The following is a 56,482-nucleotide window of genomic DNA, read 5'->3' on the forward strand; positions in this document are numbered from 1 at the left end:
GGCATCATTGACAGGTCGACTTTCCAGAGAGCTAACATGTTGGTAAGCCGAATTGCCCAGTACCAAAGCAAACCGTTTAGTAGGCATCGAAGCAAGTTCATTGATGAACTGCGGCTCTTGTTCCGTTACGGCTTCACGTGCTGATTCCTTGGTTTCATTTACTACCTGATTGATCAGCGTCGTCCAGCTAGCTGGTTCACCATCCTTTTTTTTATCATCATTAATTACTTTTTGAAAGGCATTTCGCCAGGCCAGATTCATCCATCCGCCTGTTGCATTGGAATAACTAAATTGACCTCGTTTGCAACTAGAAACCAATAATCCTCCTTGAGTAGCCCTGAATAATTTCTGTATTCGTTGTGTATCATAGAGAATAGAGGTCTTCTTATCCAACGGGTTCGCTAAACCAGTCGGACTGAACATATCAGATTGGCTGCCAGACTTGGTTCTGGCAATATGATCCTTGTTGCTGGCTTCTCCAATTACAATAGTCATGCGGGCATTCAGCCCCTGTAGCTTTCTGTACACATTCAGCAGGCTCATCGCATTGGTTTCAATGTCTAAACCAGTATTGAAAACCAGGGAAGGGTATTCATTGAGTTGATTATTAAAGCCGTGTCCAGCAAAATAGAAGAATATGACATCATCGGCTTCGGGTTTGAGAGCGGTAAGGATTTTATTGAGATTCGCCAGCCGAAAATTTGCCCCAATGTGCCCCGATACTGACAAGGCAAGTCCAGCCTGTTTGGCAATAACGGGAGCCAGATCCTGGGTTAAATAGTTATATGTTTTGCGATTGGGTGAGCCAATATTGGGATCGTCGGTATCAGCAAAGACGATGAAGTGCAATGTTTGAGCCCGCAAAGGGTAGGAAAGCATCCCAATCAAACTATAAATAAGTAGACAAACAAGGGGCTTAATTTTCATTTTTTTTGACTAGTTTGGAATACAAAGAATTATCTAATCGCTCAGCAGTAAAATTATAAAGTTTGTCCCTCTGTTCAGTAACGGTTGTGTTCTGGAACGCCAGCCCAGCTTCCAACCTTGCCAGGGGTTACGGAACAAACTCACCAACGGCTTAGCTCACCAATCTGGAGGAAAAGTCCAATTTCCTGAACTGAGAGACGATACGAACGCCGAAGTTGGCCACCATTGTTTTCTGCTACCCAACCAACCGCATCGGCCGTCTTTACGCCCGAATACAAATACCCCTGGCTTTGAAGACCTTCCCCAGCCGCGTACTTCCATTCCGCTTCCGTGGGCAACTTTATTTAAATTCTAATTTGAATCACCAAAATGAGACTATTTTTATGGTAGTAAACTAAATTTTATAGCCATTTTTCTCAAATCTAACATCTATGGAATGGTTTCCCAAAAGGTTATCAAAGCAAAAAAAAGATTTTTGTAATCCATATTTAATTAGGGTGAGTTGACAATTAGGTAAATATGGGGCCGGTTTGCAACTTTGTTTATGAACGTTATGAAATTACGGATGGAGTATGTTTTTAGGGCTGCCGAATACGATTCATTAAAAACCGATGAAGTAATTAAACTAAAAAGCCTTTTGGAAGCCGGGGCTATCACTCAAGCGGAATTCAATCATTTCTGTTGAATGTTTTCACTGCCAATGAACCGCATTTCACTCTTTCTATTCATAATCCTTCTCCCAATTGCCTGTCATAAAGCAGACCAACCGGTTCCGGATTCAAGCCTGCCCACCCGCGACGCCAACCTGGCGCTCGGTAACCCCAGCAACGCCAACGCATCACAGGAAAACAACTACCTCATCGACCGGCCAGCGTACACGCTGAGCTACAACCGCAGCACCGGTATTGCTAACTGGTGTTCATGGCATTTGTCGAAAGCCTGGAAAGGATCGGCAAAGCGGTACGCGGGCATCTTCATTCCGGATCAGACGTTGCCCACCGGCTGGTACCAGGTTAGACACGACGATTATACCCTGAGCGGTTTTGACCGCGGCCACTTGTGTCCATCGGATGATCGGGATTCCACCGCCGAGGAAAACCGGACCACCTTCTTTATGACCAACATCGTGCCCCAGGCTCCCAGACTTAACCGGGAGAGCTGGAACCAGTTGGAAAGCTACACCCGGAAGCTGATTGATGGTGGTAACGAAGCGTATATTATTGCCGGTACTTTTGGCAAAGGCGGAACTGGTGACAACGAAACTACCAGCACTATAGCTGCCGGCAAAGTAACTGTTCCGGCAGCTATGTGGAAAGTGATCGTCGTGTTACCGGTAGGAAGTGACGACCTCGCCAGAATCACCGCTCAGACGCGGGTTATTGCGGTCTGGATTCCCAACTCCAACACGGCCGGTGAGCAGCCATGGATTAATTACCGGGTCAGTGTTGATGAGATCGAAAGCCGGACCGGTTACGACCTGCTGGCCAATGTGGTGGATGCAATTGAGTCAGTGATTGAGAAGCAGGCAGACAAGGTTACGGTGCAGGAAGTGGAGATGTATCCGGTTTGGTGACGGATTATCTATAAACTCCCGGTTCAATAACCCGTTAACAGAGCCAGTTTCCGTACCTTGATTGTTAGAATGAGTTTCCTTGCTTATCTGAACAACATTATGATAATCAGTGGGATAATAAAGGGGGCCTTTTGCGGAAATTCAACCTCTCGTTTTATGGACTCATGTGAATACCAATAACTTTTTTGGTAATTTGGGCAACATAAGATTTGATTATACAACAGAAAACCCTTATGGGATGATGCAGAAAGGGTTAAAAACAGAAGTTAGCGAAGAGTTGAAGCGAATGATTCTTAAAGAATGGGCATGGCTAATTGGAACAGATAAAGTAGTCGTAGCCATCACTAATTTGGGGGATGCCTTCTTCAGCGATAAGAGTGGTTGGATCTATTGGTTGGATACGGGAAGTGGCGAACTGGAAAAAGTTGCGGATAGCTTAGGCGATTTTGACGAATATTTGGCTGATCCGGAAACAAGTGATGTCTGGCTTTTAAGCAATCTGCTGAACGATCTCGAAGCCGCCGGTATACACTGCCAAGAACATGAAGTTTACAGCCCTAAACACCATCCCCTCATTTGCGGTGAGTACAAAGCCGATAACTTTTATTGTATTGATGCACTGGAGCATTTTTCCTTGTCCAGCAGCATTCATTTCCAAATTAAGGATCTACCAGATGGGACACCTATTCAGTTTACTATTAACAGGTAAAATTGGACGAAAGTATGCTATGCCTAGTTGGTCGGACATAGTTGAATAGTGGTTAATTTAAATAACATAAGTTTAGTTACAGAACTACAACAATAGAAATGCAATTTCTTCAACAACCCCTCATTGGTATATAGTAAAAAAATGTCCGAATGAAAAGCAGATACATTACTCGATTTGACCGGTTCTCAGTGATGAATCATTGGCGGCACTGGCGTTACTATAGGCCCAGCCAGTGGGTGATTATCGGTATCCAACAATGGTGGAGCGGCCCGGAATCATACTGCTACAAACTTTGCTTTTTCGGCATCGACCTCCACTTCTGGTTTAAACGCACTTTTATTCAATCCAGTAAATAAACCGTCCCAATCACAAACCACTCTTTTATTTGACTCACTTGCTTAGAATTGGTATTTAGTTAACTTGGGCAATGTAATTCGCACTGCTACAACAAAAATGAACCGGCGATCACTACTTATCATTTGGCTTCTTTGCGAAGTTTATATCTGTTTTGGTCAGGCTACACCAAGCGATCTGTACCTGATTAAAAACATACATTCAGTAAATAATTGGAATATTATATATGCTTCAAAACAAGATAGTCTATATAAAATAATTGTACGAAAGGAAAGCATAGCAGCACCCAATTGTCGTGAACTAGTTAAAGGGCATTACTACAATTTGGTCTTACATTCGAGAAGAGCTAACCCCCCAATTATAAACGGTACTAAAGTAGCGCCAGTAAATTACTTAGACGTTCACTGTTATAGTTATGATCAGCAAACAACTATATGCATTGAGCCGAAAAAGGGAATTTATGATTTATATATGGCGGAGAATATTCATGGATTATGTGTCATGCAGTAAAACTTTTCAAAGATGATGAATAGAAGAAAATCTAATCCACTCTTCGAATAGTTAATTACCATAAGTTTAGGTGTGAGCACAATTTTTGGTTGTTCATTATGTAAAAGCGTTAAATCCAAATCACCATATGCGGGTGAAAATGAACAATAAAGGGTTTCATTTTCAATTATCTTTTTGAAGGTTATAGTATTGTAGAACCAAGGAAGATCGGGATCTAAAACTTCAGGTTCTATTTCAAAAAAGCTTATCAATTCAAAATCCTCAGGAAATTCTTGCATTGCGATTTACAATAAATAGCCCATTCTAAGGCTATGTCATTACAAGTTCAATATGCTAATCATCTACTGAGTCAAGAAACCTCCGATTCACAAACCACTCGTTTGATGAACACGATTTTGGACTTAGTTAAGCTTCATTGTCCATTTGCCTTCCATAATCATGCAATACAGTCCATTTTTGTAAAAATCTAACTTATTATTCTCCCGTTCAATGACATTAAAAAGGCCTTTCAAATATTCAGATTCAATAAAATCTATATTGCTAATAAGTTCTTCTTCTGATTTGAAATCCTTGTAATATTTTCCGTTAAATGACACCAATTCGATGTCACCGTTAGCAAGAGCTTTTTGAAAAAGTATTTCAAATTTAGTAGTTCTGACAATGAGTGGATTTCCATCCAAATCCAATTCTATATTAACTACCCGACTTAAAGAAGAACCAAAAAATGTTTTGGCCATGTCACCAGCTTGATTCAACGTGGGAAGGTACAAGCAGACAGAATCAATCAGGTCTTCATATAGGTATTTATCTGCCCAAACTAAACCTCGCTGCATACATTCAAATTCGTCTTGAAAAATGGATGGTCTTATTTTGATAACATCTCCTACATGTACAGTCATTTGTAAGCGAAGCTTGGTCTTGTGGAAAGCTGAATTGTAGTTTACACGAAAGTAACTCTTTCTAAGTTGGACAACTGCCATTATCCATTTGCCAGTCAAAATAACCTCCGATTCTCAGTCACATTACCGTCCCAATAAAACAGAGCCCCGCTAATCAGCAAGGCTCTGTTTACCTACCATCTCTATTTCGAGGATGAAAGCACCTCCTTGGACTAGACAAGTTTTCTGGCAGGTACCTCAACTATAATTTCATTTATTTATTAACAAATAGTCCGACTAATAACATCACGACAAATTGCAGGCAAGGAGGAAAACTGTTTTTCGGAGGATCCTGACTGGTCGTACTTAAATTAGGTAATCACTGCTAGTTTCAATACAACCAGGCAGCCTGTAAAAGGAATAGTTACTATCATTAAATACCGCACCGGTATTCAATTTGAAATCCGGGTTTGGTAACCAGCAAACTCCGGTTATTTACATCCCCAAATCCTTGTATACTATTTCCTTTATAAAGACAGCCTGTTTGCCCCTGCGTGATGTCACCCGGCATCACTACCAATTTTTCACCACTCCCTCCAATTGGGTCATTCGTGCTTGTGTTAATGGTCACGAAAACCGCATAACCAGCGGTACAACTTGCTAACAAGGCTTCTACTTCAGAGCAGGTGTTTGGATCGTGGTCCTGAATACTGCAACTCCCAAATAACCCAATGAGAATGGCAAAGCATAAAAAAGAATATGCGGCCCGTGTTAATTTTGTTTTCATACCGGTCAGTAATTGAGGTTTAGTAAGATGAGAGATAATTAGCGGTTCGCACTTATTAGGCACCAATGCATCCTTGATGTGAGTCGTCCCATGCAAAAGGGTGTGGGTGCATGGGTGACGCGGTTAAGAACGAAGGTCAAAGATGCCTTTTTGCATGCTGATAGACTGTCAGATTCGGGACATAATTCGTCGAATTGGGGACATTTAAAACACCGTCGATTGACAAACTTTGGCAGCAAAAACAGAAAGGCGCAGATCACCGACCTGCGCCTTTCTAATTAACTTGGTGTATTCTAATGCTTCAACACCTTTACCGTGACGCTTTTCTGGCCACTGCTGACCCGCAGCAAAAGCAATCCTGCCGGTTGCTGGCCAACCATTTAAATTTTGGACACCCAAAGCCAAACCCCAAACGAAACGACTGATGTTATCATCCCGAATAAGAACGCATTGTATGATAGATGAAGCAACCTGTACTTCCGGTTTAAGATGACGCCTTGTGCGTAAAAATCCCGTAAAACGCTGCGATACAGGTAATCGTCGTCTTTAAGAACGGTCATCATCGTCTCCTCGTATTCTTCAAGCGAAAGCGTAGTGAAATTACCAAAAAAAAGGAGCTGAGCCGTCCGGTTTTGGATAGTTTCCTTCGATACGTGCCCCCGAATGAGTCGGGGCCGGGTGGCTAGGACGGCAAAAACCGTAGTTGTCAAAGACGTTGACACTAAGAAGGTAATGGGTAACAGCAGATTTTGCCAGTATTCGATATTACGGGCCATCGAGCCAATCAACAGGGAGAGAACAACCGTATTTATTGAAATCATAATGTTGGCTTTTCGATCAGCTAAACCGTTCTGCTGATGCAGATTAGCCGACATAATCCTGAAAAAACCATTAATGCCACTTTCGTGAAATTTCTCAGCCAGTAGGCCAGACTCAGCCGATGAAGAAGATAAAGACTGCATGGTGTGCTGTTTATATGCATAAAAGGATGACCAGCCAGAATAAACCCACCCTTCAACCGCTTATTGCGAACACTTTTATCAAGCTTAATTAGGTAATGATGTGTCGGACCAAAGACAGACACATACATGACTGAGCAAATACCTGATTCGCAATCCCGGGAAGAAGGGCAGACAGAAACCCAAATAAGTCCGACATCGCCTAAAGGGGCCGACCAACTGTGCCAGTTACCCCAGGTTAGAAATAGCGGCCCTGCCTCTTTCCATATCACCGACCACAAGAGGGGTCTGAATCAGATTAAGGTCTTACGGGCCATACAAAGCTAAGGATTGATACTTAAGTCGAATATTAACTTTTAGCCAGCAGTATTTATTTAAATTTAACATCCAAATAACAAAACCCGACACAGCTCATGTCGGGTTTTGTTACTGCCATTCGGATAAACTCGCTAGAGTCTCAGGGTTTAAGCACCTTCATTGTGATGAATCGTCAGGCGTTAGCGATGTCCGTAAAACAGCCAGGGCGGGAAGTGGATACAACCGAATGGATCACGATTGCGGAATACACCCGGCGGCACAACCTGAAGCGCACCAACGTTGTAACTAACTGGATCGACCGGGGCCGCATTCCAGCCGAAGATGTGCGGACGTACTCCGAATTTAACAGCCTCCGCATGATCAAGCCCGTTCTTATGCAGTGATTCAGAACGTCGATGGTCATTTCAAAGCTTTTTGAATAAAAAATCAGGGACTGAATATCATTCTGGTTGGGGCTCGCAACTGTAAAACTTAGAATCCTAATTTCAGGAATAACTGGCTACTTGCACTAGACTCAAAGGATACCATAAAAAAGGATTACGGAACGGTTCAATACCACCTCGACGCTTCCAATCAATATTTAGTTACTTTCGGCCCGAAAATAGCCCTGTAGATTTTTGCTTTTGCCATGTCTACCCAATACTCACTTTTTGAACGTGTCAGCGAAGGCGTGTTTATACTGAATCCCAATGGTTACATCAGCTACGCCAATTCAGTGGCCACAGCCCTTACTGGTTACCAGGTCCATGAATTGCTAAATCAACCGATTTCGTTGATTTACCCGAATGAAAAGGATCTGATTAAAGCCCAGTATGAGCTAAGCCAGGCTGGCAGAAATGGAAAATTGATTACCCGGGGATGGAAAGTAAAAAAGGATCAGAGCGCATTCTGGGCCGAAATGACCTTGACTCCCTTTTACGATGATGAACAGCAGGTCCTGATGGGCTATAGCTGTCTGCTTCGGGATGATTCAGACCGAAAGAATCAACTGCTTGAGTTACGGGCAAGAGAAGAACAGTTTCGGCTAATGGTTGAAGGGGTCAGGGACTATGCTATTTTTATGCTGAATACCGAGGGCCATATTCAAACTTGGAACGAGGGAGCCAAACGTATTAAGGGTTACGTTACCAGTGAGATCATTGGCCAGCACTTTTCTATTTTCTATACCCGGGAAGATCTGGAAGACGGAAAGCCCGAGCGGGAACTGAAGATTGCCATTCAAACCGGCAAGTACGAAGAAGAAGGCTGGCGCGTGCGAAAGAATGGAACGGTTTTCTGGGCCAACGTGGTCATAACAGCACTCTTTAATGAATATAATCGACATATCGGTTTCTCCAAAGTCACCCGCGACCTAACCGAACGAAAACAAATTGAGGAGACCTTGCGCCAAAGCGAGGAGCGGTATCGTTCTCTGGTGGAGCAGGTGATCGACTATGGAATCTTCATGCTCGATGAGAAAGGTCGCATAGTGAGTTGGAACGGAGGTGCCCGACGAATCAACGGATACAGCGAAGAGGAGATTCTTGGTAAATACTTTACCATCTTTTATCCCGAAGAAGACCTGCTCAATGGCAAGCCTGCCATGGAATTAAAAATGGCCCGGGAAGTGGGCAAATATGAGGAAGAAGGCTGGCGGCTGCGGAAAGATGGCAGTCTGTTTTGGGCCAATATCCTGATTACGGCGGTTTATAATACCGCCGGGGTGCTCGTTGGGTTTTCCAAGGTAACGCGTGACCTGACCGAGCGAAAAGAGGCTGAAAGAGCATTACAGGAAAGCAACGACCGCTATCGTATGCTTGCGGAACAATTAAAACTTAGCAATAGTGACCTGGCAAACAGTAATGAAGAATTGGCGGCTAGTAACGAAGAATATGTGGCCCTTAACGAGGAACTGGAAGAAGCAAACCGGCTATTAATTCGCTCGAATGAAAACCTCCAGACATTCGCGTATGTGGCTTCCCACGATTTACAGGAACCGCTGCGGAAGATTCAGCAGTTCGGTGATTTGCTCAAAGGCAATTACCGGGAAGGACTGGGGGATGGGATTAATTACCTGGAGCGTATGCAATCGGCTGCCAGTCGGATGTCGCAGCTAATTAGGGACTTATTAAACTTTTCACGCATATCAACGCAGCTGCACATGAGTACGGCGGTTTCCCTTGCCGATATTGTTGATCAGGTTCTAACAACCCTGGACATCGCAATTCAGGAAGCCCAGGCGCAGGTGACCGTCGAGCCATTGCCCACAGTGGGTGGGGATGCGACCCAACTGGGGCAATTGTTTCAGAACCTGATTGGCAATGCGCTTAAATTTCGCCGGACTGAGCTTGTTCCTCAAATTACAATCCGCTCCGCTAAGGTTCGGTATTTGGACTTACCGCCATCGGTGAAGCCCGTCCGGCCGGCGAATGAGTACTACCAAATAGATGTAATTGATAATGGGATTGGTTTTGATGAAAAATATGTAGATCGCATTTTTCAGGTATTTCAGCGATTGCATGGTAAAGGTGAATTTGCTGGGACCGGAATCGGGTTGGCTATTTGTGAGCGGGTTGTTAACAACCACGGTGGAGTCATTAAAGCCAAAAGCCAGCTTGGGCAGGGATCCACTTTCTCGGTTTATTTGCCCAAATAATACTTAATGGAACAATGATATACTGCGTCTTAACTTATTAACCAAACCGGCTTATTAAGCGCATGGAATGGTTTCTATTAAATTGGCGGCAAGATTAATCAAATAGAGCCCATAGCAGGAGCCAGCCATCTTTCCAGTGCGATAGGCATAAATCCAACTGCATAAGCTGCGGTAATCGATGACCATGGGTGGTGCAGAGCATTGATGTAGATAATCCAATGATTCCAGTACACTATGAGTTACGATTAGTTCAGCCTGGCTAATTGTCTTATCAATAGCCAATTGAATAATTTGCTGTTCATCGACATCATCTTCAACCACCGGGATTGTGAATTTTTTGGGTTGTGAGCGGAAAGGGAAGTAGCAGTGGCCATCAGTAATGAGGATTGGAAGCGAAACCGCCGATGCCAGCTGATGATTGGCAATTTGTATTCGATTAGGCAATGAGAGCGGTAAGCTAAATGAGTACCAACTTCAAGCTTCCCTGATGAAAATTAGAGCATTTTGGCAATATGACAAAACATTTGACATTCTAAACGCATTATAAACAAATAGTTGCTACCAGTTTCTTTCATGCCAATATGAAAAGTGGAATTGTGATAATTGACGATGATGACGAAGATGTATTGTTTTTTCGACTTATTTTCCAGGAATTACGTCCAGATACCGAACTGTTCTGGTATCCATCTGCCCCGACCTTTTTAGAAGCCTATACAGCTGGAACAAAATTCCGGTTGATTTTGCTGAATTACCACTTACCAAATCAAACCGGAACGGATTGGCTGCCAACCTTTCTATCACATCCCTGCTGTCAGGGCATACCGGTAGTTATTATTGCCGGGATCGAATCAAAAAAGCATCAGCAGGAAGCAATTGAAGCTGGAGCAGCGGGTTTTTTAGTAAAGCCTAATTCACAGGAGGATCTGAAAAAGCTTGCCGAATACATCATCCATACATGGCTTACTAATTAGTTCCACAGCGAGTAGAACACGCTTTTTACTCCAATTGACAAACCAGAACGACGCAGATCACCGATCAGCGTCGCCCCCAGTAAGATAATTTACCTGCTACTGCTTCAACACCTTTACCGTGACGCTTTTCAGGCCACTGGTGACCCGCAACAACATTTGGTAACTTAGCATTGGGGCCCATGTAAAAGTAGAACCTCTACCAATGGTTTAGGTTTAGGGAGATACGACCCAACTGGGTCAGTCATTTCAAAACCTAATGAGTAATGCCCTTAAATTTCGCCGGACAGATGTAAAGCCACGAATTAGGTTCGTGCCATATACCACATTACCTTCCTAGATGAAACCCGCCTGCCAAGCGGATGAATACTAGCATATGGAAATAACAGATAATGGGATCGGGTTTGATGAATAGCATTTAGGTTGCATAATTCAGGTCTTTCAGCGGCTGCACGGCAAGGGCAATTTCCCTAGACTGGGATTGGATTAGCGATCTACGAAAAAGTGGTTACCGATCACGGCGGAACCATTACCGCTTCGAGTCAACCAGGCAGGGAGCAACTTTAATGTTTATTTACCGGTTACTAAACTGTAAAGTATAATCCCTGAAGAAGCGTTAAAACTTGTATGACTATCCAGTTCCTCTTAAAGCTTCCCCGCCCATTGGTGTAAAAAGTTTCATTCAGAGACTAGACCACCGATTTTATTTACTTGCGCCTCAACATAGCACCAGAGTTTAGCTAACCATTCAGTGTATAATCGGGTTAAGAGGGTAAAAACTCTTTTATCCCATTTGACATTTCCACCTCGATGAAAACGATCTACTTAATTTCGCAAATACGTTTGAAGCCCGATGAGACGCGTGATGATTGCGCTGTTGGTTACGAACAAATTGGCTTTGTTGAAACGGAAGCAGAAGCAAAGCAGTTCTGTGATTCGGGATTAATGTACACTAATAAAGATTGCTGGGCTATTGATCTCGACAGCCAACTGCCACAATTTATCTACAAACCCTTGGAAAAAGCCAAGCAACCATTCGCCGCGATTTGATTACCTGTGGTATCTCAGAAACAATTTTGGTAATACCAGCCTCACAGGCGTTTCGACTGATCTCACGGCTCCTTCATTTCGTTGGATAATAACGATGAGTACCTTCTCCAGATCGTGCCGATGGTTGTGCAGTAGCTCAATCTGAATCGCCGTTTCGCTTTTCCCGTACCGGCGCTTGTACTACTTGCTTTCCTGAGGCTTTTCAATCCAGCAGGACAAAAGGATTTCACATTAGCTCAATTCTGCTATCCGGACGGCGATCCACTTCGTATGCTTTCGTTGACTACTTTGTCATCCTATACTAATTTTTGATCATTGCCCACTCTTTCTCAAAATGGGGCATTAGCTCGAGTAGCTCATTTTCCAGTTCCTTCAAATCCTTGACCGAGTTTAATAGAAGATCCGTAATTCCTGGGTTCTGCAAAGCCTCGAAATAACACTTCCTCAGATGAACAAATCGAATGTTCGCCGGTTGTTTGGATGAATTGTTTCCGTAATACTTTATCTGAAAATTTTGTGAGTGTTATTCAATGCGCCGATTGATAGAAACAAGTTTCATACCATGAATGATCAAATTTACGCTATTGGGTTTCGATTGGTATGGGCGGGTTGTTGGCTGGGAATGATAACCGGCGGATGTACGCGAATTCAGCACAGTCGTCGGAGCATTCAGGAACTGGACCAGACTTTTGTAGTGAACAGAAATCAGTCGTTGTTTTATTCTGATAAACAGAATCGTAACCAAAACAAAAGACTAACAAAACCGGTCACAGCAGCTCTCTACCTACAAAATGATACATTGTTTGTGGAATTGATAAAAACCTCATTACCGGCCAACGATGGCCGCCCTGAAACCATTGATGTATCGGATTCAACGCTTGTATTTTTTGTCAATGCCCGGCTAAAAAAAACAGCGGTTGACGAGAAAAGTGGCTGGTTTCAGTATCATTTCACCTCCTTCGATACGGACCTGATCACCATTCCTTTTAAATACAGAATCGGTCAGCAGAGGCAGCCAGCCGAGCTGATCACAAGTGCCAATGCCGCGGTGTATATGGGTCTGCGTTACGACCAGGGATTTCAGCGGAATGTTTTTTACCACCACCAACAACGCTCTGAAATTCGGTCGTATAGTATCGGTGCCGGAGGGTTGGTTGGAATTTCGGCAACGACAATTCGGCCCTTTTCGACGGCAAACCTGGTTCAGGATGAGTATGAAGGAGCGTGCCTGAGCTACGGTTTGGCGGCTATTTTTGGCTACAGGACGGTTAGTTTGGGACTGGCGCTTGGTTATGATTACCTTCTGGACAAAAACCGGACGATCTGGATGTATCAAAACAAACCCTGGCTGGGCGTTACGGTCGGGTTAAATCTTAATTGAGTGAATATATTATTGGAGTATGTAAACTAAAACGGTATGAAAATGGAAACGAAAAGGACCTCATCTGCAGGTTCTGGTAAAGGGTATCTTGAAAATTTTTCTTCCAAAGTTGCAAAAGCCGCAGGTTCATCTGCGGCCTTTTTATGGGCCCTAGGCACGGTCCTGGTCTGGGCGATAACCGGGCCGATCTTCAATTACTCGGAGGATTGGCAATTAGTGATCAATACCGGAACAACGATTGTCACTTTTTTAATGGTTTTTCTAATTCAGAAAGCACAGAATAAAGAATCGTTATCGGTGCAATTGAAGCTCAACGAATTGATAGCTGCTACGAAGGGTGCCAGTAACCGACTGGTTGCCAGTGAAAACCTGAGCGAAGAAGAATTAAATATTCTCTATGACCACTACTGTGCAATGGCTGAGCTAACGAAAAGGACCTCGGATTTACGTCGGTCCCATTCCGTTGAGGAGGCTATAAAGGACACCCGAAAGAAATTGGAAGATGAAAACCAATCTTGAAAAACGTGAATGCTGGTAGATTTCCGTTGGGTCTGATAGATCCAATCCGCGTGGTGAAATTTCGGACCTGGTGTTAAATCTGCCTGGGCCCCAGCTTTACAATACCGAACAAGGCAGTTTGACCGTCGAATCCTCAACAACTATGCGTCAGGAAGGCACCTATTCGCCTTACCGGATCTGCGGCAATTTTAATGCACCACTGGGCGGGGATGGCACTGATATCACCAACAAACACCCACAGGTGTCAGGCACATTTGATGTACTGGCCGTGGCCTCATTATAAAATTAATAGAAAACCCGGACCGTGATCATACAAGGTGGGTAGGTGATCACGACCCGGGTTTATTTTGCTTTTAAGCAAATATTCAGCTTCTCGAACTAACGGCTTAACAGATTTTGGTAATAGTTGGTTTTAGATTGGGCGCCAACCAGGGCAGTAGCAAAACCGTTTTTGTCAATCTGTATTTGCAACAACTCCTTTTTTTCGACGGCCCGTTGATTGGATTCAATTGCCTGACGAACACTGGCTAAGTCATCCCGTAAACCACTGACATCGAACACGGCACCGCCACTGTTGCCACTCAGTACATCCGCCGGTAAACCAATCTGCATACTGGCAATGGATTTCCAATCGATCGGATTCATCAACTTAGGGTATTCGCTGGCCAGCTTTTCAAAGAATTTGGAACGGTTGACCAACTCCTCATTGCCGATTCCACCCAGTGCCTGATTCTGATCGACGGTCAATACCCGTTCTCCTCGGGTCAGCATGGCCGGTACCGTATCGATCCCATTGGCATGATTTCCTTCCCGATCGACGAATTCCGTACCAGTGACGAAGCCAATTCGTTTCAATTCCTCTTCCCGTGCTACGATATCATTGATGGTGGCGTTGATCCACTTTTTAATCACCTCTTCATCTGCCTTCAACGTTGCCAAATCATTTTTGAGCGATGTCGCATCCTGACCGGAGGACTCCGCAGCATTAACCTGGTTCTGTTTTTCCCTGATCTTCGACTGCTGTTCTTGCAGTTTTTGGTCAAATTGGGCTTTTTGTTGCTTCAACGATTCGATTTCAGCTGTCAATTGCTCCTGATGCTCCATCTTCTCAATAACCTCACTGCGACCACCGGTGCCATTGAGCGAATTAATTTGTTCCTCAATCTCGTTGATCGCATCATTGATTCGGTTCTTATTGATGAACCAGCGTTTACTGCGTAGCAGGGCTTGTTCAGCGCGCATTTCGGCAATCATGGTCTGTTTCTTGATGTCCAATATCTCAAATTCCAGTTCAATCCTCAGTTTGGCATAGGATCGGTTCTCCGCTTTAATCTGCTCGGAGGTTTCCTTGTCCTTCGCCGCAATCTGGTCTTTGAGGGCATTGATCACCGCGGCCGTTTCTTCCTGATTCTTTTTGATCAGTTCCTGGGTCTCTTTATCCTTGGCTGCCATCTGATCTTTCAAAACCGAAACCGCATCGGCCGTCTCTTTTTCCAGCCCTTTGATTTTATCCGCTTCCTGCGCTTTGGCTTCCTGATTGGCCAGGCTGATTTCTTTGGTTTTATCCCCGATCGCCGTTTGATACTCCGCATGCTTGTCCGCAATCAGTTTTTCAAACGCATTCAGGATCTGAGTCCGTTCATCGGCGGAGGAAGCGCGTGCCAGTTCCCGCTGTTTGGCGGCTTCCAGGGCCGCTACTTCCCGGGCCTCGCCTTCGGCCAGCAGTTGAGACCGGTAAATGGTATCTTCCTGCAAGCGAAGCTGCTTATCGGAATAAAACTGATTGGTTGCTTCTTTCTGGGCAGCCAGTTGCTTATTTAGCTCGTCGGTTTCGGCTTGTTTGGCCGCTTTGAAGTTATCGAGCTCGGTTTTTAACAAGTCAGCTTTGGCGTCACGGGCTTTCTCGGCTTCGGATATCTCCAGCTCTTTGGCCTGTTTGAAAGCCTCCATTTCCTGCTTGAGATACTCGATTTTCATATCCTTTAGCCGCTCAGCCTGTTCCAGTTTTTGCTGGACACCGGCAATCTCCATCTCGCTTTCCTTCTGAATCCGTTCCCGTTGCAACTGCTCCATGTCCTGAAGGAACTTCTTGATGTTGGTACCGGCATCGGCATTGATCTGAGCCACGCGCTGGGCATACCACAGTTGCAGGTCGAGCTTATCTTTCCCTTCGGCGATCCGCTTCTCTTCTTCGTAAAAGGCATGGATGATCTGCTCTTTCTGCGCATAGGTACCCTGATAATTCGCCAATTCCAGATCTAACGCATTACGGTTCGCTTCCCGCATCGAATCATAGTAGTCCGTTGTCATATCCCGAATCCGTCCGTAGGCATCGGCAATCGCCTGAAAGGTAGCAGCAATGGATTCGTTGATGGCGTTGACCACCGTTTGCAGGATCTGAACCGCCATGGCCACAATGGACATCGTGGTATCAAACGAAAGCTTTTCGGTATCCTTTAATTCGGCTTTTGCGTTGGCAATCAGTTTTTTGGTTTCCCCGATTTTGACCTTCGTTTCCTCAATTTGCGCCTGGGTTCGACCCGCGCTTTGTTTATCCAGCTCCTCCAACTGAGTGAGGGTATTCTGATAGTCAGTGACCTGTTGCTGGGCTTTCTCCCGGCTTTTGCCGGTCAACAGGTCCAGGTTATTGATGACCGTTAGGATACCTTGTCCAAACTGGGCGACAATGGGATTGGTCTGCCCATAGAGGTCCATAATCTGCTTTATGGCATTGTTGCGAAACTCTCGATCTTTTTCGATGTTCTGCTTCTCCAGTTCGTAGGTTTCCTGACGGATATGGCGAATTTTCTCTTCAGTAGAATTGATTAATTCGACGCCTTCACTCGCGGATTTAACCTGCTGTTGGGTGCGAGCGGTTTCGTATTTAGCCTCGGCTTCATTGCGTTGCTTAAGGGCTTTTTCGTAGACTTCCCCTTTCCCCTTTTCCGTGATGGTCACCTGATCCAGGTGTTTCTGAGCCGCATCCAGATTAATCTTCAATTGCACCAGAGCCTGCTCTTTGACCTCATCCGTAGCCTTTTTGCCATACTCTTTGATCAGGGCCAATCGCTCCTCCTGTGTTTTGGCACTACTGATGCGTTCCAGGATAGTCTCCGCTTCCAGCCGCTGAGCCGTTAGAACCTTAATAGCATCCTGATGCTTATTCTGAGCCTGGATGAGCTCCTGATTCTTAATCTCCTCATACTTCAGACGAAGTGCTTTGTGGTCAGGCTCGTATTTATCGATAATGGCCTTAATCTGTTTTTCCTTTTCTTCATAAGCAATCTTACTGCGATTGATCGTTTCGATTTCCGACTGCTCTTTCTTGTCCAGCAGCTGCATTTGTTGTTTCAACGATCGTTCGCCTGACTCCGCTTCCATCTTCTCGATGGCGATGTTGGTAGCACTGACGCTTTTTAGCTGAAGATCAGCTTTCAGGGCATCGATCTTCGGCTGGGTTTCCAGCACGACCTTCTCAATACGTTTGGCCTTTTCTTTCTCGGATATCTCCAGTTTGTTAATAGCATCAATCCGTATTTTCTGTTCGGCCTCCAGCAATTTCAATTGATCTTCCAGCGACCGCTCACCCGCCCTGGATTTGATCTTCATGATCTCAATGGCTTCATTACTGACCTGTACTTTCTTCTTTTCCGTTGCCGAATTGGTAGCTGCGAACTCCTGTTCCCGGTGTTCACCGTTGGCTTTGGCTATAGCTGCCTTTTCGTCGGCATTAATCTTAATAATTTTCTCACTGTTGCCCTGAGCCTGTTGGCGTAACGCTTCGGCGGTCGCGTTGATCTGCCCGATTTCGGCAATCCGTTCCTTTTCTTTCTGGGCCTTGATTTTTTCAGCCGACTTGCCCAGTTCGTACTGAATTTTCTCCTGACCCGTGACAATCTCGTTAATGGTTTCCAGTGAAATCTGCCGATTGAGACCAAAAACCTGATCCATCAGACTACGGCTCTCATTGCGGAAGGCTTTTGACCCTTCGATCATGCCCCCTTGCCACATCTCCAGCAGGTTTTTCAGGCTCCCGCCGATCATGTTCTGCACATCCTGGGGCAGTTTGGCAATCAAAGCGGCTTCTTTCTCGAATAGCTCCCGTTGTTTGGTGGTCAGTGATTCGATTCGGTACGCATCCCGGGCCAGATTGATCCGCTCCTGATAGCTGATGTTGACCTGATCCAGAATCATCTTCAACTGACTGTTGCTCGTTTTTTCGGAATCCAGCCCCCGGAAGTACTCCGGATACTTGGCAATTAACAGGTCAAGGGCATCTTTTCGCAGCGAGGTGCCTTCGGCAGCCGACATCGCGCGTTGTGCCAGACCCATCAATTCAGACTGTTCTTTTTTAACCTGGTATTCCATCTCACCCATCGTGGCCGTTACGTCCTGCGTAGCCGCATCCAGCGCCAGAATACCGGTAATCACGGTACCGATGATCGAGACAATCAAACCGAGCGGATTGGCGGAAAGGGCTGCCCATAATCCCCGGGTGGCTGTCGTAGCGGCCAATTGCGCTGCGGTCAGGGTATTCTGTTGGGTCGTGACCCGTTGGACAATCAGTAAATACGCGCCATAAACCACCTGTGCGGTTGCCTTTACCGCAGTCAAGGCAGTGGATGCAGTATTCTGGGCAATGGTGGCCAGTCGCCAGGTGGTAAAGGCGGAAATAATCGCAGTGATGGTCGTCGTCGTCCGCTTAATCGCACTATCGGAGCCCATCAGGGCCGTAATCAAGTCCCCGGTGGTCTTGATACCGGCCTTCAACTCATCTTCAAAGAAATCACCAATACGAGCCTTCGCTACGAAAAACGTGTCCGCTAAGTTGGAAACCTGACCGCCCAACGTCTTGCTCTGGAGCTGCATCATATTATAATAGCGTCCGCCGACTTCCGAGGTTTGCATAATGGCTTTCTGCACATCCGATGCCATGATTTGATGCGCCTGCGCCAGCTTGATGACCTCCTCCTTGGGTTTCTTCATCGAATCCGCCAACAAATCATACAGCGGAATACCAGCCTCGACGAACTGCCGGGTTTCCGTTCCCATCAATTTACCCAGGTTCATCACCTGGCCATAGGCTAAGGTCAGCTGGGGCAGTTTATCCTTGCCAACCGCGGCTGCCATGTTGCCCAATGCCTCAACCGTCGGAATGAGGTCCTTCGTAGCAATATTGTAAGCCTTGAGTTTGACGACGTTTTCGGCTACCTCGTCGAGGGAGAAGGGCGTTTTCTTGGCCAGGGCCACAATGTCATTGAATAAGACCGTCGATTCCTTTTTCGAACCGAGCATGACATCGAGGGAAATTTTCAGCGAGTCGATCCTGGTTTTGGCATCGATAACGTCCATGCCAAAATTCTTAATCTCGTTGATCGTAAATGCAGTGCCCACCAACGTCGCGAAGTCCCGGACCTGCCTGTTGATTTTGTCAAACGTTTTATCAACGTTCTTCAGCTCGTCATCGCTCTGTTTGACCGCCGATCGCTGTTTGCCTAACGCATCGGTGACGCCACTGATGGCTTTGATCTGGGCTTCCGATTGGGCCCGCTGTTCGCCGGTTTGAATGGCGATTTGCTGCGCCAGCAGCCGGGTTAATTTGATCAGTTCATTATACTGATCGGCAACAACAGGCAATTCAGACGTGGCCTGAATCCGCAGCCTGATATTCTCTTCTCTGACGGACATACCGGGTTTGGTTTACGGTGGTGATGTCCGATTCGGGTTAATCAATTGGTTCGGTTGGTGTCGATTCATAACCAGCTACGACTCGCTGCGGTATTTTCAATTTGGGTTACTCTTCCCGGCTGGACTGTTGCCGGTTCTGTTTGGCCAGGGCCTGCTCTATTTCGGTGGCTTTTCGGCGCTCATCTCTGACCCATCCGGCGATGTAGCTGTGGTACTTCTCAACAGTACATCGATCAAACCAGTCCAGGCGAGCAGGGTCTCCACCCGCAATTCGATAATGCGTATCGTAGCGGGCGTCAGACCAAATTGCGGTGACTTGAGCAGGGTGATCTTCCAGTCCAATAGCTCCTGTAGGTTCAGCTTGTTGATAAAGCTCAGGGTATCTTCGCTGGCAAGCCGCTGAGAGGGTACGAAATGACTGAGTGGCCTGCTCAAAAAAAAAGCATAAAGCATCGGATGCTGCATCCAGGCGGCAATCTTCTGCCGATTCAACTCCGAATCGACGACGGCCGGGTCTTCCTGCTCAGAGAAAAACCAGATGGCTGCCAGCTCATACACCTGGGCGATATCCATGCCGAATTCCCGGCGTTGCTGCATGCGTTCAATCGTGGTCAGGGCAAACCGAATGGTATCTTCCGCTTCCTCGGGCTCCTCACTCAGCCGGGCCATGGCAGTCCGGATTTGATCCTTCATCGCAACGATTGCGGTGGTCAGCATCTCATCGGACAGCTTCAGACTATCGTGTTTCCGCAGCAGATCGCCCAGACTGTGGAAGCGGCCCATCGCCATATCAATGCCGCTGTTATTGGCCTGGTAATAGGTGACGCCATCGATGACGAAGGGTTTACCGTCCGGCCAAACGACGGGCTGGATTTGCCCGTTTTCCAGTGCTTCTTTAAAGGCTTTGATCATTTTTGTTGATTACACAAGTGGACTATTCATTACGAATGGGATGGATACCGACCCGACTTCATGTCATCGATTAGTTGCTGGTAATGCTTTAGATTGGACATGCGGTCACCAATCAGGGCCCTGGTTTCGTCGGATAACTCAAAGGGCACCGCCTTTTTCTGAATGATGCTTAAATCGATCAGCTCATCATCATTCATCGATTGCAGCTTTCCCAGATTCTGCGGATCCGTTAATTCGTTAAGAGGCACAAACCGATCGATCTGGAGTCTTAAAAACTGGGGATACAGCTCGGTATGTTGAATCCAGTGATTGATCTTGCGCCGGTTGATTACCGGATCGACGATTCGGGGGTCCTCTTCTTCGGATAGGTAAAACACACTGACGATATCGAAGACTTCCGCCACGTCGAGGGCAAATTCCCGGCGTTGCTGCAACCGTTCCAGGGTATTGAGCGCACTGGCCAGGTTGTCCATTACCTGAACCGGATCCCGATTGATCTGCGCCATCGCCGTGCGCAGCTGATCCCGCATAATGGCTAATGAGGTCGTCAGCATTTCATCATTCACTTTCAGCGAATCATGCAGGCGCAGCGTATCGGTAAACGCATGAAACCGGTTTTTGAACAGGTTCATGCCGGCCTCAGTGACTTCGTAATACTGGATATTATCGATAAAAAACGACTGGCCACCCGGCAGCGTAGCGGATTTAATCAGCCCTTCTTCCAGGGCATTTCGAAAATAGTGATCCATGATGGGTTGAATAAAAAGTGAAAAATGAGTTGAGGACAGGTTTATCTCATCGAATATTCTGCTTTCTCTTCCCGTATGTCAATGATAATAGCACCGGTTAGCTCATCCCGACGAATAAACCGGGTTCCGTTCCCGGTCAAATCGACGGCGGGTCTATCCCGCCATAGCTGAGGCTGCCGGTTCGTCAGCCAGAACTTCAGGGCTGTTACATCGGGTGGATAGGATTTGATGGTCTCCCGTTTTACGATTTCCTGTTGATAATCACCGATCGATACCACAAAAAACCGGGTTTCCGGATGCTCGTAACCGATTGCTCTTTGAAATAGAGCCCGGGCAACTTTCGCGTCAGCCACCATTTTACCCTGTTTAACCGCATCTGAAAAGCCCGTATAGCGACGTCTCCAGTAATAAATCGTGGAAACCCCTACGTCAAAAAAATGGGCCAACTCCTTGTCGGTAGCCCCTAGCAGGCAGTAATGGTAGGCTAGTTGCGCATACGTTTCCTGATACTTCGACGGCCGACCGCCCTGGTTATTTCGAGCATAGGTATTTCCCCCGGGAGCGGGCATAGTCTGGTTAGATTTTGATGTGATAAAAAGCTTTTGCCTGCCGGAGCCGCTCCTGTCCTTCCAGAATCAGAGCGGCATTCTCCTTGCGAAGTCGGCGCCGTTCGGGGGGATCCTGCTCGTGGATAAAGGGCATCACTTGCAGGTGGTTGATGATCCGTTCATACTCGGAAAGCAACAGATACAGTTGAGGGTCATCAATCACATAGCGTTTTCGAGTGCCACCAACCGATAAACCCGTCGTGGGCGGATTCAATGCTGCGGCGGCTGATCATGAAAGGAGTCGTTATCAACTGGCCGCAGCCGGAAAGAGCTTGAAATAGATTTCATACAGTCGTTTTTACGGTGGTTCGTATTTGTTCGCATTCAATGTTGACAAATACATGTACAAGTACGCAAAAATGTCTCCAAACTGGAAATAATTGTCAACAAATGGGCAGGTTATTTCGCATTTGGTCGCCATGGCTGTTGACAGGTACGTACACAGATTCCCGTGCGCGTTTTTATGAACGGACAAAACGTAACATGCTCATTAATTCGGTCTGTTTATTTCAGGCTTTACTACGCGCGCGCGTATGGACTGGGAAAACTCTTCATTTGGCTGCAAATGCCCTTTTTAGCAACGCGTTTCGGTCAGTCAAGTTGGCTGTTTGTCCGATAAAGCCCATCGCTCTGTAGCTGCGGATTGAATCGGGCAGATGGTGGCAATATGGCTCAACCTTTGAAGCCGACGAAAAGCAGCGTGATGTCAAGTTTTGTCAAGTTTTTGAATACTGCTTCCTTCAGCTAAATCAGTTCTGATGTTACGTTTTGTTACGTTTCTGGTATCGGGAAAATGAAGGTGATGTTAGGTTTTGTTAGGTTTTTGTAGAGCGCACATTCATCTGACCTTAACAAATCTTAACAGCTTTGCAGGTGGAGAACCAATCTGACCTGAGGTTTTCTGAGGTTTTTGCTCCTGTCTCTTTTTTCGTAAACCCGGAGAGTTCCTTTTTAGGGGCTCCGAAAACGCCATGTGATGTAAACAAATGTCAACTTTTTACTCATTTTTGATCAGAATCCGATCGTTTTTACCCCACCGATGTACCGGAATGGTCGTGTTATTGATCACATAAAGGGCATCATAGGCCGCTTGACCGATTGATTTAACACCGTTGATTGGCGTATAGATTGCCTTATCCGGAATACGTACCAGGATGAAATCATCATTCCAACTGAAGCCAACGAAGGGTTGCCAACGAACCGGGTTATCCTGTTGATGTTGATAACCGATGAGTTGATCGATGGCCATCCGCTCGACCGAAGGAAGTTGACGTAGCCTTACTCGCTGATAGAAATTACGGAACATATCTTTTGGATAATACAACTGGACAGTCCCTTCTTTGTGGCAAAGCTTCCAATCGCCGGGGCGTTTGGCAAAGTGCAGGCCTTCCACCATACCGGCAGCATAGCCCGTGCTCAGGAGCAAATAGGTTGGGTCAGCCTTCAGTTCGATGGCCAGTTTTCGAGCTTCGGCGTGAGCTGCCTGAATTTGATGTTGGATCGCCCACAGTTTCTCAAATACTGGGGTTCCCTTTTTGATGATGTATCGCATAACAGCTTCCTTTCATTTGATCTTTGACAGTATTGTACGGGTTCATTCAATTACCGATGGACTTTATACGTCACGCACCGGATCGGCTTCGGCTTCGGATTCGTACCACTGAAGTCGTTCCAGTGAAGCCAGGGCAAGCTTCGGATTGGCTTCATCGATCGCTTTCCGGGCCCGTTGCATATCGTGTTTGAGAAACAAGGCGGCTTTCTTTCCCTGTGCCCGGGTGACCTGGGGGATCAGGCCCGAAACCCGCACGATCTCATTTTCCAGTAATTCAATCATTTCGCTCATCAAAGTCAGGATTAAAAAGGCTGGTCGTCGTCATCATCGGTTTCTACCTCTCCGGGGGCTAAAGGGCCACCACCGGGCGGATTGGGAGTTGGTTTAAAATGGTGAGTAACCACCGATAACACCTTATCCAGAAACCCATGTCGTTCGGCTACATCCAGGTACGTTTCCGAATTAGTCCGCTTGTAAGCCTTGACATTGATGTTATAGATGTACAGCAGTTTGTGATAGATCTGGGGGTACACCTGATCCTGCTGCAACCGGTTGATATGGCAGTAATCATTGACCAGCTCGCGGATCCGGCTGCGGACTGTCTGCTGTGGTGGTGGATTAACCGATTTGTTCATGCCCATGAACTGCACCGCACTTTGCTGCTGAATGGAGACCATTTGACTCATTTGAGCCTGTAATGCGTTGATTTGTTGTTCGTGTTCGACCAGGAGTTTAGCCGCCTGCAAAATCACTTGCGCAGGTGTTAAATCAGAATCAGGCAGCTCGGCAATCGGTCGCTTACGGCTAATTTCGTTGGAAGAGGTCGTCTCCGTTGGCGGGAAAAGTTCCAGGCTACGGCCGTGGGCATCTTTCAAGCCTTCCAGATTCACCGGTACCTCATTCAACTGGTCGCCAAAGTCGGTGGTCATGCCTTCTTTTTGCAACCTTTCGGCTACCGCAGCCAACTGTTGGCGATAAATACCTTCCGGATCCCGTTCGTATGCGGCCAAATGTTGAGCGGTTTCCACCGTCAGCACATAGTCAACCCGGCCTCTGAAAAGCTTTTTGAGTGAGAAGTGCCGGTCATGGACCAGATCAAATTTGTCGACCCGGTGATTGAACCAGTCGGGAAAATAGCGGTCGTTTTTGTTTTGAAAGGAGGCATACAGCCGACGGGCAGAAATAACGGCTTTTTGACCATGAAACAGCACGTAGTCGGGCCACGAAATCGGTGGGTTCGTTTGATTCGATTCAGAAGTGGTCATGATGAATGATCGTTTAAGGGGTGGAGTTAAAAACCGACTGATCCTTCGGGAAGGGGCGCATAAACCAACGTGCCGTCGGGCTGATTGGTGGGATAAAGCCGCAGTTGTTCCCGGTTGTCAACCAGTGAGTTCGTAGCGGCATCGACATAAACATAGGCTGTACCCACCCGGCCGTTGCGGTTCTTGCACACAATCATCTCCAGCGATTGATCCAGTTTAACCTCGACGCCCAGCTCTTCGGCTTTTTGCAGTTCATAGTAGTCAGGCCGGTAGAGAAGTATGACAACGGAGGCATCCTGTTCCAATTGGCCCGTCGAGCGAAGGCCCGATATCTGGGGCCGCTTGTCCTCCTTCTTTTCGTTTTCCCGGTTGAGCTGCGAGAGTTCGATGATGGGGATTTTGATCCGGCGCTGGAGTTTCTTCAGCTTTTTGCTGACCTGACTGGCCACTTCGTATTCGCCTTTTTGGGTGCGGTCTTCCACCAGTTGCACGTAGTCGATGATGGCCAGCTCAATTTGATGGCGACGGTGCCAATCGATTAACAGGTTGCGGATGTCCTCAATATCCCGCGGCTCATCATCGTAGAAGTAGATGGGCAGCTTCTCCATTTCACCCGCAAACTGATGGATCTGCTGAAACTGTTGTCGGGTGATCTTGCCCTGGAGAATGTCCTCGTAGGGAATAAACAAGGCATCGGCAAACGCCCGAATGATCAACTCATCGGCATCGACCTCCAGACTAAAATAGGCGACGGGCTTACCCGACCGGGCGGCAGCCATCGCGGTAAATACCCCCACAATGGTTTTGCCCATGCCCGGCCTTCCGGCAATCAGAATGATGCCATTTTGCCAGCCGCCAAAATGGCTATTCAGTTTTCGAAGTCCGGTATCTACCCCGGAAATGCCATTGGGTTTATTCATGGCATTTTCAATTCGCTTCAGGGATTTGCCAATAAAGTGGCTGATGGTTTTTTCCTTGCCGATGGTCAGGCCGGTTGAAATCACATCGGCCAGCCGATTGACCTGGGTTGATAGCGCATCGGCTAATTCGCCACCCGCGTAGGCAGCAGTCTGAATCTGCTGTGTCCCCAGAATAGCCTGGCGACGAATCCACAAATCCCGCAGATACAAACAATCCCGTCCACTTTCGATGATTTGACCCTCTATGTCCAGCCCGTCCAGTTGGAGGTTGTATGCCGCCAGTTTTTTAAAATTACCGGATTGCTTGAGCGATTTGAGCACGGTTCCTATACGGACTTGCTGCCCATTCTCAAAAAGGGCGTGAATGGTTTGGGCCATGAGTTTATAGCCCTCATGGGTAAAAACGTCGCCCTGGAGCAGAACAGGCCAGTAGTCGTTGAGCAGCCTGGGAGACGCAAACAGGGATGCAACCACCGCCCGTTCGATCGACACATCATGGGGCAATACATCAAAGGATTTTGCTTTCATGACTGGGGATGGTTAAGCGGATAGGTTGGAAAAACGATACCGGATAGTTCGAATGTGAGCTTTTCCTCTTCCAACTCGTCGGCGTTGATTGCTTCACGGAAAATCGTTCTCAGATGCGTTGACGTCCGAAGAGTCTTTTTAGATTTGATCAACTCGGCCAGGTAATCCCAGACTTCGCGGCCTTTCAGATCGGGTGGGATGGGGATATTGTGGGAATAAGCGCCATTGGGAAGCTTTTTCGAGTGCTCCGGTATCCGGGCGTTCTTTGCAGCGGTATTCATGTAATTTCCAGTTTAGAGCGTTTGATTTGTGTGCCATTGGACGGTGATACGGCACTTTTGATCTGGGTGATGATCTGGTTGAACTTCTCATTGAAGTTGGCCATGTCCCGAAACTGGTAGAAGGGCGGCAGTCTGGTCGACTCGGTGAGCAATCGTTTCAAGGCATCGATGCATTCGCCATCGGTCGGATCACGGTTGAATCGTTTTTTAACGGCAGCGCGAAGTTTTACCCCTAGCTTTTTAGCGTGGGCGCCATCTTTGGCATCCCAGTAGTAATCCGGAAACTTCTCTTCGATGACCAGTTTGATTTGATGAGTCAGCGTATACGTTTTTTCGCCTGATTCTTCATCGTCATTTTTGCCTTCTGCATTTTTTGAAGTTGATTTTGAAGGCAAAGCCGCAACTGCGGCAGAAGAATTATTACTTTCCTTTTCCTTTTTAGATATATCGTTAGATATATCTTTTCCTTTTCCTTTTGTGTACTTTTCCGGGGGTTTTCCGCCGGAAAACTCAGAATCGCCTTCTGCTTTGCGTATACGGTCTTTTTTGCGTCTGTTAGCTACCTCTGTAAGCCTGCTTTTAATACCATTTGAGGTCAATACCTGCCGTTGCTCGAAGGTGCTTTTATCGAATAATCCGATTTCCAGCATGGTTCCAATCATTGTCCGTAGGTTTTCCTCGGGTATTCCATACTTTTTTCCGAGGGTTTTCCAGCGGAAAACTAACGACATGTCCAATTCGCCATCCTGAGTCTGGTAGATTTCCTGTAGCAGCTTGATGTAAAGAGCAAATCCAATCAAATCGTGGACTGCTTCCAGCATCTCTACTTTATCATCCATTTGGCAGTCGAGCGGGAAGTACTCCAGGCCGATTTTAGCGGGACGCGCCATACGTTACGTTTTTTGATCGAGGTTGTAAAATCCAACGGGTAGGAGCTCCGTCGTCCGAAGTAGATAATCCACTGGCCGTTAAAATGACAGGGTGTAATGCCGATCAATGGAGCCGTAGGGGCGGTCCTTCTGCGGTACCCGATAGGGGCGCTCACAATCCGCATAGTAGGAGTAAAAACAGGTCGGTGAAAGCCGGATGTTGTCAATCAGATTCAGGCCAAACAGCTCCCGCAGGGTTTCGTACTGATTGACTACTTCATCGATCTGCTCTTCGGCAAAGGGCTGTTCGTTGGTCGACCAGGTGGATGTACACAGAATCACATCCGTAACGCCCAGCACCTTCGCTCGTTTGATCACCGAACCCAGTGCGATGATATGGTTGTACCCCCTTTGCTGCATCAACCGCTGCACTTCCACTACCTTGAAGTTCTTTAAATAGGCGACGTATACATAGTAGCGGCTGGTGGGTGGATAGCATTTACCAGCGGCCATAAAAATCAGGGAAGCCTCAAAAGAGGACCGGCAATGACCTCCAGTAATCGATAGCGGGTTGATTACTGAATTGGCTGGCCGTTGCAAATCGGATTTGGAATTGGACGTTTTGAGGGAGGCATCGAATGGCATCGAAGCGGGCATGCGAAAGGAAATGGCAGTATTCATGTTTTGCTTAGTTTGAAAGGTAAAGTTTTTGTTGCGTAGTCTGGATGATGAAATCCCCGGTTTACACGATGAGGCCGTCGACAATATGGGTCACCTGCCAGATTCGACGAATGGCATGCAGGGGCACGTTCCACTTGTAATGGTTTCTATTGTCAGGGTGGAGATGAAGCAGTGCTGTTTCAAGCAGTTGGTTCTCCTTCAGCCGCATGATGATCGGCGAAAATCCTTCATTTGTTTCTACGCAAATCACAGTGTTGTTGATGGTCGGCCACTGCGCCGGTGGTACCTCATGGGCTCTTACTTTCCATCCCGGCTTAAGAGTCGGAAGCATGTTTTTGGCACGAACCGTAAAAAAAGCAGCTTCGGTGTCGGGCATTTGCAGTGGATGATTTGTTGGAATTTGAAATAGAGTTGTCATGAAAAGAAGGGTATAAGGTTGTAAAAAGTCATTTTCAGAAGCTAAGAAGCTGGATGACTTCTGGGTGTTTTGGCGCGAAATTCACGTGCAGGTGGAGCCTCCATAGAGTTTTTTACCTTCAGGCTGTGCCGCTCTGCAAACCGGATGATATCCGATTTTTTAAAGCGTTTGACCTTTCGGCCGTAGGCGACAATGTTCTCCTCCATAAGCATGAGCCGGGCCGTCTTTTTGTCGACATCGAAGTACCAGCAGACCCATTCCCAGGTGACCAGTTTATCTTCCTTCAAAGCCAGTAATTCACGCTCCGATTCGATCAGCCGTTTGGCGGTGTCTTTAAAATCCTGAAGCCATTGCTCCACGGCTTCGGCGGGTATAACTGCAATGCTGTTCATAGCTTACACAGTTAAAGAATGCTGAGACTTGACTGGACGTTTAATCTTGCGCTTGATCAGTTTTGTAAGCATTGATTCTTCCTCTTCCAGTTTAGCCAGCCCATCCAGAAAGGCGTCAATTTTCTTTTTATCGCAGTCTTTCCCCTTTAGAACATTGTGGGCGAAGGGCTCGGATACCCCACCCAGTTCGGCGGCTTTCTTGATACCGCCATCGGTTGCGTCCAGCCTTTGACGAATTACAACCAGTTCATCTTTGCTTAATTCCATGCTTTTCGTATGTTTATCGTTAAGTCGGCGTTGTGTCGCCGTTTACTAAATATTGTTGGTCAAAGTTAGCCTAAATTGTCTAATATTGTCAAGTTTTTATTGATATATCTTTGCAATTTTTGTTTAACATTTTATAAATGATTGATTTTCAGTTGGAACCGAGAGAAGCCGTCAAGAAAATTGTAATAGCTAGGGATATTACTAACCGGGATTTGGCAAGAATGGTAGGTATGTCTGAACAGAGTTTGTCCAAAATGCTTAATGGGACAATCTCTCTTACCGATAGAAGCTTAGCTAAAATTAGCCAAGTGCTAAATATCCCTTTTGAAGTTTTAAGGTACGGTGAGAATGTAGAAAATTTTCTTTTGGAGGTCCCAACTGGAGTTAAGGAAAATGCAACTGAAGAAAAAAATAAAAAGAAAAACCCAGCTTCAAAAAATAATTCACTGACCTTATACGATGTCAGTCAAGAGGGGATACCCTTTTACAATGTGGATGTATTCGCCGGAGATGTTGAGTCTTTCACCGATGGGCCCGAACTCCCAGATAGCTATTTGATCCTACCAGGTGTAAAAGACTGCCAATTCAGTTGCCGGGTATCCGGTGACAGTATGTATAATAAGATTAAACCCGGCGCCATCATTGCCTGCCGGGAGATTTATGATAAAAGCATTATTGCTTTCGGAGAGGTTCACTTGGTTATTACTACTGAGCAAAAGCTCGTCAAATACGTCCGCAAACATCCAACGGACAAAACATTGGTAATCCTTCGAAGCCACAATCCAGAGCATGACGACATAGAGGTGCCTATTGATAAAATCGTCAGATTGTATTTGGTAAAGGTGATTGTTAATCAAGAGCAGATGTAAATTTAAACCTAAGCATGTCTGCTTATTTTACCGAATACGAAGTAAGTAAAATCTCTTTTAACTACGATCCAAACTTTTTGTATGTTTATTGTAGAGTCAAAGTTAAGTAGAAACTGTGATTCTGATTTAGTGATTAAGACTTGATGTGTTCAATTTAGATAAAGTCAAGTTTAATTTGAATATTGAAAAGTGAATTTCTTAATTATAATGTTTCTTAGATTATATAAGAGTAAAAAAATATGAATTTAGAACATGCATTGATTTCAATTAAGCCTAGGGAAGTATCTGGTTCGCGTGTAGATGAAAGATATTTTTATCAAAAAGATGTTTCGCTATTTACAATGGTAGAATACTATAATTCAATGGATAATTTTGTGTTTCTATTTGATTTCCATGATGACTTAGCGATACTTGATTCTGATATTGCACCTACAAGGATTCAGTTTTTTCAAATAAAATCTAAAAGTAAAGGTTCTTGGACCACCTCCTCACTTATTAAATCAGATAAAAAGCAGTCATTTTTAAGCAAATTATATTCTAATAAAGTACTTTTTGGTGATTATTTAGAAAGTATGTATTTTATAAGTAATGCTAGATACAATATAAAGTTAGAAAATGGCGATGAATCTGAGTCAAAATTTGAAATAAATGCAATCGATATAAATAAAAACGATATAAATAAAATTAATTTAAAAATCAAAGAAGAGTTGAGCTTGCATTTCAATCCTGAATTTGAGAAAAATACTTTTTTTAAAGTTTCCAAGTTAAGCTTAGTAGATAGTAAAGGACATTGCAAAGGTGCGTTATGTGAATTACTTAACTTGATAAATCCAGGAAATTTTCCAAATATTAATTTAACTTATGATAAAATATTAAATGAAATAAGGATTAAGACCGATTGTGTGTTAAGCGATTACGAAATAAAAGATTTGAAGTCAGCAATTAATAAAAAGGGTATATCTAAAGGCTATTTTACTAAATTACTTATTGCTGCTTGCCCTTATAAGAATTTTGACCTAGAATGGAATGAAATAGAAAATAAACTTCTGAGCTGTAATATAGGTTATGCTAGCATCAAAAAGATAAAAGTAAATTTTCGTGAACTTTATATACAAAGTTTGTATTCGCAAAGTGATATTCCATTTTCAAAAGTAATTGAATTTGTTAAGGAGTGTGTCAAAAAAATTTATAATCTCAATAATGGTTCCACTGAAAAATTAAATTATTTTGACTTGTCAGAGCATATTTACAATATGTATTATCAAGATTTACCTTATAAACATTTTGATCCTGGATTAATTAAAGCAATGGTATTAAAATATTTAAATAATGAATAACGGAGACTTTAGAAGATTAATCAGGAACCTTAGATCAAACCGCAACAATGCAAAGTTTCTTCATATCGGAAATGCTATTACTTTCTCAAAAGGAAAAGAAAGCCAAAAGAGTAATATTCGACTTGAGAAGGACAATAATATTGGGGAAGAATCACACGGGTAAATCATCTTTGATTAAAAGTATATACTGGGCATTTGGGGCAGAACCAATACTGCATCCAAACTTTAAAAAAGCATTAGTAATAGTGCTTATTAGGTTTAATATCAATGGGATTAAATATGAGATATTAAGAGATGGAAATAGATATTCCGTATTCGATGGCAATAATGGAAGTCTGATAGCAACTTTTAATTCTGTCGCAAGAGAGCTAGCTCCTTATTTTTCCGAACTATTTAATTTTAAACCGCTATTACAAAATAATATCAATGAATTTGTAATTCCACCTCCTACATTCTTATTCTTGCCATTTTATATAGACCAAGATAATAGTTGGACAAAAAGTTGGTATTCTTTTAATCGTTTACAATATATAAAAGAATACAGGTCAGAACTTGTCTTATATCATTCTGGTACTAGGCCGAATGAATACTATCAAACGAAAAAAGAATTAGAAGGTTACGTAAATAGAATAAATGAGTTAGAAAAAGAAAGGAAAGTTACTGAAAGTATTATTAAGCAAATGCAAAAGGATTTTCTTCAACTTAGTTTTAATATTAATATTGAAATTTTTAAAGATGAGATAAAAGATTTATTAGTTGAATGCGAAGTGCTAAAAAAAACTGAGGAAGACTTGAAATATACGTTGCGAGATTTATATACAGTTAAAGCAAGCGTAGAATCACAGTTAGAAATAGTAAAACAAGCTTTAAACGAATCAAAAAAAGATTTAGATTTTATATCCCATGACTTGCCTTTCCATGTAGATTGCCCAACTTGTGGTGCTCAATACGAAAATTCATTTGCTGAAAGATTTGCAATTGCAGATGATGCGGAAAGATGCAGAGAATTAATGATAGAATTGACTAAAGATCAATATACTATTAATAAAAAAATTGAAGAAGAAAATCTTGCATTTATTAATACTTCTGCGCAAACTAAAGTCATTGAAACCATTTTGGAGCAAAAAAAAGGAGAATTGAAGTTTAAAGATGTAATTGATAATTTTGGAAAGAATGAGCTGAAATCGGTATTTATAAATCGGATTAACAGTTTAAACGAAGAATTATTTGAAAATGCTACTAAGCATAAAGAGCTTTCTGGCATTTTAAAGGCATTAGAAGGTAAGGATCGAAAAGAAGAAATAGTTTATTATTACAGAAGCACGTTAAGTAAATTTTTAAGGCAATTAGATGTTCATTCAATTGGTGAAGAGTCTTATAAAACTTTAAACAATGTAATTGAAAATGCCGAAACAGGTAGTTCTCGGCCTCGGGCTTTAATTGCATACTACTTCACTTTTTTTTACGTTATGGCAAAGTACTCGACTTCCACATTTTGCCCTATTATTATTGATTCTCCAAATCAACAAGATCAAGATGTTGAGCATATTGATGAGATTTTGAAATTCATCAGTAAGATGCAGCCTGATAATTCACAAATGATTTTGGGAGTGGCAGAATTATATGACATGGATTTTAACGGGAAGATAATAGAACTTAAAGAAAAATATAGTTTACTTCAAAAAGACGAGTATGAAGATATAAATAAAGAAATGTCTCCCTATTTGGAAAGTACGTGGCTTCGTCTCTTTTAATAAAAAAATATTTTTTTATGATATTTGCCTACATTAAGTACCTATAATAATTAAGGTAATATTAATAAGTTCTTTATAATCTATAATTTTTTTGAATTTTTTTTTGATTATAACGTATATGGCTTATTCCTAGATTAAAATTTAACTTTGATTTAATTATGATTGTTGACAAATATTGGCTTGCTCTCAACTGTCCCAAATGTAACTATACAAATGGGGTACAAATTATCAGTGTTATGCTGGAGGAGACGACCATATGTCATAATTGTAAGGTAAAGATCAAATTGCAGGATACAATTGCATCTGTCTACACGGAAATTCGTAGTGCCGAACATACTTGGAACGATTTATTAGACACTATCAAGAATTTTAAATAACCTATGTATTACACCCACCGATTGAGAAGTAACTTACAAGAATGGCGTAACCGGCTATATAAGTCTAATTATGAGAATTTTGGTAGTAATCTATCGTTTTTTCGTAAAAGACTTGAAGAGACAGCCCTTCTTAAAAGTATTCTGGCAAATGCAGTCACCGAGCACCATATTGGTGTCAACGACTTAGATAAAATGATAAAAAGTGGTGTAAAACTTGATGAAGAACCTTATCAAACGACAAATGAGGCTAGGTTAGCTGCTGTATTATATCAAAGGCTTAATCACTGGTTCGCCAGCAGTCATCATCATTATAATCTGCTCGGTTACAGTAATTCTTTTGATGAAAAACTAAGACGTTTTTTAGAAACCGAAATTGAACCGATTATTAAATACCTACAGGACAGCTTAGAGGAGGTTAATTTTACATTGTATCTGTTAGAGAAGTATAAAGCTCGAACAGAGTGGTTCACTCGCCAGAACCTAGTAACGAAATACCAAACAGCAACGAAGAGTTACGAGGAAATTTTTGAAGACGATTTGCGTTTGTTTTTATTCGATCAGGGAGTTGACTATCCTTTTTCAACCCCTAAATCATCATCAGGTCGAGCCGATATTATTGGCAATTTGGATACTAACGATCCATTAGTACTTGAGATTAAAGTATATGATACTGCTAAGGCATATCGTAAAAACCGCGTTATTGATGGTTTTGGACAGATAGTTAAGTACGCAAATGATTATAATAAGGATGTCGGATATCTAGTCGTGTTCAATCTAGATAATATTGAGATTAAAATTGTAAATGCCGAGCCTAATGCAAATGAAGCATTTCCAAATAGAGTAATGTTTAATGACAAAACCTATTTTATCTTATTTATCAACCTCAACTCTGACCGAACAGCTAGTAAACAGGGCAAAATAAAAGTTGAAGAAATTAGGGAAGAAGAGCTTTTTGAACAAGTAAAAGCTGAATAATGAGATATAAATTACCTAAATGAAAATTCGCTACATTGGTTTTTTCGTGTTGGTCCTCAGCTATTTCCATGCTTTCCCTCAACTAACGAAAAAGTCTGGTACACCCGCTAGTAATCAGTCTGCTAAGGAAATCTTACCCCAATTCGTCAACGCCTCCGATTCGACTTTTACCTGGAATTTGACACTGCGGGTCAATTCTCCTCAGGGCACCTTCATTGCACTTTCCCTGCAATCTCAAACCTGGCGGACCATCCCCTGGAAACATCAGTTATACATCTTCTTTCCTGCTTCGACTTCTTCCCAAACAGGATTTCTCACCTTACAGATGGACTTCGATGCCAATCAGGCTCAAGCCGGCCTTCAACAACTTGCCCAAGCTACCGGTGTTCCCTGTGCTATCCTATGCGATATTCCGAATCAACCCTTATTTGATGGTAAAGAGGAGGAAGAACTGCTCAATTATACGTTTGAACAGTTCCTTTCGACTAAAGATACGACCTGGCCATTGCTGTTACCTATGGTAAAAGCAACAGTTCGGGCTATGGATGTGTTGCAGACAGCCAGCCAACAACATCACCTGCCATTGCTCAATCGGTTTATTGTGGCCGGCCATTCCAAACGCGGGCATACCGCCTGGCTAACAGCCGCTGTTGACCAACGTGTAGCCGGTCTCATTGCTCAGGGGTTCAATACCTTGAACTCAGCGGCCCAAATTCCGCATTATTTTGCCACCTATGGGGCGTTGGATCAATCAGCTTTGGCAGCTAAACGCGTCATAGAACAAATCATAACTCCGGCTGGTCAACAGCTCTTGCAGATCGTCGATGCTTACAATTATCGTCAGCAATTAACAATGCCTAAGCTGGTCATTGTCGGAACGAATGATGACTATACGCCCGTAGACGCGCTGAATCTTTATTGGCCCGGTTTATCAGGTAGTAAGTCGGTGCTATCTTTATCCAACACAGGGCATGTCGGAGCCAATCACGATGCCCGGCTTTATCCGTCGGCGCATGCCTTCATTGAGCGTGTTGCCCATGGAAAGCCCATGCCGATCGTAGAAAGCAAACTCGATTCAACCCCTCAGGGGTATCGATTGATTGTTACTACAAAAGACTCCGCAGTATCGGCTCGCGTTTGGATTGCTCATTCGTCAACGCGCGATTTTCGAAACGCCAACTGGGAAATGAAACCAGTTACACTACTAACTTCCGCCACTGGCCAAAAAGAGATTCCAATCCGGCAACAATATCAATTTGACTTAGAAAAGCCTGCCTCGGGGCATCAGGCCATCATTGCCGAAGTGGAGTTTGAATATTCTTCTAGGCGGTTTTGGCTGTCAACGATTCCCTATATACCAACTGGAAAGTAGTTTAACCTTCCGATTCATAACAAACATCGGGGCCGGGTAAGCGGAATCAGACAAATCAATAGAGGAATGCTTGCATAAAACGGTCCAGAGCGGACTTATCGCCCCCTTGCTATCGGCCGAAAAACAGTACTGCCCCCGGTTCCAGGCGTAAAAAGCAATGGTTTTTCCAATTAGCCGAATATACCCAAGGTCAGTGCTCACCCGCGATTGCTGCGGCTGACTGAGCTTTTCCTTTTGCACTTCAGCCCGTATCGTACGGCGGATTTCGTCGACGTCTTCCCGGTTTTCTGCCAGACTGAATAGCATAAAAATTTCCTGTTCCCCTGATTTGTACAACGCTTCTCCATCGAGGCCGGGTTGGGGCTCTTTGAAACTGATACGAGCGAAATCCGCGACTTTTGCCGGTAGGAGGTGTGTAAATCGGGTGCTTTTAGGTATTGGCTTTTTCTGATCCAGGTAGGAAGGGTGGTCGGGAACCTGAGCAATTAGGGTCGGGTTGGCGAAGCTCAAAGCCGCCAGTGGGAGAATTAAATAACGAAGAATCTGCATGGTCTTTCGGCCAAAAATACGGGAATCGACGAGCAGACCCGAGCGCTAATCAATACATGGTTAGAATCAGTCAATACCAGGACGTTGTGAGCAACTATTTATAATTTATAAACTTTGCCTATCCTACAGCCCGATGATCTAAAGTGTAATCTGATTTTACCTTATATAGTAGTCACATCTCAAGTTAGCGATAAAGTAGATATTTTTCCTTCAGTTTCTTGAAAGTGGTCAAGCTCGGCTCCCAGCTGGCCCGGATTTCTTTCTCCAGTTGTCCTTGCATGATCTGTTTCCAAAAAAAAAATCTTGTTTAATTTATAAAAAGGGCAACCTTGGCAGAAAAAACTACTCTAAAAATTTGGGAGATTCCAAGGTCTGGGAACCAGCGGCATGCCCATTTTCACCAGTTACCAACGGGTTTCCGCCAATTGCAAGGTATCATTTCAGCTTACGATCAGATCCTGCCAATTTTGCATCGGCAATACAAAAAAATGCCAAAGCGGGATGCCTAGCACTCCCAACAACTTATTCTCACATCATTTAAACTAGTATCGTATGAAAAAGCAAAAAATCACACCCAAATTCGACAAATGTGTTTCAATTTCTAAAGACAAAGCACAGCAAATTATGGGGGGAGCGACGCCCTTCAAGGCTAAAAAGCCGGTAATGTTCCATTGCCATCTTGAACCCTAGTAATCACTTGATAGCCCGCCACGCGCCTAGGAATAAAAGCCAAAAGCAGCCAATCTAGATCCGGATTGGCTGCTCAATCGTTCGATTTTATGTTTTATTGGTCATAGACATCATAAATCATGGATCCTCAAAGAATCGGCAAATGCTTTTGGCGAAATGATCACAAGTTTCATTATGTGGATTCATTTGTAAAACTTTCACTGATTAATCCAAGTCAACATCTAAGTTGAGTCTCCGGATGGCGACCAAAGGTGGCATTCCTAAACTTTGGTTGCGCATTACCGACTAGGATTAAAAGACTTACAGGCTGCATACCTCAATTGGATCAGCAGATGATGAAAGAATCAATTTAATTTTTAATTATAACAACGTACTCATGAACATTAAAATACCTTTTTCGACTTTCCGCGCTGTTTGGCTCATACTATTCGTGGCCTATTCGTTTACAGCTTGTAAAAATGATACCGATCCGGCTCCGGCTCCTGATCTGGCCACTCAAACCGCTGGTTTGTATACGTATTCCGAATTAGCCTATAGCACCAAAACGGTGTCTGCCGACCATACCAATCTGAAAGGAACGATTACCATAACTCGTCAAACGGAAACAACGGTTAGCCTCGATGTCAAAATCCGGGTAAAAAGTGATGGCTCAGACTTTATGGTTGTCACGGTCGATGATGTGGAACTGATGGAAACTAGTAGCGGCACCTTTGCCTTACACTATGACGGTGAACATGTAGGGATGGTAAAAGGCAACACTGTAAAAATTGAAGGTATTGATGAAGAGCAGGTAAAATTTACAATTACGGCTATCAAGTAACTTTTAACTCTTTTGTTCATAACCGGTTTGGATTCTCCACTCAGCTGTTTTATGGTAACGTAATTTGAAGGTTTAGCTTGTGCGGACACTTACCGAACGATCACATGCTAACAACAATCAAGTTCCTGGTTAGGCCTAAATCCTTAGATGCAGGGTAATCGAAATATGGGATATAAATCTATTTTTTATTCATTACAGCAATAGTGTGGATGTCTATCGATCTCATTTTCAGAACTGAATGTCGTGACACTTGAATTTTGAAACATTGGTAAACAAAAAGGTGTGTTGGGTTTTAGGAAATAGAGTGATATGCCAATTTGCGCTGTTTTCTAATTAATGTCTTGAGCCAGCCAAGCTTTAAGTTAGCTCAAGACATTAATTAGAAGATTCAGTTATTGATTTATCCTGATTCGGAATTTACCCTCAATAGATTTGTTACGCAACTGTGCCCCTGGGCAGTAACCGCCCAAATTGTAAAACGTTCCGGTTAGTCGACCCCGGATGTATTCCGCCCCGTTAACCTCTTCGACCTGAAGAATGGTCACCTCTCCGTTTGAGACCCAAGGTACTAGTGCTTTGCAATCATACTGGGCCGACACCCAACCATCGAAACCGCCATAGCTATGGGAGAATTCTGCCCAGGCACCCGTCGTGGCTTTCTTGCCGTAGGCATACTTCCCATGAGGTTTAATCAGGCTTACATCATTTAACAATATGTTTAGTGACTGCGAGGGCGATTCGTTCCAACCAGCGATATGGATAACATTGTTAGTGCGCATGTAGGAAAGGGTGCCCCAGTTAAAGGGCTCTCCGCCAAAGGTGCCGGTAAAGTAATCTTTGCCGATCAGGATGCGCTTCAATAAATACAGTTTTTTTGTACTGTTTTTGAAGGTAACTTCCGCCACCACTGTTATGGGATCGCTGGGGGGATAAGTGCGAGGTGCCGTATAGGCTGCCTTGTAGAGATCAATACCCTGACCTAGTTCCGTACCAGTGGATCGAATCGTCCCGTTTGCATCTCCACCCACTACTGACCATTTGACCACATCAATGATGAGTGATTCATTATTTCCGTTACCCTGACCGGGAGTTTCAGGCAACGGGACTACCGTAACGGGGTTCGACACTTCCAGATTCGTCGAGGCCCCCAATTCCACATAGGAGTCTTTTACCGGACCACCTTCCAGGTCAATCCATTTCAGCCGGGCCATTTCGAATGGGGACCAGTCGCTGAAGTGCGCCATGGATACCGTAATCTGCCGGGCCACAGTGTCGACGCTAACACCCGAGACCCCTGACCAACTCTTATCGCTACCTTGGAATGCCACCCCAAACACATCCGGATCGTTAACTGATATGTCGGCTTTCTCATATTGGAAGCTTAGTGTTGCCCGTTTGGCAAATTGCGTGCCATCGGGCGAAAAACGATAGGCCAAGCCCACCCCGTTTGGGGCGTGGTTCGTAATCGGCTGGATGGTAATGGAGGTAGCCTTGCTAAGTGCTCCGGCGGGTAGCGTTAGCTTTACTTTGCCATCGACTGAAGCAAGCGTACCGCCTTCCGGCCCAATGGTTTTACTGATAGACTGGCCCTGTGGCTGCCCAACTTCGGTCGGGCGGCCTGTTGGAGTAGGGTCAATTTCGTTCTGACCTTGTTTACAGCCGACAAGGCCACTCATTAGAGCCCAACCAACCAGTAGGTAGTAACTTGGTTTCATTGTTTTAAAGTTTAGTCGTAGTTGTTTACGGCTCAAAAATGAGGAGTAGGCCATTTCTACGCTATTATGAGTTCGGTGGAATGTCTAAACTGCATGGTTAAGCGTCATTTACAGGCCATGTGGCAATCATGACTTTTTCAAACGATGCTCATCTTAACAGGTCTACTTGAAAATTGACGGGCGAAAAGTTGTTAATTGTTCTTTCCGGGTTCCTTACTACATTACATCATGAATCCACCGGTCCAAATTCCTATCCAAAAGGTTGCCTTAATCGCCGGACTTGCCGTGCTAGTTATGGTCATTGCGATTCCCTTTGCTGAGTTTGCAGTCTAACAAAAGCTGGTTATTCTCGGTAAACCTGCCGAAACCGTCCAAAACATCATAGCAAATCAAACCCTTTTCAGGACTGGCATCTTTTGCTATCTGATCACTTTTCTGTGTGATATTGTGGCCGCCTGGGCACTCTATATTTCCTAAAATCCGTGCATGCGCAACTCTCGTTATTGACTGCCTGGATTCGAGTCGTCTATACGGCAGTTAACTTGACAATACTGTTGAATCTAATTACCGTTCTCAGGTTATTGACGACATCTGACTTCCTTGCTGAAGTTGGTGAGAGTCAATTGTAAACTCAGGTGATATTTTCGCATAGGGCCTTTCGAAGTGGCTGGTCTTTCACTTTTATCATTTTTGGAATTTACCTGGGGCTGCTGGGGTATCTGGTTTTTCGCTCGGGCTACATTCCCAAACTGATGGGAGCCTTACTGATCATTGCCGGTTCAGGCTAACTGATCGACAATGTTAGACCTTTTCTATTTCCTGGCTTTACCATCAATTCTACCCTCATCCCGATTACCGGTTCATTCGAAGTGGTATTTGTGTTTTGGCTTCTAATCAGGGGCACAAGGATTCCGAATCCGATGTAATTTTATAATAAAGACGCTGCTGTGACCGTCTTAAAATAATACCTCTAATCATCCCAATATTAGGTCTCTGACGAGCTCGATACCTAGCCGAAATATCCGAAAATTGAGCCAAAGTTTAGCCGGAAGTGCATGATTATCAGTTAAAAAACAATAAATTTAGTACCGCCATTGACCAGTAAACAACAGCAAGAATGGACCCTCAGGAAAACAAATCACCCAGACTATCTAATGCCATCTTGATTGGTCAACTTCAACCCGAGCACATTGCCGAAATCCCATTTGTCAGCAAGGAGATTGTGCCCGCATTCATCGAAAACGGGTTTGGTGTCATTGAATATTCGTACCCATATTTCTTAGGCAGTAAAAATCAAGTGAAAATTACCCACAAGCATATTGTTTATGAAGCAATCGACGATTCGATGAAGCCCAGCATTAAACAAGGCGATAAAATATTAGGCTACTTTATCGGAAAGGAGGAACTGGAATCCATCAACGAGGGAATGTATATTCTGATTTTCAATGATCAACTGATGATGCGCCGGATCCGGGAGAATACACTTAGCACAAATGGAACACGGCTTCTATACACCGACAATGATCAGCTAGCTCCGAAGGTCGCTTTTCTGGGTGATATTTCAGAAGTCTGGAACGCGATAGGAAGTAATGTGTCAGTACCTTAACCTAAATCGTGCTTTTCTCAATTAATCAACGATTACCAATTCAATCGACGTACAAGATAGAATCAAGCCGCTCTATAATTGATTTGATTGCATGCAGCTACTTCTAATGTTATCTGCTTTTATTTAATCCCCTAAAATTATATATCAAACCTACCTGCCAGTTATAATTAATAAATTTAAACCGGGTCCCGGTTATCGGTAGGGGTCCTGTTTCATTATGAGCCGTTAAGGCTCGGGAAGAACCAACGTTAATTTCCATTCGCTTAAACCGATAACTCAAGCGCCCCGAAACACACCACTCCAGTGGAATTGAATTTGGCCAGGCCGACCGTCTGGCCAGCAATGAATTCAATTCTGGTCCGACATAGAAACTTAGATGATTCGTGGGCTTAACACCAATGGTCGGCGTTAGGCCCAAATAATTATAGGTATTGATTGATTTCGCTATTCGTATTCCCTTTCGCTGATAATTAATTTCGAAACGTATTTCCAACATTGCATTCAATGGCCGGCTGTAAGCGGTGCCTACATAATAACTAGGCAGTGGCCGAATCTCGGTCAAGTAAACGGCCGCCTGAATAGGTTCTCGTTTCAGTGTAGCATTGGAATGTAAATAGCCCGCCCGAATGAGCCAGTAAGGCTTCGACGATTGGGCCAGTAAGGGCACCATTTTAAACAGATAAAAAAAACATAAAATCCAGTAGGTTCTATTAATTTTTTTCTTCATAGTTATATTAACATATAATCGAATGCTGGCAGTATAAATACTAACCAACCATGTTCAGGTTCATTTTTGCTTACTGCCTAGTTAGTGTGGGTGGATTCGTACAAATGACGTTTGCGCAACCCGCCTACTACCAAACGAACCAGACGCTGACCGATTCTAGTACATTTCAATCTCTTCCGACTCCTTTACCTAAGGCCAATACCTTCTTAAAGATAGGGTCGACTCTCCCTTTACTTAGGCAGAGCAGTTTTACAGGCTATTATGCCATGCTTGGCCTCGAAGCTGTTGTCGAACAAAAAATAGTCGGTGGGCTAACCGTCGTCGGTGGGTTGGAAACGAATTTCGGTCTAACATTGGACGGACGAGGTGCCAAGTATTTTAGTTTAGAAGTACCAATTGCCTTGCGTTATTATTTCTCACTAACCCACCGTGAAAAACAGCGTCCTGATCGGCATAGCTTTTTTAGCCCGTATGTAGCTATTCAGACCTACAATGTTCTCTACTCCAACCTAATCTATTCACCCGAAGGAAGCCTATCGGATTTGCAGCGGTACAAAAGAAAAAAACTTGAGAGTACAATCACTAACAGTGGTAGTGTTGGAGATCAGTTTATATGGCTGGACTATGCGGTTGTACAACTCGGGACTCAACACCGGATTCTCAATAAGTATTACCTGGATATCAATGTATTAATTCCTGTTGGTGCATTAGCCTATAGTAAGGGTGATTGGACATTAGCCATGCCTCCATTGATAAATGTAAAGTTTGGCGTGGGTTATTGGCGCAAATACGCTATGCCCTAGTTAAAATAACAAGAAACCTTAGTAATTCATTTTAGATATTTTCATTTCTCTAAGTGACTCACTTTCCCAAAAATGACATAACAAGATAGTATTCTCTTTTCCTTTTATCCTATTTTATTTATTACTTAAACTCTTACTGTTATGAAAAAAATTATCTATTGCATTTTTAGTTTTGCGGTTTTACTGATTGCTACCAATGGTTGTCAAAACTCAATTGAAACTGCTGTCAAACAACCAGAGAACCAGGTTTCCATCAAAGCAAAAGGCGATCGTATTGGCATTAAGCAGAGTGATCAACTGAAAGATTTGACAGTGAAGGGGGATTACGAAGTGCGAAATGGTATTCTTCACTTCAAGGACGTGAATAGTTATCATTCCACTGAAGATTATTTGGAAAAGTTATCAACTGAGCAGCGAGTTATTTTTTCGCGCCAGATTGGTTTTACCTCGCTTCTGGATGTAGATAACCGTGCTAATGCACTTTTTGAACAGGCAAAAAACCAGGATGAGTTTGTAAAGTTGTTGCGCGATTATCAGGACCTCTACCAACTGGAAAATGAAATGGTTAAACCAAACTTTAATTTACAGCATGCCAGTGTATTAAACCGGCAGGGCATGGTCTATATTGGTAAAGTTTTGTACCGCTTCACGAAGGATGAGGAAATTATCGTCTTCGATGGCGATATAAATAAGGCTTTACAAGCCAACACGAATAAATATGTTAAAAAGGTTTCACTAAGTGGTAATAGTAATCCGAATGGAAGGCCGATGGCATCCTGCTCAAGATTTTATCATGAAAATGCCAGTTCGGATCGAAAAGGCACTTGTGAAACGACCTTTAAGTGGGAACTTGAGCTACTGGAGGGAACAGGTTATTCACCTGGGGATGTTTGGTATGTACAACAAGTCATCTATACGGTAGGGCTCCCCTACAAGAAAAATTGGTTGGGAAGTTGGGTCAGGTATTCGACTGGTAATACCTTGGATACCCGGTATCAATTTGACTTTACTTCCCCGGTCACCAACGGAGGGGTGCCTTTCAGTGCCTCTGTGAATTATATGTATAGCAACACCTGGGACAGTATTGACTATCGCTATCTTCTGAACTCTAGTACGGAGGTATTTGGATACGAATTACCCCAATGGCAGACTTGGACAGGAACTCTCCACGAGGATACTCCCACGATGGGCTACTATGTCAATGGAGGAATAGGAAATGATCGGAAAGTTCTTTTAAAGTGCCCTTAACATCAATCTTAGAAAATTGATCGTCATACATAAACTCCATTCAGTCCCTAAGTGGAGTTTATGTATGAAACGCACAACCTTGGCTGATAAATTGTTGCTCAGAAAATTTTGTATTAATCACCACTTTGGCTAACACGTCGAGTCTATTACATATTCAAACGATAGTGATGTTGAGAGAAGCCAGATTGTTCTATTCGTCGAAACCTTATTTTAGTGAGATGAATCCATTATCGAGCTCACTATGTAACAGCTATGAAAAATGGCAGTTTTCAATCCATAAATACTGCATCCATCGCATCATTGACATCGGATTGCCGTAATTCTTTCAAATAGATTTCAGTCGTAGCAAACTTGCTATGCCCTAACGCAGCTGATATTTTGCGCTTATCAGCCACACGCTCATCAGCCAGGTTTGCGAAGCTGTGACGGGCAATGTGAGTAGATAGATTGAGCTCAAGTCCAGCCTTTTTAGCAATCCGTTTCAAAGCTTTATTGACTATTTCGGTTTTGCTTTCTATCTGTTTAAAAAGCCGCTCTTTATTTTCCTGATCCGATAGATTGGGTAAGTCGACGTATTTGGCAAGCCAGGGCAGTAGAAATGACCCCTCAACGGAATTCTGATAGTATTCAACCAGAATGCGCGCGCGTCCGGATAATCGCACCGCAATCAGGTCTGAGGTTTTCATTGAAACATACTCCAGATATAGCCCATCGGCGCGTAAATGAAGATCCGCTTTCTTCCAAAGCAGGGCATCGGAGATTCGGCTTCCATACGCATAAAATTGTAATAGGAAGGTGTTACGGGCATCAGCATCCCGACCTTCCAGCTCCAAATCTTCTAAAATCCGGATCTGTTCGGACGTCAGTTTGGGTTTACGAACGCGAACCTCTTTAAATTCAAGGAATCGCATTGGATCAGCGGTGGTCAACCGGCGCTTTCTGGCATCATTAAAAAGGGTTGTTAGAAAAGCCATTCGACGGTGCATCGTATTCGCCGATTTGGTACCGTTCTTTTTAAGCCACTCGGACCAGTTCAGTACCCACTTTTCAGTGATGTCATCCATCAGCAGGTCCTTCACTTTGTAACCAGGCTGTTCCCATTTTCCCAGATCATTGCCCAGGAAGGCTGCCAGTTTTCTTAAATGCCCGAGGTATTTCTCAGCGGTATGAATCTGTCCTTTCTGACGACACTTTTCAACATAAACCTTCCCGTGAGCGAGCAACATACTTAGCTCAGGCATATCGCCACCGCTGCCGGTTAAAATATAGGCGGGATCGATTGGTAATTTTCTCCGCTCGACATCAAGTAGTCTTTTCTCAGCATCATGCAGGGCTTCGGTAATCTTTTCGTTAAGGTCCAGATGAAAGGGGTGGTTGCGTTTGACCCGCCCAACTTCAGCATCAAAAAACCTGGGAGCTACTTTCAGAAGAACCCGACGTTTCCAGATCGTACCACCTGGCCGGGAAACAATACACTGAAGCATAACCGGTTGAGTTCCATCTTTGTGCTGTTTGCTGTGAAGGACGATTTTGAGGGAAACGTGGCTCATATTGGTTGCAAAATAGTTGCAACGAAAATACAATTATTTACCCTAAAAGAATATCATAGAATAGCTAAAAGCTGTATCAATCTGGCCAGAGTTACTATTCAAATTCTATAGCAGGTTATAATATAACAAATGCAGTTCCTCTTCCTCTGCTGGAGCCCTCGATGACGGAAGTTGTCGGGGCTTTTTTGTTTAAATGAAACGAAATTATTTATTTTGATTCCACTTCAAAAAAATAAGAAAATATTTATTTTGAATAATGATAAAATATGATTGACTGGAAAACAATAGTGTATTCAATTTTTGGCTCGGCTACTATATCTGCCGGGGTGATATACATTCTTAAGAAAGGGTTTGATAAGGCTATAGATTCTAAATTTGCACATATAGAAAATGAAAATAAATTAGAGTTAGTAGAAATAAAACGGCGCCAATCTATGATTTTTGATAAGATATTTGAAGCTGAAAAAAATCTGTTATCTGCAGTTTATGAATCAAGAAATATAATCAAAAATGACATTATAAGATTAATTGAAGTTGGAGATTTTTCTACAACTATAGATATGATAAAAAAGATTGAGAATAGTGAATCAATTGTTTCTGAAATCCTAGTAAAAGATAGAATACTATTAGATGATGAAATTTTTAAAAAATCCCATAGGTTTAAGCATATTTTATATGATTTGTATGTTGCAATTAAATTAATCACAAATGTTGATGTAACTCCCAATGAAAATTCTATTCTTGAGATCAAGACATTAGCTGTTGAGGCTGATGATATTTATGATACAATTACTAATCTTATCAAAAAACATTATGAAAGATTCAATAGAGTATAAGACGATACTTATTGTTGAAGATGAAGTTATTAACATTAAAATAGACAGATATGCTATTAGTAGATATTTTGTCGATATTAATATATTAACAGCTACTAATTTAGGAGATGCAGCAAGAGTAGTTAATCAAAATCACATTGATGCAATAATTTTAGATACTATTTTCCCCGAGGGGGAAAATAATTTAATACCATTAGAGTATAAAGTACGTCCGGGTATTTTATTCTTAAGACACATACGTAATCTTAATGAGCTCAAAAATATCCCTGTCTTGTGTACTTCCAGAGGTATTGATAAAGTATTAATCTCTGAAATTAATAGTCTTGACGCAAGTTTTATTATGAGACCTTATAATGTGACAGAATTTGTAAATATTCTAATTGAAATGTTGTATAGGTAGAGGATGTATGAATTGTCTTGCTCAATTATCCGTAGTAAGTAATTGAGATAATAACTAGCTAGATTAGATTTTTGCTACATGAGAAAGTCCTTGATCTGTGACTTCACTGGCCTTGGGTTTAGGCCGATGCTTCGAAAATTCTAATTTTATTTAATAATATCTTAATCCAATTATATGTTAATTATGGAAAATGAACTTATAAATAATCAATTGATTAATCCTGAGGATGAGATTAACTCAATTATTTTCGATGCTCTAGAAGCTATACTTGATTCGACAATGGAAGATGGCATGCTTAAAGAAATGCCAATTATAGGAATTGCTACCAAAATACTTAATGCAGGTAAACTTGTTAGAGATAGAATATTTTATAATAAAGTCGTTAAATTTTTTAAAAATATCGGTCACTATTCAGACAAAGAAAAGGCTGATTTTTTTGAACGACACAACAAGGATGAAAGTGCCAGACAACGACTTGGTGAACAAATTGTAATTTACCTTGATAAATTTGACAATCTAGAAAAACCTGTACTATTAGCAAAAGCTTATGGAGCTTATATTCAAGGCAAAATATCATTTCCTGAGTTTCTAGATTTGGGGAATTTAATTTCAATAATTAAAACACATTATCTTTCTGAAATTGCAGTGATTTTAGTCTTCGCAACTGATCTAGATTATAAGTCGCTACCAATTGGTGATACATTTAAGAGGTTCTTACCATTTTGTGAGCAAGAATGGTTATTAGAAAGAAATGATGAAATTAATGAAGATAATTATGGACATAGAATGATCACTGATAAGGCTATTCTAATACCAATTGTTAAATACAAATCGACGAAATTAGCAAGAAATTTCTCCAGTTATATAATAAACGATATTTATGAAGTAGAACGTCAAAGAATAAATGAGCACTATAAAAATGTTTATATAAACCCTAATAATCTTAGGTAGTTTCCTTAGATTTTATTCTATGTTCCCGCTCAGGTGTTGAGAATACTCCAATCCGCAGGGCTAAATCCGCGGCCCGGGTCTTCACAGACCAAAAAACTCGAGTTAAGAATCAGTCTGTGATGATGCATAGCTAACGAATAAAAATATATAACCCACAAACGGCAAAAACATCCCCGTCTGTTTTCGATATTCCCCATACTCATCCGGAAATAACTGTACCATCCGGTTTTCTTCTTTTTTGGCGCTGTACAGAAAATAACCGCCATAGAGCAGCAGCCAGATCAGCCACATGAAACCGGCGGTCACCAGACAGCTGAACATTGCCAGCAAAATACCGGTGTAGATCGGGTGGCGAATCCGCCGGTACGGCCCCGTGGTGATCAGATCCGGTTTTTCTTTCACCGACATCGGCATGCCCCAGTTCCGGCCCAGGTGCGTGCGGGCCCAGATGGCAAACGCAACCCCTGCCGCGCACATTACACACCCGATGGATTGAAAAACCGGGGTGCGCGGAAAAACCGGGTAGTCGGCCAGCGGGCGGTACGTAAAATGAATCGTCAGAAACCGAATTACCGCAATCGCCATGATCAACCGGGTCAGCGCACGGTCGTCGGGATTCGTGTCGTCGAGGGTCTTTTTGGCGGTCCGGCTGAAGAAAAACCAGACGCTGAAAAAAATAAACCAGCAGATGGAGATAATCAGGTTATACATATCCTGCGAAGGGTTGGACTTTCCTTAAAACGAATGACCTGGGCCGGTGTTCCAACGCCCGCTCGCAAAACCGGGTCTTGCTGAAAAAACCGTGATGCCCATGAAAACCGTTCTGCCCCTCGTTTGCTTTCTTCTCGTTCTGTTTGGTTGCGAAAAAGCCGAGATCGGTACCGGTACCGACTGTACGGATTACCTCACCAATCGGCTGCTGGCCGAAAATCAGATTCGGGGCGAGTGGCAACTGGCGCGAGTAAGCTCGATTGCTCCGAATCCAACGGTGCCGGATGTCCGGCTGGTCATTGATCGAAACCGGATCACGGTGTGGGAAAATGGGACCCAAACGAATCGGTTTCGCTACCTGATTGTGAAAAACCGCTCCAAAGAACTGCTCCTCTGGACGGATGCCCAACCGCAAAACACCGCCTGGCACCTTCACAACGCCCGCTTGCTGCTGTGCAAAAACCGCCTGTTTCTGGACGATGGTATAGCGCTCGATGGACCCGGGTATGATTTCCACCGCACCCGGTAATTAGCGGTTCGTCCGCTCAAAAACCAGCTGGTCGGTCAGCACGTACGTTTGGGTAGTCGACGACTTTTGATCATCGGAGTCGGTTGACGTACTGATCGTGAGCTTGTTGCCGGCGAAGGCCGAGTTGATCGTCTTCACGTATTCCACCTGATCGGCGTAATAAACCGGTTCCCGGAACCGAATTTTGGGCGAAGCGCCGTACGGCACCAGCCAGGCTTCGGTTTCGTTCCCGTTGTCGTAGGCCACCACCAGCACTTTCCCGCGGTCCGTTGCCAAAACCGTGTCGAGCACGCATACCTTCGCGTTCGGCGCATTCCGCTTGTCTTCCGAAACAAGGCTTCCCAGCTCCAGCCGCGCGAACTCGTCGGCGGAGAGGGCAGGGCGGTTTTCCAGTTGGGCCGTCACGTATTTCTCGTTCAGCGTAAGCGGTTTGAACGAAACGCCGGAGGGGGTGGAGCCAACGCCCATGTCGCACTCGATGCTGGTAATGAGCCATTTGCCGTTTTCTTTTTTCAGCGAAATGTTCCGTTCCATCGGACTATCGAACGATTTGCCAACGAGCGTGGCCATCACCCGGTCGTCGCCCACCTTCCGGAACCGGACGGGCGAAGTGGTCCAGAAGGCCGGTTCCCAGTCCTGCGCGCAGAAATACCTGTCGGCATCCAGACAGGACGGCACATCGTCGACGGCTTCCTTCAGCCACAGCTGGCTGCACTGTCGGTAGAACGCAAGTTCCGCAGCAACAAATTCGTCGCTCACAAAACCGCTCCCTTTGAAATGCGCCAGGTACCGGTCCAGTTTTGGCTGAATGAGTTTGAGGTGTTTGCCCCGGTCGTCCGTGAAATCGATGCGGTGGGTTGTGTCCTGCGAAAACGCGGTGTACCAGCGGTAAAAACCGTGCACGGCATCGGCAATGGCGGCTGAGTCGGAAGCGGTTTCGGTCGCAGCCGTGTTTGTGGACGAACGTTGCTGACAGGCACAAAAAACCGCGAGTGCGAGGAAAAAAAGATAAAGGGATTTCATGTTTTTAAGAACAGGCTGCTGACGGAATCGGCGCGAACCCGGAATCGGTGGCTGCATCGATCAGTATTGAGCCTGAGTACGTTACGGTTTGTGTTTACGAAGCTTGGAAGGACAAACTTACTGAATCCCTTTCTCAGTTGGCGCATAGCCAAACCGCTTTTTAAACGCATGGCCAAAATGGACGGGATTTTCGAAACCCCGCCCGTTACAGGGGCTCTTTTTCCGGAAAGACCGATTTCGCTACTTATAATGCCATTTCTGCCGGTGGGAGAAAACCGTTGCCTGCCCTACACACATCAGCTGCCTAACGGCAGGAAGGGAATGCGTTTGGCGGAGAAAATTTTTGCCTTCGAAATCCGGTCCGAAATCGAGCAAAACTTCGCCGATTCAACGGATTATGGCAAGAAGGTGAAGCACAACGGGCCGAACTATTCATCGACGGATGGCAGCCCGTTGGGGAAAAAGGATACCCTCGAATCAAGCCCTGATTGAGGTTGGAGATTCAATTCCAAATAACTGAAGAATATATGAAACTTTATTCGTGAAATATTGGGTGTACAAGTAATTGTTACTAGTTTTGGGGTCATATTTTATGTTTTCATCCTGTCAACCTCCTCAATTACCATGAAAATGAAGCAGTACCTGCTCGTGACGGGCCTGGTTATCACAACGATGTTCGGCTGTTCCAAATCAAAAGATTCGGTTACACCGGATAACACCACCGATTTGCTGGTTCGCAAATGGTCCATTACCGAGCTTAGTGTTAAAACCGACGCCAAAACGTACGCCATTCCTTCTGTTGAAGGCGGAACCTTTTTTGGCGATGACAATACCGTAACGTTTAACAGGGACAACACCTATTCGGTCGTCGATGGGGGTAAATCCGCAACTGGGGGCACCTGGAAGTTGTCAGGCGACAATAAAACCTTGTCGTTGACGGATGTTGATAAAGTAACGACGCCGTTTACCGTGAACACCCTGACGAGTACGACTATCGAATTGGCTACCAAAAGTGTGGACATGCTGAAAGCGAATCCAACGGAAGAGGAGCAAAGTATCTCGTTTGCGGCCCTGCTGCTCCTGTTTACGATCGATAAAGACAACGGGGGCACGGTTGACTTCTCGAAAGAACCCGACCCAAAAACCGTTCAACTGGTTTTAAAAGGCAAAGGAATGTAAAAACCGGTTTTTAGGGGGTGTCGGATTTTCGAATCCGACACTTTTTTTGTGCCTGATGGGTAAAGGAAAGGCAATCCCCACTCATTTGATTTTGAATCCGTAGGAAATCCCGAGCGACACCACGCCACTGCCCCGCGCAAAGCTGGTGCAGTAGCTGGCGTTGACATCCAGAAACCGGCCCTGCGGCAGCGGCAGCATGTAGCCCACGCCCGGTTCGACGCGCAGGCTGGTACGCATGACCTCACTGGCACCCACATCCGCGCCCACCAGCGCGTCGGCATGCAAACGGTCGGTCAGGTAGGCGCGCGGACCCACGCAAAGGGGAACGCTGATGCCCGTCGTCCGCGCATTCATCATGGCATAATTGACGTATAGCGTATTGAACCCAAAGCCCGAAATCGGATTGTAACCGTAGCCCAGGTACGAATAGGGATTCAGCGAGGAGAAGTTAATGAGAAAAACCTCAACGCCTGCCTTGGCCGTGACGGCGAAAACCGGGGTCAGCGGATACTGAAACTGTCCGACGGCCCCAACCCCGAACGTAATCGGGTTGTAGCGACCCACGCCACGTTCCAGCGTCACACCGCCGAAAACGATTTTGTCGGCAGCCTGACCGAAGGTTTTGGGCAAATGACCTCCCGTCAGGAGGCCACCGAACAGCAACGAAATCAGCAGCTTTTTCATCGATTCAGAACGAATAGGGATGCGGATACAGACTGGAACGACTTATTTTTTAGCGACAAAGCTCAGCGCCAGACTTTCTTTGGTCTGCGGATCGGTTTCAGACAAATTGAAAATGATGTTACTGCCGTCGGCATCCGCTACCAGATCACCATCCACGTACAAACCGTAGGCTTCGCTGGTTTTCCGGACTTCCACCTGGTCGATGTCGATGTTGGCATCCTGCTGACCGGTTACTTTCAGGACCAGGGAAAACGCAACGTGGTCGTCATCGGACGAGGGACTTAGTTTGACCGTGCCGGAAATGGTTTGGCCGCTTTGGGTGTACGGCATTTTCGGGAGATTGATCTCGTCCGAACCCGACGCATACCGGAAGGACGTCAGCGTATACGTTCCGGCAACTGCCTGAGCGGGGCTTTTCGGTTGAACATCGGTTTCGGCTTTTTTACAGGCTCCAAAAACCGTGAGGGCGAACAGGAAAAGAATGAGCTTTTTCATGCGATTGGCTATGTTTTGCGAGTTTGACTGAGGCAAAACTACCCGCCGGAATCGGAGCCGACAATACCGCATTTGTATGATTTTCAGATGAGGGCGGAGGGGGAAAACGCGCTCTATTTTCGCCCCAGATACTTGTTGACCGCTTCCACTCTGGAGTGGACCTGCAACTTTTCGTAGATATTAAAAATGTGTTTGCGCACCGTTGTCGGGCTCACAAACAACTCGGTTGCGACTTCCTTGTGGCTGTGGCCTTTCGCCAGACGGTCCAGAATTTCCCGTTCGCGGGTTGTCAGCACGTCGAGTTCGTTGCTGGCCGACGGGCTGACGTGGAAGGAACCCGCAATTTTCCGGGCGATGGTGCTGCTCATGGGCGCTCCGCCTTCGTGCAACTCCGTAATGGCTTCGAGGAGCTTGTGGGGTGGGCTTCGTTTCAGAATATAGGCCGTGGCGCCCGCTTTGAGGGCATCGAACACGGTTTCGTCTTCGTCATACACCGTACACATCATAAACTGCGTCTGCGGACAGCGGGGTTTCAGCTGGCGGACGCACTCAATCCCGTTCATGCCCGGCAGATCGATGTCCATCAAAACCACATCCACCGGCTCCCGGGTCAACTGGTCGAGGGCATCCTCCGCCGTTTCAAACGTTAACCGGCATACAAAACCGTCGGCTCCGTCGACCAGAATGGCCAGCGATTGCCGAATGGCTTCCTTGTCTTCCACAATGGCAACTGAAATAGAGGTTTTCATCCGGCAATATTGGGCTAATTTTTACTGGAAAACCATACTACATTTGCAGTATTTTGTCCGAAACGGATTTGGGGAATGGCGCATGAGGTTCGACGTGTTCTCCGGCTGGTTTGGCCACTGAAATGTACGGATTCGCTGCCGGATGGCAAAACCGGTTGGACCGACGGAATAGCCGGAAGGGCCCAACAAAACGACCCGACAGTGGCCAAAACGGACAACCAGCGGGTCGCTTGCAGGGGTGTTTAAACTTACTCTTCCCGAATCACCTGTTTGACCTGTTCGGCCAGTTCCGGAGTAACGGTTACGCCGTGAACCGCCGAAGCGTGTTCGGCCACTTGTTGGAGTACTTCCGTTTCGGTAGTGGCTTTGACGACGCCTTCGCAGTCGAAGCCCAGATCGCGGCAATGGACGGTTTTCATGATCGTGCGGTTTTGAGTGGTTAATAGGTGAGAATGCGGTCACTTTCGGCCGCCAGTTTGACCAGGACGGTGGGCAGCGCGAATTCTGCGGGTTTATCTTTTAAATCGGCCTCGGTCATTCCCCGGGCCTTCGAAGAGTTGCCGGACAGATAAAACCGCCCGTTTCCTTTGACAATTGCGTCGTAGTGTTCACGAAGTTTTCCGGTTCCCAAACCGCTTAGTTCGTTAAGCGTCTGGTCCTGCAACAGCCTGACGCCGTCGCCCGCCAGAAACAACGAAACCGTATGCCCTTCTTCCAGGGCGGTTTTGGCCACCAGAAAAGCCAGTGCGGCCCGGGTCGCATCCTGGCTTTGCGTGACATGAATGAGAAATTTTAGTTTTGGTGAATTCATGGGTCGGGAAGGCGATTGCGCGTAAAGTGTAGTAGTGGATAATAGCCAGACAATCAATAGAATAGCGTATGTTTTCATCCTGCTTTGCAAATTGGTCAGGACAAAAATAGGGCAGGACACCGCCCGAAAACGGTATCAAAAGTTACACAACTCAAAATTTATTTTAGCTGGATATAGCCCCGGAACAGTTTGACCTTCCCCTGTTGCTCGAAGCTTTTCAGGATGCGGGAAATCACGACCCGGGTGGTGCCGAGTTCGTAGGCCAGATTCTGGTGAGAAATGACGATTTTGGAGGAATGGTCTTTTTGGGACCGGTTTTTCAGGTACGTTAATATCCGTTTGTCGATGGGGTCGAAGGCAACGCTCTCGAACGAGTCCAGTAATTCATCGTACCGGCTGCGAAACGTCTGAATCAGAAACGCATTCCAGGACGAGTATTTCAACTGCCAGTCGTTGACGAGCCGGGTTGGAAATACAAAAATCTCCGACGGTTTTGTCGCCACGCCGTAGGAGGTGCTGGTCTGGCTGAAATACGCGGCCGAAAGCGACATCATGCACGTCTGACCCTCCCGAACGTAATAAAGCAAAATTTCCCGGTCTTCCTTTTGTTGAAAAACCCGAATTTCACCCTTAATGACAATGGGCAAAAAGTCCAGAAACTGACCTTCGCGAACAATCGTATCGTCTTTGTCGACGGTAATAAATTTCCCGTGGGTAAGCATCTCCTGACGCAAACCTGATTCGGTAAAAGCGCCGGGGAGTTTGGCCAGTAAATCGATTGTATCCATTGAAACGGGCGGCTGCGAACAGAGAAAGGATTGCCAAAAAACGGTACTGGAATGCCCCGTGATTTTCTTCGGAACAAACAACCGTATTCTCAAAGATAGAAAGTACCAGGCAGATTTTTTACGTATCGGTATGATTATCTGAGCGATAATCCTGCCGCACGCAACCGGTTTTTGGGTGCAGGTGTCATTTCCGGGACAAAACCGTACGACGGAATCAATTCCCTTTCGGATTTTGAAGCAATTCCTTCGATATACCGACGTAATACAGATCAAAACCACCCGCTCCGCCGGGCCGGTTGGAAGAAAACAGCAACAGATCGTTCTCAAACTGTTCAGCTCTCATGGCAACGGGACGGTATTCATCGGAGGAGGTATTGATCGTCGGACCAAAATTGATCGGCGCCGACCAGGTTCCGTTTTCCCAGCGGGAATAGTACAGGTCAAAACCACCAAAACCACCCGGTCGGTTGGAAGTAAAGACCAACAGCGGGCCGTTGATGTAGGGGCATTTATCGTCGGCCGGGCTATTTAACACCGCAATGGGTTCGGGTCTGGCCGCAGCTTCGGGCCTGGACTGCAGGCTGGCAACCAGATTTTCCGGAGAAACCGGTACCGCGAACAAGTCAAATGACCCACTGCGGTCGGAGGTGAATAAAAGCTGATCGCCCGATTCGGTCAGCGTCGGGTAGGCATCCTGCTGAGCTGAATTAATTAGATTGACCTTAAACGGTCCGTCGCCTTCATAGGCGTGGGAAGCCGTGTGGTAGGGCGTATAGAAGACACCGTAAACATCCAGATTTCCCGTCGAATCGCTGGCGTACATGAACAGCTCACGCTCCGGATTTTTATACGTCCGGACAAAGGGCCCCAGTTCGTTGCCGCCCGTATTGATGCGCCGGAACAGGTGAAAATCAAAGTTGCCGATGTAGGTTTTGGGAGGCATATAGCCGTAGGTTTCGGGACCACCCGATAGGCGATCCGCCCGGCGGTACCACTTGCCACTGGTCTGGTCGAAGCTGATCGTAACCCGATAATCCATGATGTCGAAGCTCTGTTTGACGTCTGGCCGGAACGTATTGCTGCGATCCGACGAAAAGTAAAAATTCATGCCCGCACCCAAGGTGGGCGGTCCCGCCGAATTGTAATCGTTCCAGTAGGTGTTCAGTTCGGAAAAATTGGTTGGCTCGGTTGGTAAACTGGCGGTTTTGAAATTGATGGTGCGTTCGGTGTAAATGAATGGACACCCCATCAGGAGGCAGCTAAGCAGCAGGATCGGAACCAGAGACATTTTCATAGTCAGACGGAAAGCGGGAAGGGTTGACGATTTACCTGACGGACCCCTAAATTACGAAAAGAGTTGGTCTCGGATTGATAAATAGAGGAGCGCCAATGGAAGACGGTTTTCAGAAGGTATACGCAACCGCCAGTCCGCGCTGACCGCGCAGGGAAAATTGAGGCTGAAACGACAACCGGTCGGTTTTTCGGCTGAGTTTATGCAATTGCGGAACCCCGATTCCGACGGCGGCACCTACCAGAAAACCGGTCATGACATCGGTCCGGAAATGTTTGCCGGCTTCCATCCGATTAACGCCAACCAGAATCGGCGGCACCGCAGCTGCCGAAAAAATGGCGATTCGTTTCCAACCCCTGATGTGGTAAAAATCCGTCAGCACTTTGGCCCCAAAAAACATCGCCGTGGTGCTGAACGATACGTGTCCGCTGTAGAACGAATTGCTTTTGGCATTTCCGGTTTTGTCGTCAATCAGAAGCCCGGGATTGTAGGTGAGCGGTCGGGCCCGCCGGACAGAAAAAGCGGTAGCGAAATACAGCAGGTTGTTTACGGCGTGGGCGGTGGTGTATAACGTTACGACATCCAGCCCATTTTGACGAACTCGCTTGCTGAGAATCAGCAGGATTGGGGAGGCAATCGAGATATTCAAAAACCGGTCGGATCGTTTTTGAGCCGCGTCGAACCGGTTGGGGTCCATAAACGCAACCGGACGATCGAATGCGTTGATGTGTGCGGGGTTCAGTTGAGACACTTCGTCGGCGTTGAGTTTCGCATACCGATCCAGTTGCCGATACCCAAAAAAGGACGTGCCCAGCACCACCAGCGACGCGGGCAGTTCGTAGGATCGATGCACCCGGTAAGGGGAACGGACTGTACTGTCGGATTGGCCGAAGGAAATCGAGGTATGGAGAAGCAAAATCAGCAGCGATAGGTATCCGTTCATGG

64 protein-coding genes are annotated in these 56,482 nt (G+C 44.9%); 27 read left to right on the plus strand and 37 right to left on the minus strand.

The window, feature by feature from the left end; translation table 11 throughout:
- Both EHT25_RS00235 and EHT25_RS33390 read right to left on the minus strand, forming a co-directional pair.
- Positions 1-927 (minus strand): caspase family protein (locus tag EHT25_RS00235; protein WP_148095865.1); only part of this gene is annotated, 927 nt, incomplete at its 3' end.
- A 140-nt stretch (positions 928-1,067) separates the two neighbouring features.
- Positions 1,068-1,265, minus strand: a complete 198-nt coding sequence (locus tag EHT25_RS33390) for an SUMF1/EgtB/PvdO family nonheme iron enzyme (RefSeq protein ID WP_185731240.1) — start codon at positions 1,263-1,265, stop codon at positions 1,068-1,070.
- Positions 1,266-1,612: 347 nt separating this feature from the next.
- Here EHT25_RS33390 and EHT25_RS00245 point away from each other — a divergent pair, with 347 nt between their 5' ends.
- Together EHT25_RS00245 and EHT25_RS00250 are read left to right on the plus strand one after the other, a co-directional pair.
- Positions 1,613-2,500 (plus strand): DNA/RNA non-specific endonuclease, encoded by an 888-nt coding sequence (locus tag EHT25_RS00245; protein WP_124868883.1) that lies wholly within the window; start codon positions 1,613-1,615, stop codon positions 2,498-2,500.
- A gap of 166 nt (positions 2,501-2,666) precedes the next feature.
- Positions 2,667-3,209, plus strand: coding sequence for a T6SS immunity protein Tdi1 domain-containing protein (locus EHT25_RS00250; RefSeq protein WP_124868886.1), 543 nt, complete (start codon positions 2,667-2,669; stop codon positions 3,207-3,209).
- A gap of 839 nt (positions 3,210-4,048) precedes the next feature.
- Here EHT25_RS00250 and EHT25_RS32880 read toward each other — a convergent pair.
- The 5 genes from EHT25_RS32880 to EHT25_RS00275 form a co-directional block, all read right to left on the minus strand.
- Positions 4,049-4,351 carry a hypothetical protein gene (locus tag EHT25_RS32880; RefSeq protein WP_124868889.1) on the minus strand — a complete coding sequence of 101 codons (303 nt, stop codon included), beginning with the start codon at positions 4,349-4,351 and terminating at the stop codon, positions 4,049-4,051.
- 123 nt (positions 4,352-4,474) lie between these two features.
- Complete coding sequence (locus EHT25_RS00260; protein WP_124868892.1) at positions 4,475-4,972, minus strand: hypothetical protein; 498 nt, start codon at positions 4,970-4,972, stop codon at positions 4,475-4,477.
- A gap of 412 nt (positions 4,973-5,384) precedes the next feature.
- Positions 5,385-5,738 carry a hypothetical protein gene (locus EHT25_RS00265; protein ID WP_124868895.1) on the minus strand — a complete coding sequence of 118 codons (354 nt, stop codon included), beginning with the start codon at positions 5,736-5,738 and terminating at the stop codon, positions 5,385-5,387.
- A 204-nt stretch (positions 5,739-5,942) separates the two neighbouring features.
- Positions 5,943-6,143, minus strand: a complete 201-nt coding sequence (locus EHT25_RS32885; protein WP_124868898.1) for a hypothetical protein — start codon at positions 6,141-6,143, stop codon at positions 5,943-5,945.
- Positions 6,119-6,700, minus strand: coding sequence for a Pycsar system effector family protein (locus tag EHT25_RS00275; protein WP_510186264.1), 582 nt, complete (start codon positions 6,698-6,700; stop codon positions 6,119-6,121). Before EHT25_RS00275 ends, EHT25_RS32885 begins: the two co-directional genes overlap by 25 nt.
- Positions 6,701-7,179: 479 nt before the next feature.
- Between EHT25_RS00275 and EHT25_RS00280 the strand changes: the two genes are divergently transcribed.
- Both EHT25_RS00280 and EHT25_RS00285 read left to right on the plus strand, forming a co-directional pair.
- Complete coding sequence (locus EHT25_RS00280; protein WP_124868903.1) at positions 7,180-7,398, plus strand: hypothetical protein; 219 nt, start codon at positions 7,180-7,182, stop codon at positions 7,396-7,398.
- Positions 7,399-7,643: 245 nt separating this feature from the next.
- Complete coding sequence (locus tag EHT25_RS00285) at positions 7,644-9,650, plus strand: PAS domain-containing sensor histidine kinase (protein ID WP_124868906.1); 2,007 nt, start codon at positions 7,644-7,646, stop codon at positions 9,648-9,650.
- A 54-nt stretch (positions 9,651-9,704) separates the two neighbouring features.
- On the opposite strand, the gene EHT25_RS00290 is transcribed toward EHT25_RS00285, so the two are convergent.
- On the minus strand, positions 9,705-10,094 hold the full coding sequence (locus EHT25_RS00290; RefSeq protein WP_124868910.1) for a response regulator: 390 nt from the start codon (positions 10,092-10,094) through the stop codon (positions 9,705-9,707).
- 137 nt (positions 10,095-10,231) lie between these two features.
- Between EHT25_RS00290 and EHT25_RS00295 the strand changes: the two genes are divergently transcribed.
- The 5 genes from EHT25_RS00295 to EHT25_RS00315 all read left to right on the plus strand — a co-directional run bounded on the left by EHT25_RS00295 (position 10,232) and on the right by EHT25_RS00315 (position 13,851).
- A complete protein-coding gene (locus EHT25_RS00295; RefSeq protein ID WP_124868912.1) occupies positions 10,232-10,621 on the plus strand; it encodes a response regulator in 390 nt (129 codons plus the stop codon).
- A gap of 807 nt (positions 10,622-11,428) precedes the next feature.
- Positions 11,429-11,668: a hypothetical protein gene (locus EHT25_RS00300; RefSeq protein WP_124868916.1), complete on the plus strand. Its 240-nt coding sequence runs from the start codon at positions 11,429-11,431 to the stop codon at positions 11,666-11,668.
- Between the two features lie 805 nt (positions 11,669-12,473).
- Complete coding sequence (locus tag EHT25_RS00305) at positions 12,474-13,049, plus strand: hypothetical protein (protein ID WP_124868919.1); 576 nt, start codon at positions 12,474-12,476, stop codon at positions 13,047-13,049.
- A gap of 42 nt (positions 13,050-13,091) precedes the next feature.
- Positions 13,092-13,568, plus strand: a complete 477-nt coding sequence (locus EHT25_RS00310) for a low affinity iron permease family protein (RefSeq protein WP_124873406.1) — start codon at positions 13,092-13,094, stop codon at positions 13,566-13,568.
- Between the two features lie 70 nt (positions 13,569-13,638).
- Positions 13,639-13,851 (plus strand): hypothetical protein, encoded by a 213-nt coding sequence (locus tag EHT25_RS00315; RefSeq protein ID WP_124868922.1) that lies wholly within the window; start codon positions 13,639-13,641, stop codon positions 13,849-13,851.
- Between the two features lie 95 nt (positions 13,852-13,946).
- Here EHT25_RS00315 and EHT25_RS00320 read toward each other — a convergent pair whose 3' ends face one another.
- From EHT25_RS00320 to EHT25_RS00390, 15 genes are all read right to left on the minus strand, one after another.
- Positions 13,947-19,256: a tape measure protein gene (locus EHT25_RS00320; protein ID WP_124868925.1), complete on the minus strand. Its 5,310-nt coding sequence runs from the start codon at positions 19,254-19,256 to the stop codon at positions 13,947-13,949.
- 156 nt (positions 19,257-19,412) lie between these two features.
- The gene (locus EHT25_RS00325; RefSeq protein ID WP_124868928.1) at positions 19,413-20,168 is read right to left on the minus strand and encodes a hypothetical protein; all 756 of its coding nucleotides are present in this window, start codon (positions 20,166-20,168) and stop codon (positions 19,413-19,415) included.
- 29 nt (positions 20,169-20,197) lie between these two features.
- Positions 20,198-20,917, minus strand: a complete 720-nt coding sequence (locus EHT25_RS00330) for a hypothetical protein (protein WP_124868931.1) — start codon at positions 20,915-20,917, stop codon at positions 20,198-20,200.
- 41 nt (positions 20,918-20,958) lie between these two features.
- A complete protein-coding gene (locus tag EHT25_RS00335; protein ID WP_124868934.1) occupies positions 20,959-21,486 on the minus strand; it encodes a terminase in 528 nt (175 codons plus the stop codon).
- A gap of 7 nt (positions 21,487-21,493) precedes the next feature.
- Positions 21,494-21,739: a hypothetical protein gene (locus EHT25_RS00340; protein WP_124868937.1), complete on the minus strand. Its 246-nt coding sequence runs from the start codon at positions 21,737-21,739 to the stop codon at positions 21,494-21,496.
- A 783-nt stretch (positions 21,740-22,522) separates the two neighbouring features.
- Positions 22,523-23,077, minus strand: a complete 555-nt coding sequence (locus tag EHT25_RS00345; RefSeq protein ID WP_124868939.1) for a hypothetical protein — start codon at positions 23,075-23,077, stop codon at positions 22,523-22,525.
- Positions 23,078-23,140: 63 nt separating this feature from the next.
- Positions 23,141-23,368, minus strand: a complete 228-nt coding sequence (locus tag EHT25_RS00350) for a hypothetical protein (RefSeq protein WP_124868941.1) — start codon at positions 23,366-23,368, stop codon at positions 23,141-23,143.
- Between the two features lie 11 nt (positions 23,369-23,379).
- Complete coding sequence (locus EHT25_RS00355; protein ID WP_124868944.1) at positions 23,380-24,342, minus strand: antA/AntB antirepressor family protein; 963 nt, start codon at positions 24,340-24,342, stop codon at positions 23,380-23,382.
- A 26-nt stretch (positions 24,343-24,368) separates the two neighbouring features.
- Entirely contained in the window at positions 24,369-25,790 is a 1,422-nt protein-coding gene (locus EHT25_RS00360; protein ID WP_124868948.1) for a replicative DNA helicase, read from the minus strand.
- A complete protein-coding gene (locus tag EHT25_RS00365; protein ID WP_124868951.1) occupies positions 25,787-26,071 on the minus strand; it encodes a hypothetical protein in 285 nt (94 codons plus the stop codon). The genes EHT25_RS00360 and EHT25_RS00365 overlap by 4 nt, the downstream gene beginning before the upstream one ends.
- Entirely contained in the window at positions 26,068-26,961 is an 894-nt protein-coding gene (locus tag EHT25_RS00370; protein ID WP_124868953.1) for a DUF4373 domain-containing protein, read from the minus strand. The genes EHT25_RS00365 and EHT25_RS00370 overlap by 4 nt, the downstream gene beginning before the upstream one ends.
- A 78-nt stretch (positions 26,962-27,039) precedes the next feature.
- Positions 27,040-27,621 (minus strand): hypothetical protein, encoded by a 582-nt coding sequence (locus EHT25_RS00375; RefSeq protein WP_124868956.1) that lies wholly within the window; start codon positions 27,619-27,621, stop codon positions 27,040-27,042.
- Positions 27,622-27,682: 61 nt separating this feature from the next.
- Positions 27,683-28,039, minus strand: a complete 357-nt coding sequence (locus tag EHT25_RS00380) for a hypothetical protein (protein WP_124868959.1) — start codon at positions 28,037-28,039, stop codon at positions 27,683-27,685.
- A 41-nt stretch (positions 28,040-28,080) separates the two neighbouring features.
- Complete coding sequence (locus EHT25_RS00385) at positions 28,081-28,431, minus strand: hypothetical protein (protein WP_124868961.1); 351 nt, start codon at positions 28,429-28,431, stop codon at positions 28,081-28,083.
- A gap of 3 nt (positions 28,432-28,434) precedes the next feature.
- A complete protein-coding gene (locus tag EHT25_RS00390) occupies positions 28,435-28,698 on the minus strand; it encodes a hypothetical protein (RefSeq protein WP_124868964.1) in 264 nt (87 codons plus the stop codon).
- Positions 28,699-28,835: 137 nt separating this feature from the next.
- On the opposite strand from EHT25_RS00390, the gene EHT25_RS00395 reads away from it, so the two are divergent.
- From EHT25_RS00395 to EHT25_RS00415, 5 genes are all read left to right on the plus strand, one after another.
- Positions 28,836-29,567, plus strand: coding sequence for a LexA family transcriptional regulator (locus EHT25_RS00395; protein WP_124868967.1), 732 nt, complete (start codon positions 28,836-28,838; stop codon positions 29,565-29,567).
- 239 nt (positions 29,568-29,806) lie between these two features.
- Positions 29,807-30,904 carry a dsDNA nuclease domain-containing protein gene (locus tag EHT25_RS00400; RefSeq protein WP_124868970.1) on the plus strand — a complete coding sequence of 366 codons (1,098 nt, stop codon included), beginning with the start codon at positions 29,807-29,809 and terminating at the stop codon, positions 30,902-30,904.
- Positions 30,905-30,951: 47 nt separating this feature from the next.
- Positions 30,952-32,658 carry a coiled-coil domain-containing protein gene (locus tag EHT25_RS00405; RefSeq protein WP_124868973.1) on the plus strand — a complete coding sequence of 569 codons (1,707 nt, stop codon included), beginning with the start codon at positions 30,952-30,954 and terminating at the stop codon, positions 32,656-32,658.
- Positions 32,659-33,038: 380 nt separating this feature from the next.
- Entirely contained in the window at positions 33,039-34,010 is a 972-nt protein-coding gene (locus tag EHT25_RS00410; protein ID WP_124868976.1) for a hypothetical protein, read from the plus strand.
- Positions 34,011-34,029: 19 nt separating this feature from the next.
- Entirely contained in the window at positions 34,030-35,382 is a 1,353-nt protein-coding gene (locus EHT25_RS00415; RefSeq protein WP_124868979.1) for a PhoPQ-activated protein PqaA family protein, read from the plus strand.
- On the opposite strand, the gene EHT25_RS00420 is transcribed toward EHT25_RS00415, so the two are convergent.
- Positions 35,350-35,931: a hypothetical protein gene (locus tag EHT25_RS00420; protein ID WP_124868982.1), complete on the minus strand. Its 582-nt coding sequence runs from the start codon at positions 35,929-35,931 to the stop codon at positions 35,350-35,352. The genes EHT25_RS00415 and EHT25_RS00420 overlap by 33 nt on opposite strands.
- A gap of 184 nt (positions 35,932-36,115) precedes the next feature.
- Positions 36,116-36,214 carry a hypothetical protein gene (locus EHT25_RS33285; protein WP_262707819.1) on the minus strand — a complete coding sequence of 33 codons (99 nt, stop codon included), beginning with the start codon at positions 36,212-36,214 and terminating at the stop codon, positions 36,116-36,118.
- A gap of 269 nt (positions 36,215-36,483) precedes the next feature.
- On the opposite strand from EHT25_RS33285, the gene EHT25_RS32545 reads away from it, so the two are divergent.
- Together EHT25_RS32545 and EHT25_RS00430 are read left to right on the plus strand one after the other, a co-directional pair.
- Positions 36,484-36,621: a hypothetical protein gene (locus tag EHT25_RS32545; RefSeq protein WP_185731241.1), complete on the plus strand. Its 138-nt coding sequence runs from the start codon at positions 36,484-36,486 to the stop codon at positions 36,619-36,621.
- Between the two features lie 376 nt (positions 36,622-36,997).
- Positions 36,998-37,441 carry a hypothetical protein gene (locus tag EHT25_RS00430; RefSeq protein ID WP_124868988.1) on the plus strand — a complete coding sequence of 148 codons (444 nt, stop codon included), beginning with the start codon at positions 36,998-37,000 and terminating at the stop codon, positions 37,439-37,441.
- Between the two features lie 392 nt (positions 37,442-37,833).
- On the opposite strand, the gene EHT25_RS00435 is transcribed toward EHT25_RS00430, so the two are convergent.
- A complete protein-coding gene (locus EHT25_RS00435; RefSeq protein WP_124868991.1) occupies positions 37,834-39,156 on the minus strand; it encodes a hypothetical protein in 1,323 nt (440 codons plus the stop codon).
- 345 nt (positions 39,157-39,501) lie between these two features.
- Between EHT25_RS00435 and EHT25_RS33395 the strand changes: the two genes are divergently transcribed.
- The 5 genes from EHT25_RS33395 (at position 39,502) to EHT25_RS00460 (ending at position 43,540) form a co-directional block, all read left to right on the plus strand.
- Positions 39,502-39,633 (plus strand): DUF4386 family protein, encoded by a 132-nt coding sequence (locus EHT25_RS33395; protein WP_374756152.1) that lies wholly within the window; start codon positions 39,502-39,504, stop codon positions 39,631-39,633.
- A gap of 158 nt (positions 39,634-39,791) precedes the next feature.
- A complete protein-coding gene (locus EHT25_RS33400; RefSeq protein WP_124868994.1) occupies positions 39,792-39,944 on the plus strand; it encodes a DUF4386 family protein in 153 nt (50 codons plus the stop codon).
- A gap of 329 nt (positions 39,945-40,273) precedes the next feature.
- A complete protein-coding gene (locus EHT25_RS00450) occupies positions 40,274-40,762 on the plus strand; it encodes a S24 family peptidase (protein WP_124868997.1) in 489 nt (162 codons plus the stop codon).
- Between the two features lie 777 nt (positions 40,763-41,539).
- Positions 41,540-42,292: a hypothetical protein gene (locus EHT25_RS00455; protein ID WP_124869001.1), complete on the plus strand. Its 753-nt coding sequence runs from the start codon at positions 41,540-41,542 to the stop codon at positions 42,290-42,292.
- Positions 42,293-42,433: 141 nt separating this feature from the next.
- Entirely contained in the window at positions 42,434-43,540 is a 1,107-nt protein-coding gene (locus tag EHT25_RS00460) for a hypothetical protein (RefSeq protein ID WP_124869004.1), read from the plus strand.
- A gap of 269 nt (positions 43,541-43,809) precedes the next feature.
- On the opposite strand, the gene EHT25_RS00465 is transcribed toward EHT25_RS00460, so the two are convergent.
- Positions 43,810-45,090, minus strand: a complete 1,281-nt coding sequence (locus tag EHT25_RS00465) for a site-specific integrase (RefSeq protein ID WP_124869008.1) — start codon at positions 45,088-45,090, stop codon at positions 43,810-43,812.
- A gap of 266 nt (positions 45,091-45,356) precedes the next feature.
- On the opposite strand from EHT25_RS00465, the gene EHT25_RS00470 reads away from it, so the two are divergent.
- The 3 genes from EHT25_RS00470 to EHT25_RS00480 all read left to right on the plus strand — a co-directional run bounded on the left by EHT25_RS00470 (position 45,357) and on the right by EHT25_RS00480 (position 47,277).
- On the plus strand, positions 45,357-45,926 hold the full coding sequence (locus tag EHT25_RS00470) for a hypothetical protein (RefSeq protein ID WP_124869012.1): 570 nt from the start codon (positions 45,357-45,359) through the stop codon (positions 45,924-45,926).
- Positions 45,904-46,326 (plus strand): response regulator, encoded by a 423-nt coding sequence (locus EHT25_RS00475; protein WP_185731242.1) that lies wholly within the window; start codon positions 45,904-45,906, stop codon positions 46,324-46,326. The genes EHT25_RS00470 and EHT25_RS00475 overlap by 23 nt, the downstream gene beginning before the upstream one ends.
- 183 nt (positions 46,327-46,509) lie before the next feature.
- On the plus strand, positions 46,510-47,277 hold the full coding sequence (locus EHT25_RS00480; protein WP_124869018.1) for a hypothetical protein: 768 nt from the start codon (positions 46,510-46,512) through the stop codon (positions 47,275-47,277).
- A gap of 102 nt (positions 47,278-47,379) precedes the next feature.
- On the opposite strand, the gene EHT25_RS00485 is transcribed toward EHT25_RS00480, so the two are convergent.
- A complete protein-coding gene (locus EHT25_RS00485; RefSeq protein WP_124869021.1) occupies positions 47,380-47,988 on the minus strand; it encodes a methyltransferase family protein in 609 nt (202 codons plus the stop codon).
- Between the two features lie 100 nt (positions 47,989-48,088).
- On the opposite strand from EHT25_RS00485, the gene EHT25_RS00490 reads away from it, so the two are divergent.
- A complete protein-coding gene (locus EHT25_RS00490; RefSeq protein ID WP_124869024.1) occupies positions 48,089-48,517 on the plus strand; it encodes a hypothetical protein in 429 nt (142 codons plus the stop codon).
- Here the strand turns inward: EHT25_RS00490 and EHT25_RS00495 are convergent, their stop codons facing one another.
- A complete protein-coding gene (locus EHT25_RS00495; protein ID WP_185731243.1) occupies positions 48,518-49,540 on the minus strand; it encodes a DUF3828 domain-containing protein in 1,023 nt (340 codons plus the stop codon).
- A 168-nt stretch (positions 49,541-49,708) separates the two neighbouring features.
- Here EHT25_RS00495 and EHT25_RS00500 point away from each other — a divergent pair, with 168 nt between their 5' ends.
- Both EHT25_RS00500 and EHT25_RS00505 read left to right on the plus strand, forming a co-directional pair.
- Positions 49,709-50,032: a hypothetical protein gene (locus tag EHT25_RS00500; protein ID WP_124869029.1), complete on the plus strand. Its 324-nt coding sequence runs from the start codon at positions 49,709-49,711 to the stop codon at positions 50,030-50,032.
- A 132-nt stretch (positions 50,033-50,164) separates the two neighbouring features.
- Positions 50,165-50,719 carry a lipocalin family protein gene (locus EHT25_RS00505; RefSeq protein WP_124869031.1) on the plus strand — a complete coding sequence of 185 codons (555 nt, stop codon included), beginning with the start codon at positions 50,165-50,167 and terminating at the stop codon, positions 50,717-50,719.
- Positions 50,720-50,800: 81 nt separating this feature from the next.
- Here EHT25_RS00505 and EHT25_RS00510 read toward each other — a convergent pair whose 3' ends face one another.
- From EHT25_RS00510 to EHT25_RS00545, 8 genes are all read right to left on the minus strand, one after another.
- Positions 50,801-51,403 (minus strand): hypothetical protein, encoded by a 603-nt coding sequence (locus EHT25_RS00510; RefSeq protein WP_124869034.1) that lies wholly within the window; start codon positions 51,401-51,403, stop codon positions 50,801-50,803.
- A gap of 42 nt (positions 51,404-51,445) precedes the next feature.
- Complete coding sequence (locus EHT25_RS00515) at positions 51,446-51,898, minus strand: hypothetical protein (protein ID WP_124869037.1); 453 nt, start codon at positions 51,896-51,898, stop codon at positions 51,446-51,448.
- Positions 51,899-52,011: 113 nt separating this feature from the next.
- A complete protein-coding gene (locus tag EHT25_RS00520) occupies positions 52,012-52,647 on the minus strand; it encodes a response regulator transcription factor (RefSeq protein ID WP_124869039.1) in 636 nt (211 codons plus the stop codon).
- A 248-nt stretch (positions 52,648-52,895) separates the two neighbouring features.
- Entirely contained in the window at positions 52,896-53,066 is a 171-nt protein-coding gene (locus EHT25_RS00525; protein ID WP_124869041.1) for a DUF1059 domain-containing protein, read from the minus strand.
- Between the two features lie 20 nt (positions 53,067-53,086).
- Positions 53,087-53,536 carry a DsrE family protein gene (locus EHT25_RS00530; RefSeq protein ID WP_124869044.1) on the minus strand — a complete coding sequence of 150 codons (450 nt, stop codon included), beginning with the start codon at positions 53,534-53,536 and terminating at the stop codon, positions 53,087-53,089.
- A gap of 80 nt (positions 53,537-53,616) precedes the next feature.
- Positions 53,617-54,246, minus strand: coding sequence for a Crp/Fnr family transcriptional regulator (locus tag EHT25_RS00535; RefSeq protein WP_124869047.1), 630 nt, complete (start codon positions 54,244-54,246; stop codon positions 53,617-53,619).
- Positions 54,247-54,460: 214 nt separating this feature from the next.
- Entirely contained in the window at positions 54,461-55,540 is a 1,080-nt protein-coding gene (locus EHT25_RS00540) for a TolB family protein (protein ID WP_124869050.1), read from the minus strand.
- A 109-nt stretch (positions 55,541-55,649) separates the two neighbouring features.
- The gene (locus EHT25_RS00545) at positions 55,650-56,480 is read right to left on the minus strand and encodes a phosphatase PAP2 family protein (RefSeq protein ID WP_124869053.1); all 831 of its coding nucleotides are present in this window, start codon (positions 56,478-56,480) and stop codon (positions 55,650-55,652) included.
- Positions 56,481-56,482 lie beyond the last annotated feature (2 nt).

The organism is Larkinella rosea (assembly GCF_003858635.1).
GTDB lineage: Bacteria > Bacteroidota > Bacteroidia > Cytophagales > Spirosomataceae > Larkinella > Larkinella rosea.

Excerpts from the sequence above, each read along its gene's own strand:
- EHT25_RS00245 (WP_124868883.1), top strand. The coding sequence starts at position 1,613 with ATGTTTTCACTGCCAATGAACCGCATTTCACTCTTTCTATTCATAATC.
- EHT25_RS32880 (WP_124868889.1), bottom strand. The coding sequence starts at position 4,351 with ATGCAAGAATTTCCTGAGGATTTTGAATTGATAAGCTTTTTTGAAATA.
- EHT25_RS00260 (WP_124868892.1), bottom strand. The coding sequence starts at position 4,972 with ATGACTGTACATGTAGGAGATGTTATCAAAATAAGACCATCCATTTTT.
- EHT25_RS00265 (WP_124868895.1), bottom strand. The coding sequence starts at position 5,738 with ATGAAAACAAAATTAACACGGGCCGCATATTCTTTTTTATGCTTTGCC.
- EHT25_RS00275 (WP_510186264.1), bottom strand. The coding sequence starts at position 6,700 with ATGCAGTCTTTATCTTCTTCATCGGCTGAGTCTGGCCTACTGGCTGAG.
- EHT25_RS00280 (WP_124868903.1), top strand. The coding sequence starts at position 7,180 with ATGAATCGTCAGGCGTTAGCGATGTCCGTAAAACAGCCAGGGCGGGAA.
- EHT25_RS00285 (WP_124868906.1), top strand. The coding sequence starts at position 7,644 with ATGTCTACCCAATACTCACTTTTTGAACGTGTCAGCGAAGGCGTGTTT.
- EHT25_RS00295 (WP_124868912.1), top strand. The coding sequence starts at position 10,232 with ATGAAAAGTGGAATTGTGATAATTGACGATGATGACGAAGATGTATTG.
- EHT25_RS00300 (WP_124868916.1), top strand. The coding sequence starts at position 11,429 with ATGAAAACGATCTACTTAATTTCGCAAATACGTTTGAAGCCCGATGAG.
- EHT25_RS00310 (WP_124873406.1), top strand. The coding sequence starts at position 13,092 with ATGGAAACGAAAAGGACCTCATCTGCAGGTTCTGGTAAAGGGTATCTT.
- EHT25_RS00320 (WP_124868925.1), bottom strand. The coding sequence starts at position 19,256 with ATGTCCGTCAGAGAAGAGAATATCAGGCTGCGGATTCAGGCCACGTCT.
- EHT25_RS00325 (WP_124868928.1), bottom strand. The coding sequence starts at position 20,168 with ATGATCAAAGCCTTTAAAGAAGCACTGGAAAACGGGCAAATCCAGCCC.
- EHT25_RS00330 (WP_124868931.1), bottom strand. The coding sequence starts at position 20,917 with ATGGATCACTATTTTCGAAATGCCCTGGAAGAAGGGCTGATTAAATCC.
- EHT25_RS00335 (WP_124868934.1), bottom strand. The coding sequence starts at position 21,486 with ATGCCCGCTCCCGGGGGAAATACCTATGCTCGAAATAACCAGGGCGGT.
- EHT25_RS00345 (WP_124868939.1), bottom strand. The coding sequence starts at position 23,077 with ATGCGATACATCATCAAAAAGGGAACCCCAGTATTTGAGAAACTGTGG.
- EHT25_RS00350 (WP_124868941.1), bottom strand. The coding sequence starts at position 23,368 with ATGAGCGAAATGATTGAATTACTGGAAAATGAGATCGTGCGGGTTTCG.
- EHT25_RS00355 (WP_124868944.1), bottom strand. The coding sequence starts at position 24,342 with ATGACCACTTCTGAATCGAATCAAACGAACCCACCGATTTCGTGGCCC.
- EHT25_RS00360 (WP_124868948.1), bottom strand. The coding sequence starts at position 25,790 with ATGAAAGCAAAATCCTTTGATGTATTGCCCCATGATGTGTCGATCGAA.
- EHT25_RS00365 (WP_124868951.1), bottom strand. The coding sequence starts at position 26,071 with ATGAATACCGCTGCAAAGAACGCCCGGATACCGGAGCACTCGAAAAAG.
- EHT25_RS00370 (WP_124868953.1), bottom strand. The coding sequence starts at position 26,961 with ATGGCGCGTCCCGCTAAAATCGGCCTGGAGTACTTCCCGCTCGACTGC.
- EHT25_RS00375 (WP_124868956.1), bottom strand. The coding sequence starts at position 27,621 with ATGAATACTGCCATTTCCTTTCGCATGCCCGCTTCGATGCCATTCGAT.
- EHT25_RS00380 (WP_124868959.1), bottom strand. The coding sequence starts at position 28,039 with ATGACAACTCTATTTCAAATTCCAACAAATCATCCACTGCAAATGCCC.
- EHT25_RS00385 (WP_124868961.1), bottom strand. The coding sequence starts at position 28,431 with ATGAACAGCATTGCAGTTATACCCGCCGAAGCCGTGGAGCAATGGCTT.
- EHT25_RS00390 (WP_124868964.1), bottom strand. The coding sequence starts at position 28,698 with ATGGAATTAAGCAAAGATGAACTGGTTGTAATTCGTCAAAGGCTGGAC.
- EHT25_RS00395 (WP_124868967.1), top strand. The coding sequence starts at position 28,836 with ATGATTGATTTTCAGTTGGAACCGAGAGAAGCCGTCAAGAAAATTGTA.
- EHT25_RS00400 (WP_124868970.1), top strand. The coding sequence starts at position 29,807 with ATGAATTTAGAACATGCATTGATTTCAATTAAGCCTAGGGAAGTATCT.
- EHT25_RS00405 (WP_124868973.1), top strand. The coding sequence starts at position 30,952 with ATGCAAAGTTTCTTCATATCGGAAATGCTATTACTTTCTCAAAAGGAA.
- EHT25_RS00410 (WP_124868976.1), top strand. The coding sequence starts at position 33,039 with ATGTATTACACCCACCGATTGAGAAGTAACTTACAAGAATGGCGTAAC.
- EHT25_RS00415 (WP_124868979.1), top strand. The coding sequence starts at position 34,030 with ATGAAAATTCGCTACATTGGTTTTTTCGTGTTGGTCCTCAGCTATTTC.
- EHT25_RS00420 (WP_124868982.1), bottom strand. The coding sequence starts at position 35,931 with ATGCAGATTCTTCGTTATTTAATTCTCCCACTGGCGGCTTTGAGCTTC.
- EHT25_RS32545 (WP_185731241.1), top strand. The coding sequence starts at position 36,484 with ATGAAAAAGCAAAAAATCACACCCAAATTCGACAAATGTGTTTCAATT.
- EHT25_RS00430 (WP_124868988.1), top strand. The coding sequence starts at position 36,998 with ATGAACATTAAAATACCTTTTTCGACTTTCCGCGCTGTTTGGCTCATA.
- EHT25_RS00435 (WP_124868991.1), bottom strand. The coding sequence starts at position 39,156 with ATGAAACCAAGTTACTACCTACTGGTTGGTTGGGCTCTAATGAGTGGC.
- EHT25_RS00450 (WP_124868997.1), top strand. The coding sequence starts at position 40,274 with ATGGACCCTCAGGAAAACAAATCACCCAGACTATCTAATGCCATCTTG.
- EHT25_RS00455 (WP_124869001.1), top strand. The coding sequence starts at position 41,540 with ATGTTCAGGTTCATTTTTGCTTACTGCCTAGTTAGTGTGGGTGGATTC.
- EHT25_RS00460 (WP_124869004.1), top strand. The coding sequence starts at position 42,434 with ATGAAAAAAATTATCTATTGCATTTTTAGTTTTGCGGTTTTACTGATT.
- EHT25_RS00465 (WP_124869008.1), bottom strand. The coding sequence starts at position 45,090 with ATGAGCCACGTTTCCCTCAAAATCGTCCTTCACAGCAAACAGCACAAA.
- EHT25_RS00470 (WP_124869012.1), top strand. The coding sequence starts at position 45,357 with ATGATTGACTGGAAAACAATAGTGTATTCAATTTTTGGCTCGGCTACT.
- EHT25_RS00475 (WP_185731242.1), top strand. The coding sequence starts at position 45,904 with ATGAAAGATTCAATAGAGTATAAGACGATACTTATTGTTGAAGATGAA.
- EHT25_RS00480 (WP_124869018.1), top strand. The coding sequence starts at position 46,510 with ATGGAAAATGAACTTATAAATAATCAATTGATTAATCCTGAGGATGAG.
- EHT25_RS00485 (WP_124869021.1), bottom strand. The coding sequence starts at position 47,988 with ATGTATAACCTGATTATCTCCATCTGCTGGTTTATTTTTTTCAGCGTC.
- EHT25_RS00490 (WP_124869024.1), top strand. The coding sequence starts at position 48,089 with ATGAAAACCGTTCTGCCCCTCGTTTGCTTTCTTCTCGTTCTGTTTGGT.
- EHT25_RS00495 (WP_185731243.1), bottom strand. The coding sequence starts at position 49,540 with ATGAAATCCCTTTATCTTTTTTTCCTCGCACTCGCGGTTTTTTGTGCC.
- EHT25_RS00500 (WP_124869029.1), top strand. The coding sequence starts at position 49,709 with ATGGCCAAAATGGACGGGATTTTCGAAACCCCGCCCGTTACAGGGGCT.
- EHT25_RS00505 (WP_124869031.1), top strand. The coding sequence starts at position 50,165 with ATGAAAATGAAGCAGTACCTGCTCGTGACGGGCCTGGTTATCACAACG.
- EHT25_RS00510 (WP_124869034.1), bottom strand. The coding sequence starts at position 51,403 with ATGAAAAAGCTGCTGATTTCGTTGCTGTTCGGTGGCCTCCTGACGGGA.
- EHT25_RS00515 (WP_124869037.1), bottom strand. The coding sequence starts at position 51,898 with ATGAAAAAGCTCATTCTTTTCCTGTTCGCCCTCACGGTTTTTGGAGCC.
- EHT25_RS00520 (WP_124869039.1), bottom strand. The coding sequence starts at position 52,647 with ATGAAAACCTCTATTTCAGTTGCCATTGTGGAAGACAAGGAAGCCATT.
- EHT25_RS00525 (WP_124869041.1), bottom strand. The coding sequence starts at position 53,066 with ATGAAAACCGTCCATTGCCGCGATCTGGGCTTCGACTGCGAAGGCGTC.
- EHT25_RS00530 (WP_124869044.1), bottom strand. The coding sequence starts at position 53,536 with ATGAAAACATACGCTATTCTATTGATTGTCTGGCTATTATCCACTACT.
- EHT25_RS00535 (WP_124869047.1), bottom strand. The coding sequence starts at position 54,246 with ATGGATACAATCGATTTACTGGCCAAACTCCCCGGCGCTTTTACCGAA.
- EHT25_RS00540 (WP_124869050.1), bottom strand. The coding sequence starts at position 55,540 with ATGAAAATGTCTCTGGTTCCGATCCTGCTGCTTAGCTGCCTCCTGATG.
- EHT25_RS00545 (WP_124869053.1), bottom strand. The coding sequence starts at position 56,480 with ATGAACGGATACCTATCGCTGCTGATTTTGCTTCTCCATACCTCGATT.